Origin of the sequence: Microbispora sp. NBC_01389, assembly GCF_045040095.1 — a bacterium.
Classification (GTDB): Bacteria; Actinomycetota; Actinomycetes; order Streptosporangiales; family Streptosporangiaceae; genus Microbispora.
The window spans coordinates 1,672,203-1,729,873 of the sequence record NZ_CP109552.1 but is presented as its reverse complement, the minus strand read 5'-3'; the positions used below and the strand labels follow the sequence as shown (position 1 = coordinate 1,729,873).

Here is a 57,671-nt window from a genome sequence, read left to right as displayed (position 1 = left end):
GGGGCACTGCTGTCGGGTGGTGAGCGCCAGCGTGTCTCGATCGCGCGAGCGCTGCTGAAGGATGCGCCCATCGTGCTGCTGGACGAGGTGACCTCCGCGCTGGACCCGGTGAACGAGGCGGCGGTCCACGAAGGAATCGAGCGCCTGATGGCGGGCCGGACGGTGGTGATGGTGGCGCATCGGATGCGGACCGTCCGACGCGCCGATCGCATCGTCTTTCTGGACGATGGCCGGATCGTGGAGGAAGGCAGCCATGACGAGCTGCTGCGCCGCAGTGGCCGCTACGCCGATTTCTGGAAGACGTCCCTGACACCGGCAGCGCGTGAATGAGTCGCACAGGGGACGGCCCTGCCGCCGACAAAGGGGGCGAACGGGGTAGAAGCGGAGGACCTCCTGGATGAACATCTCAGCGAAGGACCCCTCACCTCCGCTGTCGCGCAGGGGGGCGCGGTCGTTGGCGCTGTCGATCTTCGCTCTTCATCGACCTCAAGGGGAGGGCGAGAAGGTCCACGCCCTTCGGTGGCTCCGTGAGTTCGCCGACCTTCGCCCAACCCCACCGCCGGTACAGCTCGCGCGCCGGTGCTTGGTTCGACGCAGCGAGCACGGCGAACGACTCGGTGCGGTCGGCCAGCAACAGGTCCAGCAACTCGCGCCCGTGCCCGCGGCCCCGCAGTTCCGGCACGACCGCGAGCTCGTAGACGTAGAACAGCGGCCATCGCAGCCCCTGCGGCGCGGGTGCAGCGGCCCGCGGGTGCCACCGTCCCTCCTCCAGGCGCACCCCGTAGGCGAAGCCGGTGAGCACACCGTCGTCGAGCACGGTGGTCACGGAGAAGCCGGGCAGTGCCGCGTGTCCGGCCAGCCGTTCGGCGAACTCGTCCGCGACCGCGGCGCCCTCACAGTACGGCGGCTCTCGATAGACCCGGTAGTAGACGTCGCGGAACTCCCCGGGGTGGCAAATCCCGGCCGTGCGATCAACCACCGGGCGCGTCCGGTCGGCCTTCGGGCACCATGGTCATTGACGCCGCCCCCAGAGCATCACGACGGCCAGCAGTCCCGGCAGGCAGGGAAGCATCTGGAGCCATCCGATCGCGGGCGCGAGCCCGACGTCGCCGGAGGTGTCTGTCACGGTCAGCCCGGCGAGCGCGATGCAGAGTGCGACCGCGAAGACGCCGGTCGCCACCCAACGCGTGGACCTCTTGCCGGCCTTCGCTGCCCACAGCGTCCCGAGCCATCCGATGAGGCCCATCCCTCCCACTATCGACAAGATGGCCAGGTAGGCGGTGACGGCGGTATCGATTTCGCCGACGCTGTAGGAGGGATAGCCCGCCTGGACATGGTCGGCCAGGGTATGGTCGACGAACGGGTAGGCAGCGGCGATGACGGTCAGGACAAGCCCGATCCACATCGCCGCAAAGAGCCCCCGACGTCGCCTGGTTGAACGTGCTGCGGTCATTTCCACTGCCATCTCGATTCTCCTGTCTTGAGATATTGAAAGCGGCTCTCTCCAGCGCGCTCACGTGGCGAGGGGACGCAGGGGTCCCATTCAGCCCCGCGGGATCCAGTGGGGTCTTCACGACATATTCGCCGGGCCGGGTCATGCGATCCCACCCATGTTGTACGGCGTAAAACTATGCGACTCATGCTAGTTTTACCCCGTACAACACGTCAAATGAGATGAGATGGCCACCATGACCGCCAGCCGAGGCCGCGGGCAGCACGCCGGCCTCAACAGCCGGGCCATCCTTCAAGCTGCCATTCGCCTCGCGGACCGAGAGGGGCTCGCCGCACTGTCCATGCGCAGGCTCGGTACGGAGCTCGGAGTCAAGGCGATGGCCCTGTACCACCATTTCCCCAACAAGGACGCCCTGCTCGACGGAATGGTCGAAGAACTCGCCACCGCGGCACCGGTGAGCTTCGGCGGCGCCGACTGGCGAGACGGACTGCGCGGCTACGCCCGAGTGCAGCTGGACACCCTTGCCGCCCACCCGAACCTGGTCCCGCTCGTCCTATCCCGGCCGGCGACCACAGCGGGGAACCACCGCATGATGGAGACACTCCTCCAATCGCTGTGCGCGGCCGGTTTCCAGCCGCGGCGAGCCCTCGACATGGTGTACGCCCTCAACGGGCTGATCCTCGTGCAAGCCGCGCTCGGCGCCGGCGTCGGCGACGCGCCCCAGCCACATGGCGAACTCGGCCAGACCAGCCGCCTGGCCGGCCTGCCCGCTGAGAGCTACCCGCTCCTCGCCGAAGCCGCCCGCGCTAGCGCGGACCGAGGCCCCACCGCTCGCTTCGAGTTCGCCCTGAAGGCGCTGCTTGCCGGCTTCGCCGACTCGCGTGGTGACTTTTGACCGTGCCGGTACGTGGGTTCTTCCTCCGGCGAGGGTTTCGTCCGGGACGGCTGTCCGGAATCTCCTGCGGCTACACCGGCCACCAGGTGTGGAAGGAGCAGCGCAAGGACGAAGTTCTGCCAGCTGGACCATCCCAAGATCGATCTGCGCGAACGGCTGGCGAAATGTGACTGAAAGCTCAACCAGTATCGCTCCGCGCTCGACGCGGGAGGTGACCCGATCGAGATCTCCTCCTGGATCAACGAGACCAGGAGCGAGCGCGCCCGCCTGGAGGGGGAGCTGAAGGCGGTCCCGGCCACGCAGCGCATCACCATCACCGAAATTAGGTCGATGATCGAGGAAGCCGGGGATCTGGTGCGGTTCATCGGGGAGGCTGACCCGGATGACAAGGCCAAGCTCTACAGTCAGCTAGGCCTGAAACTCACGTACTACCCGGAAAAGCAGTATGTGGAGGCCCGGATCGCTCCGGAACCCCCACATGTGCGTTCGGTGTGTGTCCGAGGAAGGACACCCTCGATACGTACATGCCCTTCGCGGCGTCCACCACTCTCGTTCTCCCTGGTCGGGAGGGCTGAGCGGTGGGGGAGCCGAGTACTTACGCTGATCGCCGCAACCAGCGTACGACGATCGCGGGTGACGCGGTACTGGTGCTGATCGCGGCCGTGGTGTCGTTCCGTCACATGCACGAACTCTGCCTGCGCCATGGTGAGGACCACTTGGCGCCGGTGCTCATCCCGCTCGCCGTCGACGGCCTGATCGTCGTCGCTTCGATGTCGATCCTGTTGGCCAACCGGTACGGCCCCCGCGATGGTCTCCTGGCCTGGAGCCCGCTCGTGGTCGGCGGCTATGAACTCCTGATGTCCCGGATCCGGCGAGTCTCAGCTCAGCGGCGCCCTGCACCAAGGGCGAGAACTGGCAGGACGTGTCCTACTCGATCTGCGAAAAACGCAAGGGCGGCGGTCACACGTGCGTGACCTACCTCAGCTCGCAGGACGTGTCAAAACTCGGCAAGAGCAGTGACTTGCCTATGGTGATCGCGAATGGCGAGCTCGGGATGTGCGCGGCCGTTCTGAGCATGTCCAATCCGGCGATCGCCGCGGGCTGTGGTGCGGTGGGATCGGTCGTCGGCATTATCAACGGCATCGTCCAGAATATCCAGCAGGACAAGATCAACGCTGCGCAAAGCGGAAGCGCGGCACACGGCGAGGGGGATGGCGTTGCAGTGATTACCCGGACCACTACCTGCCGCGTCACAATGAACGGCAACGCGCTCTGCACTCCGCTCGTCGAGACCGTCTACCAAACGCAATACGCGCCGTTGTGATCCGGATGGAATGGAAGCCGAGATGAATGACCTGGCCGGAGCCCGCGATGCCGATGCACGCGGTGGTCCCCGTTGGAGAACGTGCGCGTTAGTGCTTGCCGTGTTCCTGGCCGTCTCCTGGGGCGTCGCTGGGTTCGTGTGGAAGCGTGAGCACGACAGGGCGTCGGCTCAGGAGCGGATCGCAGTGGCTCATGGGCTTGCGCTCCACGCGGCGGAGTTGCGCGACGCCCTCCCCGGCACGGCCTTCGACCTCGGCCTGGCCGCGGTCGAGATCCACTCCGACGAGCAGACCCGGGCGGGGTTGATCGACACGATGGTCTGGCAGCGCGGCGCTGAGCTCACCTCCGAGGCCTCCGGCGAGGTGGCGCTGAGCGACGACGGGCGGATCGCCCTGACCTATGACTACGACGAGGTGAGCGTCTGGGGCCTCACGAACTGGCTCGATTCCAAGACCGACAGAAGGCTCGATCGGGTCACCGTGTTGAAGGACCGCAGGGAGGACGGGGTCGTGACGGCGCTGAGCGGCGACGGGCGGACCGCGCTGACCGGCGGCGACGTCGGCGACACGATCGTGTGGGATCTCACCGATCCGGCCAAGCCGGTCCGGGCGGCCGCACTGGCGGGCGGGAAGAACGCCGAGGACGACGACAGCGTGCGGGCGCTGGCGTTGTCGCGCGACGGCCGCACGGCCGTGATCGCCGACCTCGGCGGCGACCTGACCGTGTGGGATCTGACCGACCGGTCTCGTCCGGCGCGCCTGTCGGTGACGAGAGCGCGCGCCTCCTCCATCGTCGACGACCTCAGGCTCAGCGCGGACGGCGGAATCGCCGTCATCTCGTACCGCGATGGAGCGGTGACGTTCTGGGACCTTTCCGATCCCACGCGTCCGGTCGACGCGGCCGACCTGGCCCTGCCTGGGAAGCATGAGGCGGCGACGGCGATGAGCGCGGACGGGCGCGTCATTCTCGTCGAGAACGCGGGTGGGGTCGAGGTCTGGAACCTCGATGACAAGTCGCGTCCGGTTCGCACGGCCGCGTTCGATGTGCCCCTCACCGACATACGCGACATGGCCTTGAGCTCCGATGGGAAGAGCGCTCTGCTCGCGGGATCGAGCGATTCGGAGATCCTCTTGGACCTTTCCGACCCGTCCAGGCCGGTCCGGCTGGCCGCATTGAAGGGATACACGCGGGAGATCGACTCCGTGGCTCTCGGCGCCGATGGCGGCGTCGCCCTGGTGGCCGGCAGCGGGGTCTCCCTGTGGGATCTCAGGGACCTCGCCGAGGCCTTCGCGGACCCGAAGCAGGCTGCTTGCTACTTCAACCCCGGCACGAAGATCAGCAAGGCGGACTGGGTCCGCTACACCGGCGGCGCGGACTGGTCGGACTACAAACGAGAGGACAACCCTGACGCCATTGCCGTCTGCCGCATCAGGCAGGACTCCATGTAATGCCCCGCGCGTAGGAACGCCTTCACCCCGGCACCTGCGCGCCAGGTACGGTGCGGCGGCTGTTCGGCTGGTAGGCCCCTGTCCCGGCCGCTCTACGTCGAAGAGCCCGTCACCGGCGGCCTGGCCACGGTCTCCGACCCCCGCGCGACGTTTACCTGCGAGAGGGCGCCATCCTCCGGCGCGTCGACCGCTGGCTGTGCGAGGCGTTCGCAAGAGCGAGGCCTACCAGCGCCTCGGCCTGTGGCTGACCTACCACCCCGGCAAAGCAAAAGTGAGGGCCGAGGTGAATCTCAGCCCTCACATAGTGAAAAGGTTCGTGTCCGAGGGGGGAGACGAACCAATTACACATCCCTTCGCCCTCACCACCCGCTTCCTGCTGGGCCAGAGGTGAGCGGTTGTGGAAACCGATCTGTCCCTGGCTGTGCGCCGCATCCGGCGTACAACGATCGCAGGTGTCGCACTACTGGCGCTGATCGCGGCGGTCGTGTCGTTCAGGCACATGCACGAACTCTGCCTGCGGCACGCTGAGGACCACCTGGCGGCGGTGCTCATTCCACTCGCTGTCGACGGCCTGATCGTCGTCGCCTCGATGTCCATCCTCCTGGCCACCCGGTACGGCTCCCGCGGGGGTGTTCTGGCGTGGACCCTGCTCGTGGTCGGCATCCTGGCCAGCCTCGGTGCGAACGTCGCCATCGCCGAGCCCAGCCTGATCGGCCGCGTCATCGCCGCCTGGCCATCACTGGCCCTGATCGGCAGCTACGAACTCCTGATGTCCCAGATCCGCCGCTATACAGGAGAACAGGCCAAGGCTCAAGACCTGCCTGCTTCATGCTCCGAACCTGCTGCTAGGGCGGACGCCGACCCTGTCGAGCGCCAGGGTGATCAGGGGGAGGGCGCCGAGCTGACCCTTGACCGCAGTGAGAACGGCCGGACGCTGCAGCGAGAGGCCTGGCGGTGGGCACAGCAGAACCGTCAGGAGGACGGAGACCTGCCCAGCGGCGTCGCCATCGCCCGGGCCTTCGCTCGCAGCCCTCGATGGGGCCGCCTGGTCAAGAATGCCGGTCTCGCAGGCGAATTCACTTGGGCCCAGCGGTGTGCTCCGGCTGAGGGCAGGAGCATCCAATGGGCAGACGATCACGGTCTCGTGTAGTTCTCGGCGGGCGTAGGTGGGATCCGCTCTGCGGGCGCGGGGCCGACCGGATGCGAACCGCCGCCCTCACTGCAGTCAACCAAAGGGACCCCACGAAAGCCGGTGAACATCATGTCCGCAGTCGGTAGGGCTACGTGGGTGGGTCGGTGCTCGTCGTCTTCTCACCGCTCTCAATACACCCGCTGACGTACCGCGCGAACTGTCGCTTCATCGTGGACAACACGTGATCGGGGTCGGCAGCCCAGATGTCGGCGTTGAAGATCTCGACTTCGATGTCACCGCGGTAGCCCGCGGCCTCGACGCCGGCGGTGAGTGAGTGGAAGTCGATCACACCGTCGCCCATCATGCCGCGACCGAGCAGCGTGTCGGCGGGGAGCGGCACGAGAAAGTCGCTCACCTGGTAGCTCGCGATCCGGTCACCGGCCCGCCCGATCTGCGTCAGCACCTCGGGATCCCACCAGAGGTGGAAGGTGTCGACCACCACGCCCACTTGCGCGGTCGGGTACGGCTCGGCCAGGTCGAGCGCCTGGCCGAGGGTGGACAGCACCGCGCGGTCAGCGCAGTACATGGGGTGCAGCGGCTCGAGCGCGAGCCGTACGCCGCGCTCGGCGGCGTACGGGACCAGGGCGGTGAGTGCGTCGGCCACGCGAGCCCGGGCGTCGGCGAGATCCCGGCTGAAGCCGGGCCCGCGCGCGCCGCCGGGTGCCATTTCGGGCAGGCCGCCCACCACGAGCACCAGGCAGGCGGCGCCGAGGGCGGCGGCCTCGTCGATCGCCGCGCGGTTGTCGTCGAGACCGCGGTCGGGGCCGGTCAGGAAGCCCCCCCGGCACAACGAGGAGACGCGCAGCCCCGCGTCTGTGACCAGCTTCGCGGTCTCCGCCAGGCCGTGCTCGGCCACGGCTTCCCGCCACAACCCGATGGCGGGAATCTCATGACGTACGCAGCCGTCGACGGCTTCGCGCACCGACCAGCGCCGGGTCGTCCATTGGTTGAGCGAGAGCCGCTCGATCACCGTCATTGCGTCACTCCGGCGGTGTTGAGCAGATGGCGCATGCGTGCGGCAGCCAGGTCGGGGTCGGGCAGGAGCCCGGCCTGGTCGGCGAGGCGGAACACCTCGGCCAGGTGGAGGATCGAACGGGCGCTGTGCGCCCCGTTCACCATCACGAACGCGTCCTGGTGCCCTGCCAGCCAGGCCAGCAGGACGATACCGGTCTTGTAGTGGTAGGTCGGGCTTTCGAAGATCTTCCGGGCGAGTGGCACGGTCGGGGCGAGAACGGTCTCGAACAGCGCGCTGTCTCCGGTGTCGAGCGCCTGCAGGGCGGCCGCCGCGGCGGGCGCGATCGGGTCGAAGATCCCTAAGAGTGCGTGGCTGCCGCCCGCGATCAGTCCCGGGTAGTTGAAGTCGTCGCCGGTGTAGAGCCGTACCCCGGCCGGGAGCCGTTCGCGCAGGCGCACCTCGTGTTCGGCGTCGAGCAGTGACACCTTCACCCCGTCCACGCGGGCGGCATGGTCGTGGACGAGTGCGAGGAACGCCTCCGTGGCGGCCGGAAGATCGCGCGACCCCCAGTATCCGGCCAGCGCGGGGTCGAACATCTCGCCCAGCCAGTGCAGGATCACTGGCCGGTCGGCCTGGCCGAGCAGCCTGCCGTAGATCTTGTGGTAGTCCTCGGGGCCGCGGGCGAGGCGGGCGAGTTGCCTGCTGGCCATGACGATGACCCGGGCACCCGCGTCCTGGACCGTCTCGATCTGCTCCAGGTAGCCGGCCACAACCTCCTCCAGAGTGGCCGCTTGGGGCAGGTGGTCGGTGCCGGCGCCGCAGCCCAGCAGGTCGGCCGGGTCACCGAAACCCCGGGCCTCTGCGGCGCTGCGCCGGATCAGTTCGGTTGTGGCCGTCCAATCCAGGCCCATGTTGCGCTGGGCGGTGTCCATCGCGTCGGCCACCCGCAGCCCGTACGACCACAGGTGACGGCGGAAGCCCAAGGTCGCGTCCCAGTCGAGGGCGGCAGGGGAGCCGGGGGCGTTGTCGGCGAGCGGGTCGGCCACCACGTGCGCGGCGGCGTACACGACTCGGCTGGTGGGCGGTGACGGCGGCGGGGCCCAGGCGACCGGCTCACGCATCCGGTAGGTCTCCAGCCGGCGATCCGGTCCGGGCAGCGTGACGGCGTTCATGTCCCCGCTCCAGGCACCTCGACGCGAACGCCCTCCGCCGAGGAGCGCAGGCCCAACTCCGCGAGCTGCACCCCCCGGGCGCCGGAGGCGAGGTCGTACGGGAACGGCGCGTCCTCCACGACATGGCGCACGAACATCTCCCACTGCGTCTTGAAACCGTTGCCGAACTCCGCGTTGTCCGGCACCTCCTGCCATTGCTCCCGGAACGGCTCGGTCACCGGCAGGTCGGGGTTCCACACCGGCATCGGGGTGGCCGACCGGTGCTGTACGCGGCACCGGCGCAGCCCGGCCACGGCGCTGCCGTGGGTGCCGTCCACCTGGAACTCGACCAGCTCGTCGCGGTTCACCCGCACCGCCCAGGAGGAGTTGATCTGAGCGACCACCCCGCCGGCCAGCTCGAAGATCGCATAGGCGGCGTCATCGGCGGTCACCTTGTAGGGCCGGCCGTGCTCGTCCACCCGCTCCTCGACGTGCGTCACCGCCCGTGCGGTCACCGCCTCGATACGGCTGAACAGGTTCTCCAGCACATACGCCCAATGAGGGAACATGTCCAGCACGATGCCGCCGCCGTCCTCGGCCCGGTAGTTCCAGGAGGGCCGCTGGGCCGGCTGCCAGTCGCCCTCGAACACCCAGTATCCGAACTCGCCCCGCACCGACAGGATCCGGCCGAAGAAGCCCCCGTCGATCAGCCGCCGCAACTTCAACAGCCCCGGCAGGAACAGCTTGTCGGCGACCACGCCGTTCTTCACGCCCGCCTCGCCCGCCGCCCGCGCCAGGGCGACCGCGTCGCCGAGGGTCTCCGCGGTGGGCTTCTCCGTGTAGACGTGCTTGCCCGCCTCGATCGCCCGCCGCACGGATGCCACCCTGGCGTTCGTGGTCTGCGCGTCGAAGTACACCGCGTTGCGGTCGTCGGCGAGTGCCGCGCCCAGGTCGATCGTCCAGTCAGGGAGGCCATGCCGGGCCGCGATGGCCTCCAGTTTGGCCGCGCTACGCCCCACGAGCACCGGCCGAAGCGCCACCCGTCGCCCGTCCGACAGCTCGACCCCGCCCTGCTCGTTGATCGCAAGGACGGACCTGACCAGATGCTGGCGGTAGCCCATCCGTCCGGTCACCCCGTTCATGACAACGCCAAGGGTCTCCATCCGTCCTCCTCCACCTACGGAATCCGAATTGGAAAAGGCTTTCCGCTTCTACGGAAAGCGCTTTCCATTACTTTGGACCGTACGGCGAGGGCCGCGGAGACGTCAACCGGAGTTCGCCGTTCGGAACACGACCGTAGGCAGGCGAAGATGAGGACCATGGGTGCGAAGCGCGGCGCGGTGACACTGGAGGATGTGGCCAGGCGGGCCGGGGTGTCGCTCGCCACGGCGTCGCGGGCCATCAACGGCAGCACTCGGAAGGTCCGTCCGGAGATCCGTGAGCGTGTGGAGCAGGCGGCGCGGGACCTTGACTACGCGGCCAACGCGCAGGCCCAGGCAGTGGCCCGCGGACGCACCGACGTGGTCGGGCTCGTCGTGCAGGACATCGAGGACCCCTACTTCTCCTCGATAGCCGCCGGCGCGATGCGAGTGGCCGAGGCCAACGGCCTGATGGTCTGCATCGCCGGCTCGGGGCGACGGCCGGACAAGGAGATCGAGTATGTCGCCGCGCTGCGGCGCATGCGGGCGGCCGCGATCGTCATCGCCGGGTCGCGTACGAACGACCGCGACGCGCTCGCCCGGCTCGGCGCCGAAGTCGACGCCTTCGAACGTTCGGGCGGCAGGACCGTTCTGATCGGTCAGCGGCGCCTCCCCGTCGACACGCTGGTCGTCGCCAACCGCGCCGGCGCGCGTGACCTCGCGATCCGCCTCGCCGGCCTCGGCTACCGCTCGTTCGGTGTGCTCGCCGGCCCCCGCGGCCTGCTCACCGCGGTGGACCGGCTCGCCGGCTTCGCGGAGGGCCTGAGGAAGGCGAGGGTCCCCCTGTCGCGTGATGCCGTGGTGCACGGGGAGTTCACCAGGGACGGCGGGCACGCGGCCATGCTCGAACTGCTCACACGAGGGCGCGACGTGGAGTGCGTGTTCGCGGTCAACGACGTGATGGCGGTGGGCGCCATCGCCGCCCTGCGGCCACTCGGGCTTGAGCGGACCGTGGCCGTCGCGGGATTCGACGACATCACCACGCTGCGGGACGTCATCCCGGCGCTGACAACTGTGCGCCTTCCCCTTGTCGAGATCGGTGAGAGGGCGCTGGAGATGGTTCTGCGGGAGCCTTCCGGCCGCCCGCGGTACCAGCGCATCGCGGGCGAGGTGGTCCTGCGGGAGAGCACACCGGGTGTCCGGCCCGCTCATCCGGCCCCTGTGGGGGCCGCGGAACCGCTCCCCACGGGACAGACCTCGTCCAAGTAGCGGCGCAGGGTGGCCGCCTCGCCGGTCAGCATGCCCGGGTCGTCGCCGGGGACGAACTCGAGGGAAGCGTCGATCCTCCTGCCGGTCGACGCCAGCACGCCCATGACCGCCCGCCACAGAGCCGCGCGGTGGTCGAGCGGGAGGCGATCCTCGGAGGTGGGCCACCAGCTGAAGACGTGCACCGCGTCCACGTGGTCCAGCACGGCCCGCAGTCCCGCCAGCGCCTCGTCGTCGGGCATGCCGTTCGGCGGCTGCCAGTAGGTCCGCAACCCGGGAACCTCCACCAGCATCGACAGCGCGGATTCGATCTCGTCGGTGAGCGTGCCGGCGTGGAACTCGGTGGCGACCACGATGTCTCCCGCGCTGTCCACGCACCGCTTCAGGCGGTCGAGCGTTCTGCGGCGATCCGCCGGGCCGGCGGACGCGGAGGCCAGGTCTCCCGCCCAGACCCGGACGCGGGGTGTGCCCAGCGCGCGGGCGGCGGCAAGCACCTGCCGCCACAGGCGCTCGGCCTCCTCCGGATCGGCGGGAACGCCGGCCCGGTAGTACGAGCCCAGGGCCGAAACCGACAGGCCCGCCGCTCTCGTCGCCTCGCCCAGGCGGCCGACACCTGCCTCGTCGCCCAGCCGCACATGGGCGTCCTGACCCCATTCGATGTGCTCCAGCCCGGCCTGCCGGGCAAGTGCGATGATCCGCTCGGGGGGAAGCGGCCGATAGGTGACGCTGCACATCCCCGCCGTCAAAAGCCGTGGCGGCGTTTTCGTCGTGTCCAACCAGATCCCCTGACGGGTGCGTTCGGAGGTGCGGTGTGAGAAGGATCGAGGGCTCCGCCCGGGAGGATCGGGGCGATGACAAACCGCATGGTGGCCCAGGCGACGTACAGAAGAGGAGAGCACACGAGGAAAAGGCCTGCCATCGGCTTCAGCAGGACGACGGCCACGGCCAGGCCAAGCACGGCGATGCTGAGAGCGGACAGATACCAGCGCCGCACCACGAGGTAGAGGCAGGGCAGCACGAGAGGGCGCAGCCGGGCCGTCCCCGGCTCTTCGGCCAGCAGCACCACCAGCGTGAAAACCACCGTCATCACCAGTGCCGACATCGTGACGAAGAACGGGACCAGCGCCGGTCCCCACGTCGTGGGCGCGACGGCGGCCACGTCGACGATCAGCACGCTCACGGCGGCGGCGCCGCCCGCCCAGACGAGGAGCGCCCGAGGCGCCGCCCGCCGGTACGAACACCAGAATGCGCGCAGCACGTCCGTCGATCCCTCTCCTAGCCCGGCGAAGCATCCGAAGGCACCGGTCAGTGCCGGTCCGCACGGCACCGACAGCACGGCGTAGAAGGGCCACGACGTGAGTGGATTCCGCACGGTCGCGAGCGCGGCGAGGAGCGGCGCGCACGTCACGGCGAGCAGGACGTTGGTCATGAGCCCGACGTAGACGGTGGAGAACAATTTCTCGTAGGTCTCCTGCCGGGCCGGCCTGAGCAGGCGCGGCGCCCGCGCGTGGCCGTGGGCGCTCATCATTTGAGTCCGCTCGTCGCGATGCCGCGGATGAAGTACCGCTGCCCGAACAGGAAGAGGACCAGGATCGGCAGCACCGACAGCACGGCGCCCGTCATGATCATCGCGTACTCGGCGTCGTACTGGCCGACGAACGAGCGCAGGCCCAGCTGGACGGTCCACAGCTCGTTGCTCGTCAGGTAGATGAACGGCCCCATGTAGTCGTTCCACGTGTTCACGAACGTGAGCAGGGCGAGGCTCGCGAGCGCCGGTTTCGACAGCGGCAGCATCAGGCGCCAGTAGATGCCGTACTCGGTCAGGCCGTCGATCCGTGCGGCCTCGCACAGCTCGTCCGGGATCGACATGTAGTACTGCCGCATGAGAAAGACGCCGAACGCGCCGAAGGCCTGCAGCAGGATGATCGACCAGTAGGTGTCCGTCAGTTCCGCGCGCTGCATCATGATGTACTGCGGCACCATGTACGCCTGCCACGGCACCGCGATGGTGGCGATGTAGGCCAGGAACAAAGCGTCCCTGCCAGGAAAGCGCACCTTGGAGAACCCGTAGGCGGCAAAGCTGCCTGTCAGAAGCTGCAGGAGGGTGATGGTGACCGACAGGAAGACCGAGTTGCCCAGGTAGGTCGCCATCGGGATCCGGTCCCAGATCTCGACGAAGTTCGACCAGCGGAACTCCCGCGGGACCCACTCGACGGGAATGGTGAGAACCTCGTTGTTTCGCTTGAGCGAGGACGACACCATCCACGCGAACGGCACCAGCACGAGCAGGGCCACCGCGAGGAGGCACACGTACGCGAGCGCCGTCCGGACCAGACGCGGTCCCCGGGAACGGGGGCGCGCGGATGGGCCGGGTGGCCGGGGCGGGGCGATGGCCGGGGGAGCATCGGGCAGCGCGGTCATGCGGTGCTGCTCCGTTCGTTGAGGCGGAACTGGACAACGGTCACGGTGAGCACGATGACGAAGAGCACCAGGGCGATGGCCGAGGAGTAGCCGAAATGCCCCTCGGTGATCCCCTTCCGGTAGATGAGCTGGGCCAGGACCAGCGTGCTGCGCCCGGGCCCGCCGTCGGTCATGACCACGATGAGGTCGAGCACCTTGAAGCTCTGGATCGTCAGCATGACGACGACGAAGAACGTCGTGGGGCGCAGGCACGGCAGGGTGATTCTCCAGAAGCGCTCCCATGCGTTGGCGCCGTCCACCCGGGCGGCCTCGTAGTACTCCTTGGGGATCGTCTGCAGACCGGCAAGGAAGAGCACCATGTAGTAGCCCATGTCCCGCCACACGCTCGTGACGATCACAGCGGGCATCGCCCAGTCGGTACTGGCCACCCACCGGGGCGGGTCGTCGACGCCGAGCGCGTGGAGGAGCTGGTTGACCGGTCCGGCCGTCGGGTTGAACAACATGTTCCACACGACGGCCACCGCGACCAGAGAGGTGATGTACGGGAAGAACGCCGCGGTGCGGAAGAACTGCACTCCGCGGAGCTTGCGGTCGAGCGCGACCGCCAGGCCGAGCGCCGCCGCCAGGGTGAGCGGGATGTGGCCGACGGCGTAGTAGAGGGTGTTGCGGAGCGCGACGTAGAAGTTCTCGTCACGCAGCAGCCGCCGGAAGTTCTCCAGCCCCACCCACTCGGGCGTGTTGTAGGAGTCCCATTTCAGGAACGCCAGCGCGAACGCCGCGAGCATCGGGATCAGGGTGAACAGCGCGAAGCCGAGGAAGTTCGGGAGGATGAAGCTCCATCCGATGAGGATGCGGTGCCAGGCGGGTCGCCTCCGCGGCGGACTGTTGGGCGCCGATTGGGTTATTGCATGAGCCATAGCCGTCCTTCATGACCTCCAGCTCTTCCACGGAGATGTGGCGGGCTCTCAGTGCCTCCGGAACCCGCCACCGTTCCCTAGTTGAGCACTTCGCTCTTCACGCGGTCACCCATCGAGCGGATGCCCTCGTCGATCGACTTGTCACCGACCATGATGAGCTCGTGTTCCTCGTTGAGGATCGTGTCGACGTCGGAGGTGTGCTCACTGACGGGCATCTCCAGCACGACCTTGTCGGGCTGGAAGGCCTTCTTGGACAACTCGTCGGTGGGCATCCCCGTATTCGAGAAGTACGCCTGGGTGATTTCGGTGGTCTGCAACGCCGGCACCACGCCCACCTTGCTGATCGCCTCGGCGCCGGCCTGGCCCGCCGCGAACTGCACGAACTTCTTGGCCGCGTCCGCGTGCACAGCCCGCTTGTTCACCGCGAAGGCGGTTGGCGAGCCGAACGTCGTTGTGCCGGTGGCACCCGGCCGCTGCGGCATCGGCGCCAGGGCCCAGTCGACGTCCGTGGCGCCCTTCTGCTTCTGCCCAAGGATGCCGGAGATGTACCAGGTGCCCATCGGCAACATCGCCGTGGCGCCGGTCTCGAAGAGCGTGCGGTAGTCAGACTTCTGTGCCTTCGCCGTGCCGAAGTCGAGGGTCGCGCCGTCCTTCTGCAGCCCGAGCGCCATCTCGTACTGGTCCTTGAAGAAGGAGTAGTCACCGCTGAGCTGGTCGCCGCCGGTCTGCGCGGCGGAGATGGCCTGCACCACCGACCGCCAGGTGTGATGGTAGGTGCCGTAGACCTTCTTGCCCCCCTCGTCGTGGGTGAGGCTCCGGGCGAGCTTGGCGTACTCGTCCCAGGTCAGCTGGGGGGGCATCGTGACGCCCGCCTTCTCGAAGTACTTCTTGTTGTAGTACAGCAGCCAGAAATCCTGCCGGAACGGCAGCGCGTAGTACTTGTCCTTCACGTTGAACGCAGGCAGGCCGGCCAGCTTCGAGGTGTCGGTCGACCTGACCACGTCGGTGAGGTCCAGGAGCTGCCCGCGGCTGGAGTAACGCGAGTAGTCCGTGACGTTCTTCATCGTGATGACGTCGGTCTGGTCGCCGCCCGCCAGCATGGTCGTGACCTTGTCGGCGTAATCGTCGGCGAGGATGTCCACCGGTTTGATCTTGACGCCGGGGTTCGCCCGCTGGAAGGCGTCGAACAGCGCCGTGAACTCGGGGGTCTTGGCGAGGTTCCACACGGAGACGGTCAGGGTGACGTTTCCGTCGCTCGTCTTCTCGCCGGAAGCGCCTCCGCACGCGGTCACCGCCAGCGCGAGTACGACCGCGACTCCTGTGTATCCAATGAAGCGGGGTCGCCCTTGAGCCCTTCCCGCTGAGTTTGAAGCGATCATTTATCCGGTTTCCTTCCTGCGCCGGGGTCAGGCACTGACCTTGAATTCGTCTGCGGTCACGATCGCGCGGGGCGGTTGACCGGACAGGTAGCGCTCGAGCTCGCTGAGGGCGCTCTCGCTCATGCGCCGGGTCTCTGATCCGAGGGATCCGGCGATGTGGGGGGTGATCATGACGTTGGGCAGGTCGTACAGAGGTGAGGTTGCCGGGAGCGGCTCCGGGTCGGTCACGTCGAGGATCGCGTCGAGGCGCCCCCGGGCGCACTCGCGCTCCAGAGCCGTGGTGTCCAGGACCGCGCCGCGCGCGGTGTTGATCACGGTGGCCCCGTCCGGCAGCTGAGCCAGCTCGGTAGCCCCGATGAGGTGGTGGGTGGACGGAAGCGCGGGCACGTGGAGCGTGAGCACGTCGGAGCGCGGCAGCAGCTCGGGCAGCCGCACCAGGCGGGCGCCGGCAGCGCTCACCTGCGCCGCGTCCGCGTAGGGATCCGCGACGAGCACGTCGACCTCCAGACTGCGCAGCCGCTCGACCACCCGGCGCCCCACTCGAGAGAAGCCGACGATGCCGATCGTCCGCCCACGGTTGGACAGCTCTCCGCGACGCTCGGCATACGACCAGTCCTGCCGATGTATGCGCGCGTCCTGTGCGAGGAACGGCACCTTCTTGCCGGCGAAAATGATCGCCGCGAGGGTGAACTCGGCGACCGGGATGGCGTTCTCGTCGGCGGCATTGGTGACCAGGATCTCGCGGCGCCAGACCTCGTCGGTGACGAAGCTGCGCACCGTGCCCGCACAGTGGAAGATCGCCCGCAGCCGGGGCGCATCGGACAGCCGCTCGGCCGTCAGCGACGGACAGCCCCACGAGGTCACGAGTACCTCGACCTCACGCAGCCGGCGCCGTACGCGCGTCGTGTCGAGGTCACCGGTCGCCACCGGATCACCGAGCTCGACCAGGGTGCGCAACCGGCGCAGCTGTGGCTCCTGGAACTGCACGGTGAAGTGCGCGGGGTCCATGACCAGCAGGGCCTGCGGCCGTCGTCCGTGTGTCACTCGCGATCCTTCCGGAAAGCGCTTACCGGTAGGCCGATCATGTCCACTCGTTTCAATCACGTCAATACCTTGCAATCATTAGTGATCAGGTTGTCGATCGTTATTGATCGGATGGTGGCTACTTCGTGGCGCAGCGTCTCATCGATCGGCAAGCGTCTTGACCCTGCCAGGCCCGGATGCCACCATCGCGTCGGGCTTGGGTTACGTGGACATCACGCAGTGTGTGGATGGCGTTGCATTCGACAGCCGGGGGAAGGACATGCGGATGTTGCGCGAGCTCGATGACCTGAAGCTCTCCCCCTTCACTGGGTGGACCCGGGCGCACTGGGCGGCACTCGCCGACCGCGTCCTACTGTCGGCCCGCCGATACGCCTCGGCCTCTCACGCCCGGATCAGCTTCCCCGGCGCACCTGGAGGGTACGGACCGGACGTCGACGCGCTGGAGGGCTTCGCCCGCACATTCCTGGCCGCCGGATTCAGGGTGGCCGGAGAAGGCGGGCGCGACCCGCTGAACCTCATGGAGTGGTACGCCGAGGGCCTGGCCGCAGGCACCGACCCCGATTCGCCCGACCGCTGGGTGCGGCTGGACGAACACGACCAGGCCAAGGTCGAGGCCGCGTCGATCGCCCTGGTCCTCCACCTGACGCGACCATGGTTGTGGGACCGCCTGACACCGAGGGTGCAGGAGCGGGTGGTGGAATACCTCGCGCCGGCGATCGGCGCGAGGTATCCGCCGATCAACTGGATCTGGTTCCAGATCGTCGTCGAGCAGTTCCTCGCCGCCGTCGGCGGCCCCTTCGAACGCGGGGACATCGAGGCGGGCCTCGCGCTGACGGACGGCTTCGCGCGGGAGCACGGCTGGTACGCCGACGGCGCGGAGCGCGCCTACGACCACTACGTCGGATGGGCGCTGCACTTCTACCCGCTCATCTGGACCGAGATGGCCGCCGGAGACCCCGAGGCGGACGCGCGACGGCCGGTCTACCTGAACCGGCTCGAGCGCTACCTACAGGACGCCGTCCACCTCGTCGGCGCCGACGGCTCGCCCCTCATTCAGGGCCGCAGCCTCACCTACCGGTTCGCCGCGGCGACCCAGTTCTGGCTGGGAGCGCGCGCGGGCGTCGCAACGCCCGCGCCGGGTGTCCTACGCCGCGCCGCCTCCGGCATCGCCCGGCATTTCGCCGACCACGGGGCCCCCGACGAGGAGGGCCTGCTGACGCTGGGCTGGCACGGGCCGTGGCGGCCGATCGCCCAGTCCTATTCCGGACCCGGGTCACCGTACTGGGCGGCCAAAGGTTTCCTCGGGCTGTCCCTCCCCGCTGATCACCCGGTCTGGACGGCGGTCGAGGAGCCGCTGCCGGTCGAGTCCCACGACTACCACCTCGTCGTCTCCTCGCCCGGATGGCTCGTCAGCGGAACGCGCGCGGACGGCGTCGTACGGGTGACCAACCACGGCACCGACCACTCCCACCCGGGATCCACCCTGACCGACTCCCCGCTGTACGCACGCCTCGGATATTCGACGGCCACCTCGCCCGTACTCGCCGGGGAGCACGCCGGCCATCCGCTGGACCAGTCGGTCGTGATCCTCGCAGGCAGCGGTGAACCCAGCCACCGCACCGGATTCGAGACCCTTGCCATCGATCGCCTGCCCACCGGGACGCTCGTCGGCGCGTCCCAGTGGCAGGCGCACTGGATCGAGCCCGATCGCACAAGCCCCGACCACGGATACGGACGCGCCGGTCGGGTGCGCCTCGGCCCATGGATTCACACGATCTCAGTCGTGCGTGGTCCTTGGGAGATACGCCTGATCCGGGTGTCCGCGACGGGGGACGAGCAGGGCGCGCTCCGCGTCGGCGGATGGCCACTGCCAGGGGCGGGAACGGCCCTGGCGGCAACGGCCACCGTGTCGAATGACACCGCACACTCGCAGATCGTAGGAGGGGAAGGGCTGAACGCGTCCGGCGTGGTATCCGCCGAGGACGCCTCGCCGCTCGCGGCCCGAATACTCATCCCGTGGGGCGCCACGACTGGTCCGGCTCGACCCCACACCTGGTACGACGCGGCGATCTTCCTTGGCGGACGGAAACCGGGGGAGCCGCCGGCCGTGTGCTGGGACAGCTCCGCGGCGGTCGTCACCTGGCCAGATGGCAATGTCGACAGACTGGAAGCCCAACTTACGATGAGGACGAGCGGACGATCAGGCGGGGTTCTATGACGACACGATGCCTGGGACGGTGCGCATCGTCATCCGCCAAGCGCGCCGAGAGGAGCCCGAAAGCCGCATGCCCGACGGCCGCCTTGGGCGGACGGACCGCGGTCAGCGGAGGGTCGCAGAGTTCAGCCACCTCGTCGTCGTACGCGACGACGGCAAGATCCTCCGGTATCCGTATGCCGCGTTCCTGACAGCATTCCACCAGGGAGATGGCCTCCGGGTCGGAATGGACGAGCAGCGCGGTCGTCCTGGAAGCGCTGCACCGGTCGAGCAGGTCGTTCAGCGCATGCGGCCACTCGGGGTCTCTCCGGTCGACCGTGTTGACCTCCACTGCATCTTCCAGCCCGAGGCCAAGCTCCTCGCAGGCCTGTCGCCAACCGCGCCGCACATGCGGACTCGTCGGGCTGTCCATTGTGGTGACCACTCCGATACGCCGGTGCTCCAGCGCGGCCAGGTGCCGTACTGCCATCGCGGCCCCGTATACGTGGTCGCTGACCACGGACTCCATCGCCTCCTGGTAGGGCCCGACGACGGCGGCACGCTCAACGAGGACTACGGGCACCTCAATGGACTGGAGCCAGCGCACCAATGCCTCCCCATCCTCCCCAGTGGTGGTCGGCGCCACCAGGAGGCCGTCCACTCCTACCGAGTCGAGGAGCCAGGAGAGCTGTCGCCGCTCGTCGGCGGCCTGGTAGGTCGCGCCCCGCAGGACGACGCGCGTGCCGGAGGCGGCCGCGGCCTCACGGGCCCCGCGGATGACGTCCGGCCAGTAGTAGTCCAGCGACGGCACCACCATCCCGACCGTGGCCCGGATTCTGGCCTCGCCGACGGCCTCCGGCATTGACTCGGGAGAGGGTGAGACATCAGGTATCTGACTGATCAGTGCGTCAGCTGCCGCGGTTGCGCCTGGAAGGGCAGCCCCGCCGCGGACGCGCCGGATCAGCCCCTGGGACGCAAGGCGGGCGATGTCACGGCGAACGGTGATGGCCGAGACATCGAGCTCCGACGCCAACTCAGTGACCCGCAGGACACCGCGTCTCCGAAGCAGCTCGATCACTTGGGCCCGCCGCTCATCCGGAAGCGGTACGGCCGAGCCGGACACCGTCATTCGCCAACCTCCACCCGCACTTGGACAACTCCCTGTGCCGTCTTCGGCAGGATCAGCGCCAGCCGGGTCAGGCTTCCACCCCACACAGCCGAGAGCATCGGATCGTCGAGCAGTGGGCCAGGCGTGTGGTCCGCCACCTGCTCGCCAGAGCTGTTCGCGGTGCCTACCATCGCCCTCCTTATCGCTTGGAGCCCAGTGTATCGATCGAATGTGATCAAAGATGATGGCCTGGCGACGATCGATGCCTCCTGGACCAGGACGGTGTCGTCGGCGACTAGGAGGTCGTCCAGGACGGCCGGGATGGGATACCGGCCGGCGACACCGGCCTCACGGCGTTTGGCCGCGCTCATCCCTTCCGCCTGGGGTTCGGCGCGCGAACCGTCTGAACACGATTCTTCCGCGCGACGGGGCATCGCGATCAGCGTCCCTCCGGGTGTCCAGCAGGGACGGCCCTCGGCCCGGTAGGCCGCAACGCTCTGCCTGAAAGTTACAGCGGCATTCGTCGCGGACCAGCGGTTCGAGCAAGTCGTCTCCATCGCTCTTGCCGCACGCCCGTCTCCTCCCTAGCGTGAGGCCCCCATGGGGTGATCGGTATTGAACTGTTTGCGCTAACAGTGAGAGGAGGTGGACAGGAGGAAAGTCGGCCCTCTCCGAGGTTCCGGCCGGCCCACCCGCCGTTCATCCATGGCCATGCTCGCCCTCTCCACCCGTTGTTCCCGCCACGTTCCACAGCCGCCGAGTGCGGTGAGGTGGCCGTGACAACGGAACCACCGACAACGGCTGGCGATCGGTGGCCGACAACTAGAACCCGACCGGCAGGCCGGTGCTGGGCGCGCAGGACATGTCGCGGCCCGGACGTAGGCCAGCCACCCATCAGCCGCGTCACCAACCTCTCGGAGCAGTACATCTAGTGATGGGACAATTCATGGCACTGATCATGGCGTCCGATGGTTATCCATCAAGACCATCGCGGAGCTTCCGGTCGTTTCGCCGGTTGCTGATCGCCCTTGTGGTGACCGCGCTCACCGCGGTGGCAGCCCTCGTCTCCGCGCCGTCGGCCAATGCCGCCACCAGCCAGTTCCGAGGCATGAACTGGGCCGTGCTGGGTGACAACTTCAGCACCGGCACGCTCGTCGTGCAGGGCCTGAGCCAGTCCGACAGCAACGCGACAGTACGGGCCAAGGCCAACGCCCTCTACGACCACATGGCCTCCACCATGGGGGTCAACACCGTCCGGTTGCCCATCAACACGCACACCGTGGCCAACACGACCTGGTGGAACTCCTACCGCGGCGCCATCGACGCCGCCACCGAGCGTGGATTCAAGGTCATCCTGGCCTACTGGGAGGACGGCGCCGCCTCCGGCGGCAGGATCACGAACCTCACCGCATGGAACGCCATGTGGTCCAGCGTGATCAACACGTACGGCTCGAACGGCAACGTCTACTTCGAGCCGATGAACGAACCGCACGGCTACTCATCGGCGGACTGGCGCAACGTCGCGGCGAACTGGCTCAGCTCCCACCCCTCGGCGGCGCCCGGCCGGGTGCTCATCGGCGGCACCGGCTTCAGCCAGGACCTGCGCGACATCTGCAACGACAGCCGCTTCAACTCGACGCTGCTGTCCTTCCACTACTACGCCTTCTTCTACAGCGCGATGACCTACGACGCCTTCCGAAGCCACATCCAGACGCTTCTGGGCAACTGCGCCTCCCGCGCGGTCGCGACCGAGTTCGGCGCGCCGATGTCCACCGGCCTCAACTACGGCGACGCGAACAGCACCGACAACTTCGTGCGCTACATCCGCGCCATGGCCCAGGTCATGCGTGACAACCAGATGGGCGGCACCTACTGGCCCGCCCTCGGCGGCAAGCCGGGCAACATCGGCTACGACTGGTACTCGATGTACGCCCTCGGCGGCAGCGGCACCAATCTCACCTTGACCATCCGCAACCAATCCGGCGCCGACCGGATCCGGTACGCCTGGGGCGACACCATCGGCGACTCCACCCCTTCGCCTTCGTCTTCGCCGCAGCCGGAAACGTTCTACCGGATCGACGCGCGCCACAGCGGCAAGGCCATGGACGTCCAACAGGCGAGCACCAGCAACAGCGCGCGCATCGACCAGTACACCTACGGCGGCAACGCGTGGCAGCAGTGGCGCTTCCAGGACGCCGGCAGCGGCTACTGGCGCATCATCAGCCGCCACAGCGGAAAGTGTCTTGATGTGGTGGGCGCTTCAACCGCCGACGGCGCCGAGCTCGTCCAGTACACCTGTGGCACCGGCACCAACCAGCAGTTCCAGATGGTCGCCAACGGTGGCTACTTCCAGCTCCGGGCACGCCACAGCGGCAAATGCGTGGACGTACCGTCCGCATCCACCGCGGACGGCGTGATCATCAAGCAGTACGCGTGCAACGGCGGCACCAACCAGCAGTGGTCGCGCACGGCCGTCTGACGGTCGTCCCGACGTAACCGCTCCGCGGTACATCCCTCCCCGGTGCCGATCCCGCGCTGTGCGGTCGGTGCCGGGGATCCGGATTGCGGCGTCGCGCGGTCGGCCCGAGGCGAGGTGCCGGTGTTGCCACCGGTCCGCCTCCCCGGGCCGCCGCCCCGAACCTGACGTGCGATTGTCACCACCGCGCGGCGGAAGCCAGCCCAGGAGATCGGGGCTGCAGGCGGGCCGAAAGGCAACTGGAACAACGGCAGGCCGCACTACCGGTGCAAGTCCCCGACCGAATACGCGGTGGCCGACAAGATCGACCCCCGCGGCGGCCTCCTGGCCTGGAGCCTCCTCGTGGTCGGCAGCCTCGCCAGCCTCGGCGCGAACATCGCCGTCGCCGAACCCAGCCTGATCGGCCGCATCATCGCCGCGTGGCCGTCGCCGGCCTTGATCGGCAGCTACGAACTCCTGATGTCCCAGATCCGCCGCTGCGCGGGAGGACGAGCAGAGCCTGAAGATCTCTTGGCTCTCCACCCTGACGATAGGCGAGCGCGTAACCGGCAAGATCCTCCCGCTGCTCGTGCCCGGTCAGCAGGGCCTGGACGACCAGAGTCCGAACGCACACCTCCATGCGGAGGACGCTGCGTTCAGCCTCTTCAAGCCGTAGGCGAGCGTCGTCCAGCGGGCCAGGAAGCAACTCATCTGTGTAGGTGTCAGTGGCAAGCGCCGGCGTGTGCGAGCTGTTGTATGCCTTCCGGGCCTGCCGCGCTCGTTCGGCGAGCGCCGCATAGAAGTCGTCCGGGCTGCCGTCCTCGCGACGTCCGGCTGCCACCAGCCAGGGGCAGCGGTTGTCCGGCCAAACCGCTCCCCGCCAACGCTGGATCTTGACCTTGAACAGGACGTTGTCGTCCACCGAGACAATGCGCTCCCGGGCGGTGTCCCCGGCGAATTGAGCAGACGCCTTGTGGATTAGTGGATGGTCGATCTCGTCCAGAGCTACGCGAGCAGGGGGTAGCTTGGCGATGCCGAGGTCTTCACGCAGGCAGCGGATGGTCGGACGGGTAGGGTTCACCCTTCCTCCACGCCGCCGAGCTCCTCGATCTGCTCCTTGGTCAGTCCGGAGACCAGTGCCACCCGGGCGGCGTGCGTCCCGTCCAGTTGGGCCATCGCCTCCTGCATGGCCGCATGCAGCTCGGCCTGACGGACCTTGAGGTACACCCGTACGGCCTGTGCCACGAACTCCTTCTTCGTCACGTGAAGAAAGTGAGCCCCGTGCGAGATCAAGCGATCGGTTTCGGAGTCAACCTTCAGCGGTGCCACATTCGAGCCACCCACGACAAACCTCCAGTACCCAAAGGTACCCGCTGCTCTGGCCGGGCGAAAGCCGTACGCTCGGACTCGCGAGAGGTGGTGGGCGATGCGCTACCGCAGAGCGGTGGAGAGGCTGCGGATCCTCGCCGAGGCCTGTGAGCGGACCAAGCGGATGCCGCTGGAGGAGCCGTTCCTGCGCGAGGCGTAAGTGTTCGGTGATGTGGTCGCCGGTGACGATCCGCTCAAGAGGGTGGAGGTCGCCTTCGTGCTGAACCTCCCGCCGGAGGAGGTACCTATCAGGCGGACGTCCCCGCGCTGGTGACGGTTGTCGGAGGCGAAAGGATCACCATCAGGACGTGACAGGCGGCTCCCCGGCGACTCGAACCCCCATGGAGGACTATGCAGTGCACCCGTAGCTGAACCGGTCGATAAATGCGAAACGCCCGGACAATCCTGCCCGAGCGTCGGCTCAATCCTGCATATTCATACGACCCTATGAATGATCTTGGTGTCCGAGGGGGGACACACGCGATACGTACATGCCCTTCGCGGCGTCCACCACTCTCGTTCTCCCTGGCCGGGAGGGCTGAGCGGTGGGAGAGCCGAGCACTCAAGCTGTTCGCCGCATCCAACGTACGACGATCGCTGGTGTCGCGCTACTGGCGCTGATCGCGGCCGTCGTGTCGTTCAGGCACATGCACGAGCTCTGCCTGCGCCATGGTGAGGACCGCTTGGCGGCGGTGCTCATCCCCCTCGCCGTCGACGGCCTGATCGTCGTCGCTTCGATGTCGATCCTGCTGGCCAACCGGTACGGTTCCCGCGGCGGCCTCCTGGCCTGGAGCCTGCTCGTGGTCGGCAGCCTGGCCAGCCTCGGTGCGAACGTCGCCGTCGCCGAGCCCAGCCTGATCGGGCGCATCATCGCAGCCTGGCCATCCCTGGCTCTGATTGGCAGCTACGAACTCCTGACGTCCCAGATCCGCTGCTTCGCAGGAGAACAGGCCAAGGCTCAAGACCTGCCTGCTCTATGCTCCGAACCTGTTGCTGTGGCGGAGCCTGACCCTGGCGATCGCCGAGATCATCAGAAGAAAGACGCCGAGCTATTCCCTGACAGCAGTGAGAACGGCCGGACGCTGCAGCGAGAGGCCTGGCGGTGGGCACAGCAGAACCGTCAGGAGGACGGAGACCTGCCCAGCGGCGTCGCCATCGCCCGGGCCTTCGCCCGCAGCCCTCGATGGGGCCGTCTGGTCAAGAACGCCGGTCTCGCGGGCGAATTCACTTGAGCCCAGCGGTGTGCTCCAGCTGAGGGCAGGAGCATCCAATAGAGCCGCCGAGGTCTGACGGGGACAACTCGCCGCGGGGCGTCATATCTCTGGACCGATCTCGACCACAGAGATCCCCTCACCCTCGCCTCTGAACGGGCGCTCTTCCAGTTCGGCGGCGTCCGAGAAGGCGGGCAAGCCTAAGCGGGTTCCTGACCTCAGCGATCCCAGTACCGGTCGGGGTCCAGTTGGGCGGGGACGAAAAAATAGCCACCGCCTGTCGTGAGTGTGTACCGGCCCAGAGCCTCGCCCGCCAAGCGTCGCTGGACGGCTTCGAACCCACGTGTCAGGTCGGCCTGGTAGCAGACGAACAACAATCCCTCGTCCAGGTTGCCGAAAGCATCTCTGCCCCGACTGTAGGAGAAACTGCGGCGAAACAGGCGAGGCGGTTCGATTTCCGGCAGACGGGGATTCGCCCGGCGAACGTGGGAGTCCAGTGGAGTGGTTGATCCATCGGCGTCTCCGAACGGTGTGTTGGCGAACGGGGCAGTTCCGTCCAGGCGCGTTCCGTCACGCCGCCTCCCAATGATCTTTTCCTGCACGTTCACGGGGTCGGCGTCCCATAGGGCCTGGGCTAGCCGGATGAGACGGACCACCTGGTAGGTGCCGGCGCGTGCCCAGACCGGCTCTCGTGCCGTGTCGGGGACCTCGATCATTTCTCGCAACGCCCGCTGGCTGCCTTCACGCTCTGGATTACCGTAACCTTCTGTGAACCCGAAGAGATTGCGGGTGAGCGCGCGGCCGTTCTCCTCTCTGTTGTCCATTCTGAAGCCGTGCACCGACCAGCGGGCTCGGTGGTGGGGGGTCTGGCTTAGCAGGTCATGAGTTGCGCTCTGTGCCTCTTCCGTCGCCGCAGCGCAAATTTGAATCAGTACATCTCCGTGTGTGAAATCCGGATGGAGTAGGTCCCCCGGGAATGACGGCATCTGTCTCAACTGCCGGGGGCGTTGAAAAGGTACTCCCTTATCAAACAGCGATGCCCCGAATCCGATGGTGATCTCGACAGAGGCGGGCAACATCAGCATCGAAGTCCTGAGTCTGCGGAAGAACGGCGTGGCCGAACCGATGTCGATGTCGATGGCGGTGAAAATCGCGTACCTAGGTGGCGGTGACATGAGCAGGATCGGCTGAGGAGCCCTCGGGCTGTATCCACCGCTGCTGCTCGGGAGTAGAGCGCTGCCCACCACCGTCCCCGCCGTTGTCAGCGCCTTCCTCCGAGACAGCGGCCCATTGAGAATTTCGGGCATCGGTGAAGGGTAATTCCGACGACCCCTATCCCGCCATGCATGCAAATCGCCTGATGGGTCACTCATTAACGTGATTTCTTGCTCATGGGCCCCTTGAAAGGATGGGTTTCCTATTCGGCTCTTGCTAGGGGTTGCGCCTTGTGTCACGATCCTCCTGTCGACAGTGATCTTCAAGCGAGTTGCACAACGTGTCAAGAGGTGCGGGACGGCCGGCCCTCGAAGATTCTGCGGACGGACGGGGCATGCGCACAAGGGGACGTTTCACGGTCGTTGCCGCTCTACTCTGCCTGAGCATGGCGTTGCCCTCGATTCCGAGCCGCTCGGCCTCAGAATCTGATTCAGCGCGATATCCGGCTCGTGTCGATTCCGGAAACGCCACCGTCCCGAAATCTCCCACCGCTGGACCACATCCCGTGGAAGTGGGCATCGCAGGAGTCGCAGATGCCGTCAGCCCAGAACCTGGTCCGGCCACTTACGCCTACGACGCCGCCGGACGCCTGGTCGGGGTAAGCCAGCCCTCGGGGGACACGGCCCGCTACCGTTACGACCCCACCGGCAACCTGCTCGGCGTGGACCGCTTTCCGTCCAGCGACCTGTCGGTGCTGAGTGTGGTTCCCACCTCCGGGCGTCCGGGGGCGACTGTGACCGTCAGCGGCACCGGCTTCTCCGCCACCGCGTCGGCGAACCAAGTGACCTTTAACGGCACGGCGGCGACGGTCACCGAGGCGACCCCCACTTCGCTCGAAGTGAAGGTGCCGGCCGCGGTGACGGCGGGCCCGGTGCGCGTGCAGGTGGGTGGCACCACGGTCACCGGGGAGATGTTCACCGTCGCCGCTGCGCCACCGGCCGTCACCGGAGTTTCGCCTACGTCCGGGCCGCCCTCCACGACCGTGACGCTGACTGGCTCGGGCTTCGATCCGGTGCTCGCTAACAACGTGGTGGACGTCAACGGCACGCTGGCCGAGGTGACGGCGGTCACCGCCACCAGCCTGCAGTTCGTGGTCCCCCTCGGGGCGACTACGGGCGACATCCTCGTCACCACCCCCGCAGGCGGCACGCAAGCACCCGGTCAGTTCTCCGTGCCCTACCCGGGCGTTGACACCGCCCTTATTGAGAGCGTCACCCCCATGGTGGTCGGCGGCGCGGCGCAGGCCGTCAGCGTCGGCACCGCGGGCAAGGCCGCACTGGTAGTGTTCCGCGCCCCCGACGACGGCCAGGTCGGCATCGGGCTGACGGCCTCGACCTTCAGCGGCTCGATCGATGCCCAGGTGGTTGGTCCCAAGGGCAAGGCGGTCGCCGAGCTGTCTGGCATTCCGGCCCGCGATTTGGAGCTGACCCGTCTGGAGGCCGGTGCCACCTACCAATTGCTGCTCGACCCCAACGTCTCGACGGACACTGGCCAGGTACTGGTAACCCTGAGCGCTCCGGTCGGCGGGCAGCTCATTGTGAACGGCACGGCGTCGGTCGCCGCAATGTCCAGGCCTGGCCAGGACGGACTCTTCACCTTCACGGGCCATGAGGGTGATGATCTCAGCCTGGGCTTCACCGCCAATACGCTGACCAGCTACGCCTTAGTCGACGTTCTCGCCCCCGACCTGTCGATTCTGGTCGACAACCTGCACCTCAACAACAACGGGACAACCGACATCGACCTTCCGGTGCTCGACGAGTCCGGCACCTACGTGGTCCGCATCGATCCCAATCAGGCGGCGACCGGCGACATCACCCTCACACTGTCGGCCGCGCAGACCGCTGTCCTGACCTCCTTGGGTGCCGCGACCCAGATCTCCATCACCCGCCCCGGCCAGGACGTGGTCGTCACCTTCAATGGGGTCGAGGGCGAGATGGCCAACATCGGCCTCACCTCCAACAGCCTCAATCAGGACACCAAGTTCACCGTCAAGGACCCTTCCGGGAACGTCCTGGTCGACTGGACCTTCCTGAAAATCTACTCCGCCTCCGACATCGATCTCACGCGGCTGCCCGCCACCGGCACCTACACCATGCGGCTCGACCCCGCGTCAGCCGGCACGGGCGGGGTGCGGCTGACGTTGTCGCCTCCCGCCACCGCCGGGCCGCTCACGGCGAACGGCACCGCGCTGACTGCATCGATCACCCGCCCCGGCCAAGACGCCGTCTTCACCTTCACCGGCACGGCCGGTACGAAGGTCAACCTCGGGCTGAGCACCACACTGACCAAGAACGCCTACATCTATGTCAGCAAACCGGATGGTTCGCTCCTGGTGGACGGGCGGCTCCTGGTGGCATACACCAAGGGCAACGTCGACCTGGCGCTACCCGCCGACGGCACCTACCGGCTCCGGCTCGACATCGTCGACGCCGGGACTGGCAACATCACCGCGACGCTGTCCACCCCCCTGGCCGTCGGCGAGGTTACCCCCACGGGAGCCGCGAAGACGGTGACAATCAGCCGTCTCGGCCAGAACGCCGTCCTGACCTTCACCGGGACGGCCGGGCAGGCGGTGAACTTCGGGTTTACCTCCAACACGTTCACCGACCAGATCTATCTCGACTTCGTCGCACCCGACGGGACGGTCGTGGTCGACAACCGGAGTGTCGCCGCGTACGCCAAGAGTGACCTGGACCTGCTGTCGCTCCCGGCGTCCGGTACCTACCAGCTCGTCATCGACCCCGCGTACGGGGTGACCGGAAGCATCACCGTGACCGGCTCCCTGTCGGTCCTGCCCGGCGAGCTCGCCGTGAACGGCGCGGGGCTTCCGGCCACGCTCGCCCGGGCCGGGCAGGACGCCGTCTACACCTTCACCGGCACCAGCGGGCAGCTTCTCCGGCTGAACGTGTCCGGCGTGGCGTCGTTCGGCGGAAGCAACGTGTTCGTCACAGTCATCAAACCCGACGGCACCGAACTGAACGGGTATGCCACGCTCAGCGCCGACGGGGTGGTCACCGTGCCGGCCCTGCCCGTCTCCGGGTTCTACAAGGTCGTGGTCGACATCGGCAACGCGGCCACCGGGACGGTCACCCTCGCGCTCGCCACCAGGACAGCCGCAGCGCGGGCTGCACGCGCCGCACCGGCTTCCGCATCCTCGCAGGCTCCCACACCTACGCTCGCTCCCACGCCGGCGGCGTCCCACTCGGCGCTCACGCCTCCGCACGCCCAGGCGATGGCGGGTGAGGCGATGGGCAAGGGCCCGTCATGGCAACCGGATGGCGCCAACCTGAGTGGTTTCGACTGGAATATCCGGCGTGGCCCCGCGCAGCAGGCGCAGACGCTGACCGCCGCGTCGGGCCAGACCGCGCTGTCCGGTCAGGTCCGTACCGTCGACGGCCGGGCGCTGCCCCACGTCGCCGTACGGCTCGGCGAGGCGCGCGGGGAAACCGACGCCCAGGGCAGGTTCCTGCTCACCGGCGCACCTGCGGGCACCGAAACGCTGGTCGTCGACGGCGGGTCGGCGGGCCGCAAGGGCGTCAGATACGGCCACTATGAGATCAAGGTAGAGGTAGCCGCCGGCAGGACCACCGCGTTGCCGTACACGATCTGGATGCAGCAGCTCGACACAAAGCACATGCTGCGCTTCCCCTCACCGACGACCGCGGAGACCGTGCTGCGGACCCCCAAGATCCCAGGACTGGAGGTGCGCATCCCCGCCGGCTCCGTCATCCGCGACGGCGACGGCAACGTCGTCACCGAGCTGGGGATCACACCGATCCCGATCGACCGTCCGCCATTTCCACTGCCCGAACGCGGCATCGTCCCGGTCTACTTCACCGTGCAGCCCGGCGGAACGTACATCTTCCCCGACGGGGCGCAGATCATCTATCCGAACTACACCAAGCTCCCGGCCGGTACCCGCGTGGACTTCTGGAACTACGACCCTGAGCGGCGCGGCTGGTACGTCTACGGCAAGGGCCGGGTGAGCGCCGACGCCCGCCAGGTCGTTCCAGACCCCGGCACCAAGGTGTGGGCGTTCCACGGCGCCATGTTCAACACCACCTTCATCCCGCCCTGGCTGAAGAAATGGGTGAAAGACTTCACCGACTGGCTGTCGGGCGATCCGGTGGAACTGTCGTCGGGCCTGATGTCCGACACCCGCACCGACCTCGCCGTCGATGATGTGATGCCGATCGACGTCACCCGCGTCATGTGGCAGGGCGACGTCGAGTCACGTGAGTTCGGGGCCGGGATCACCTCCCGCTACGGCATGATCCTCCACTCGGAGCACCAGTACACCGAGGTGGACCTGTACATCCCCGGCGGCGGCAAGGTCCACTATGTGCGGACCTCGCCCGGCGTCAGCTTCACGGACGCGGTGTTCGAGGCGCGTGGCACCACCGGGGAGTTCCAAGGCTCGAAGGTGTGGTTCAAGGGGAACGGCAGCTGGGTCGGCGACTGGCGCCTGACCCTCCGCGACGGCACCGAGTATGTCTTCCCGCAGTACTCACGGCTCAGCGCGATCCGCGACCGGTACGGCAACGAGATCCGGCTCACCCGGGCCGCCAACCCGACCGAGGACCTGACCCAGATCACCTCCCCCAGCGGTAAATGGATCAAGCTGAGCTACGACGCCCAGCATCGCGCCATCCAGGCCCGCGACAACATCGGCCGTACGGTCGCGTACACCTATAACGCCGCCGGGCGCCTGGAAACCGTGACCGACCCCGCGGGCAAGGTAACCCGCTACACCTACGACTCCGCCGGACGCCTCGCCACGGCCAAGGACGGCCGCGGAATCACCTATCTGACCAACGAGTACGACACGGCGGGGCGCGTCCGGCGGCAGACGCTCACCGACGGGCAGGTGTACGACTTCGTCTACACCACCGACGCGAACGGCCAGATCACCGAGACACGCGTCACCGAACCCGGCGGCAGGGTGCGGCGCCTCACCTTTGCGAACGGTCTGGTAAGCACCGACACCACCGCGTACGGCACGCCGCTGGCACGTACCGTCACCTACGAACGCGGCACCGACCAGCAGGTGGACGCCATAGTCGACCCCTTCGGGCGGCGCAAAACCTACCACTACGACATGAAGGGGAACGTCACCTACACCACGCTGCTGGCAGGCACCGCGAACGCCACCGATTCGGCCAAGGTCACCTATGCGGGACCGTACGGTCAGCCGACCAAGATCGTTGACAGGCTGGGCAAGACGACGAAGTTCGGCTACGACCAGAACGGCAACCTAGCCTCGGTCACCGACCCGATGGGCCGCTCCGCGACCTACGTGCACAACCGCGCGGGACAGCTGACCTCGGTTACCGATCTCACCGGGCAGACCACGACGTTCGCCTATCGTCACGGCCAACTGGTCGGCGCCACCGACTCGGCGGGCGCCACCACGACCTTCTTCGGAGACGCCGCGGGGCGCCGGATCGGGGTCACCGCTCCCAACGGTACGACCTCGCGTGTGTTCTACGACTCCCGCAATCAGGTCACCCAGACCATCGACCCGCTCAGCCACACGCTGACGTTCGGCTACGACGACACCGGCAACCTGCGTACGCTCACCGATGCCCGCGGGCACAGCATTACCTGGAACTACGACGACTCCGACCGGATTATCGGGTTCACCGACCCGCTGGGCCGTTCCTCCTCCACCGCCTACGACGCCGCGGGACGCCCCGCCACCACCGTGAGCCGCAAAGGCACAGTCACTCAGATCGACTACGACACGCTGAACCGGCCCACCCGCGTCTCCTACGGCGTCAGCGGCACCACCGCGGAGTCGCGCTCCACGCTCTCCTACGACGCCTTCGACCGGTTGCAACAGGTAACTGACACCGCGACGGCCGCCCCGGCCACCTTCGGCTACGACGACCTCGACCACACGACCCAGGTGACCACGGCGAACGGCGCGATCGGTTACACCTACGACGTCGCGCACCGGCTTGCCTCCATGACCGCCGCCGGTCAAACTCCGGTCACCTATACCTACGACGACGCCGGTGACGTCACCCGCGTCGCCCAGGGCGCTCAGCAGACCGACGTCCACCGCGACGGCTCCGGACGCGTCGACCGTCTCGACCTGCCCGGCTCCTGGAGCCAGAACTACACCTACGACACACGCAACCGGGTCACGGCCGTGACCTACAAACACGGCACCACCGTCAAAGGCGTGCTGAACCAGAAGTACGGCCCCACAGGCGACCTGACCGAGGCCACCGGCGACTTCGCCCGGATCGCCCTGCCCCAAGCCGTTACCGGCCTGACCTACGACGACGCCAACCGCCTGACCGGCCGAGGCGGCCAGACCCTCACCTACGACAACGACGGCAACCTAACCAATGACGGCACCACCACCTACAACTGGAACGCCCGCGGCGAGCTCACCGGCCTGAACCGCACCGGCCTGAGCGCTACCTTCGGCTACGACCCCCTCGGGGACCGGGACCGCCGCACCGTCGCAGGCAACAGCCGCACCTACCTGAACGGCCAGGGCAACCCCGTAACCGAGACCGACGGCACCGGCCCCAGCACGACCCTGCTCTCCGGCGGCACCGACCGCTGGCTCGCGCGTACCTCGCCCGCCGGCACCCGGGCGTACCTGACCGATCCACTCGGTTCTGTCCTAGCGCTGGGCGACGCATCCGGCCAGATCACCGCGTCCTACGCCTACGACCCGTACGGCAACGCCACCGTCAGCGGCGACCCGGAAGGCAATGCCCTGACCTACACCGGCCGGGAGAACGACGGCACCGGCCTGATGTACTACCGGGCCCGTTACTACAGCCCCACGCTGCAGCGTTTCATCAGCGAGGACCCTATCGGGGTCGCCGGCGGCACCAACCTGTACGCCTACGCCGCGAACTCCCCGACGAACTACACCGACCCCTCCGGCAACAACCCCCTGGTCGTCGGCTGCCTGGTCGGAGGCCTTACCGACGGCGCAATCGACTACCTCAGCCAGCGCCTGTCAGGCCGCAAGGTCGACTGGGGGCTGAGCGGCGTAGGCGGGGCGGCCCTGAGCGGCTGCCTGCTGAACGGCCTGTTCGGCGCGTTCGCCAAGCTGCCCAAGTTCGGGCGGTGCCTGCTCAACAGCTTCACCGCCGACACCCTAGTGGTGATGGCCGACGGCAGCCGTAAGCCGATCTCCGCCGTACGCGTCGGAGACAAGGTGCTGGCCGCCGACCCGGAGATCGGCAAGACCCGTCCCGAAGAGGTCACCGGCCTCATCATCGGGGAAGGCGACAAACAGCTCACCCACATAACCGTCGACACGGACGGCCCAGGCGGAACCGCGACTGGGACGGTCACCGCGACGGGCGGGCATCCCTTCTGGGAACCGATCCTCGGAAAGTGGCTTGCCGCCGACCGGCTGAAGCCGGGCATGTGGCTGCGCACCGGCGCGGGCACCCATGTCCAGGTCACCGCGGTCGCAAGGGAGACCACTCACACACGCGTTTACAACCTGACCGTCGCCCATCTGCACACCTACTATGTGCTGGCGGGCGCTACCCCCGTCCTCGTCCACAACAGTGGCTGTGCGCCGGATGGGCTGGCACGTGTCCACCTGCACCCGCCGGCAGCGCCAGGTGAGGCGGGGCACGCTTCCATCGAAGTGATCCAATTCGGGGGAGATTCGATGCACACGCATCAATTGGGGACCATTGGAACGAAGGCATTCTCCCGAACCTGGACTGGGGGGCCCGGAGTCGACGGGATCATCGAGATCCCACTGCCCAGGGCGGGTGGTGCCCTTGCTGCGCAGGAGGTATACCAGGCGCGAGGAGTGCTTGGGCTATATGATCTGGAGCGTAAGAGTTGCCTGACTTACTGTGGCGACATTCTTCGAGCTGGCGGGGTTGAAGGAGTTCCTAAAACTACCAGCGGCATTCTGTCCTGGCTCTTCAATACTAATTTTTGAAGGGGGTGATGGAAGTCAACAACTTTCCTGAATGGATGCAGGAGTTTCGTGATCCCCCGCCAAGCTGGACGCCGCCGGAAGAGCTGACGGTGCCCACGCCGGTGCCGTCGCTTAACCTTGCACTATCGATTCTGGCGAGCTCGGTCATCGGGAATGATCTCGTCGAACTTGTCGGTTCGTGGATCTCTGCGATGGCCAGACTGAACATGTGGTACAAGGATCCCGGGCGGCGCCCACTCCGCAAGGGTGAGCTTCCACAAATTCTCGTGTTGTCAGGCAACGTGGCCGGCGAGATCTACGGTTTTTGGCAGGCGTACCTGCGTGCCCTTGAGGACCCATCTTCGGAATACGGTGATCGTGAGTACCAGGCCTTGCTTGACGCGGTTCGTGATGGGACGCAGGCCATCCACGCTGCAATGGCATAAGTACGGGTCAGTCGCGCCGATCATTAGGGCTGAAGCGTTCTCAGGTTGCGAGACCGAGTAGCTGAAGGCCGTCCGCGGGGTCGCTGCGGTAGTGGTCGGTGGCCGCGGCGATGTTGGTCCAGCCGATCAGTCGGGCCAGGGCCGATGGCCAGGTTGCGGAAGCTCGCCATGATGCGGGTGCGGCACTGGTCCTCGTCTTGCAGGCGTCTCGCGGTAGATGACGTCGCGGATGTGGTGCAGGGCTTCGATGCTCCAGGGGCCGCGGATCAGTCCGGCGAGGACAGTCGAGCGAAGTGGGAAATTTGGGAGGTTATGTTCTGTCACTGGCCAGACGGTAACAAGATGGTTGCCCCTTGCCCGTAATTCCTGCTTATTCAGCATTCGATCTTTCGCTGTAGAAACCTGAAGCCGAAGAGAATTTTCTGGCTTGACGGAGTTGTGGGCGATGGTTCCCACGATGATGCCCCCATTGCCGGCGGCGGCAGGGCCAGGCCACGAGAACACACTCGCGGCGTGGGCGGCGCGGTCGGCACTCCGCCGGACGAGCGTACCGGTCAGGGGCGGGTTGCGGTTTGTGTTCTACGGGCGGGTGTCGACGGAGGATCATCAAGATCCGGTGACGTCGCAGGCGCGGCAGCGGGCTCAGGCCGGAGCGTTAGTGACGGGGTTCGGACGGATCGTGGGCGAGTACTTCGGTGTCGGGCAGAGCCGGGTGCTGCCGTGGGTGCGCCGTCCGGAGGCGGCGGCGCTGTTGGTGGCGATGGCCGATCCGGACCGCGGGTTCGATGCGATCGTGGTGGGGGAGTACGAGCGGGCGTTTTACGGCAGCCAGTTCGCGTTGATGGCGCCGCTGTTCGAGCACTACGGGGTGCAATTTTGGCTGCCGGAGGTGGGTGGCCGGGTCGACTTCAGCGCCGAGGGGCACGAGCAGATGATGATCGGGCTGGGGATCCAGTCCAAGCGGGAGATCACCCGGACCCGGATCCGGGTGCTGACATCGATGGCCGCCCAGGCCCGGGAGCAGGGCCGGTACCTTGGTGGCCGTCCGCCGTACGGGTACCGACTGGTGGACGCGGGCCCGCATCCGAACCGGGCGCATGCGGCGTGGGGGCGGCGGACGTTGCGGCTGGAGCCGGACCCCGGCACCGCACCCATCGTGCGGTGGATGTTCGCACAGAGGTTGGCCGGGCACAGTCTGGCCCGGATCGCCCGGGCGCTCAACGACATGCAGGTGCCGTGCCCCTCGGCGGCCGACCCGGTGCGTAATGCGCACCGGTCGGGCGCGGGGTGGGCGGTGACCACGGTGGGTCCCATCGTGGGCAATCCCCGGTACACCGGGCGGCAGGTGTGGAACAGGCAGCCCACCGAGCACGAGTTGATCGATCCGGGCAACACCGGGCTGGGTCATCGCCAGGTGCAGCGATGGGGCCTGCCCGACGGATGGGTCATCTCGACCAAGCCCGCGCATCCGGCGCTTGTCAGCGAGGAGGACTTCATCGCGGTCCAGGGCATGCGCGCCGCCCGGGTCACCGCCCACCCGGACCGCCGCTACCTACTGGCAGCGCTGCTCGGCTGTGGGGTCTGCGGGCGGCGGCTGGAATCATGCTGGGCCAACGGCCGGGAGGCTTACCGCTGTCGGCACGGCCACACCACCGCTACCGGCCCCGCCCCCGCCCGGGCCAGAAACCTGTACGTCCGCCAGGACCGGATCCTGCCGCACCTGCAGGCCCTGTACCTGCTGTTGTCCGGACCCGATCCCGTCGACTGGTCGGCCGTGCCGCCGGCGGATATGGAGGTCATTGAGCATTTGCGAAACCGCAAGATTACCCTGATCTACGATCCGGTGTCTCGCACGCTTCGCACCGCCACGCCCAGGAAGGTGAGCGTCATCCTCGACCGCGCCCACTGGCCCGGGCGATCACGAGCCATCCGCGAGATCCCCGACGTCTGGAAAGGAGGCACACTCAGACCACCAGAACGCCCGCATCGGCCAAGGGCCGATGCCTGGGTGGCCTCTCGCCATGTCCGGATATGCCCGGCTGTATACAAGTTACGTGTCCGAGGGGGACACGCTCGATACGTACATGCCCTTCGCGGCGTCCACCACTCTCGTTCTCCCTGGTCGGGAGGGCTGAGCGGTGGAGGAGCCGAGCACTCACGCTGTTCGCCGCATCCAACGTACGACGATCGGTGGTGTCGCGCTACTGGCGCTGATCGCGGCGGTCGTGTCGTTCAGGCACATGCACGAACTCTGCCTGCGTCACGGTGAGGACCTCCTGGCGGCGGTGCTCATCCCGCTCGCCGTCGACGGCCTGATCGGCGTCGCCTCGATGTCCATCCTGCTGGCCAACCGGTACGGCTCCCGTGGCGGCCTACTAGCCTGGGGCCTCCTCGTGGGCGGCAGCCTCGCCAGCCTCGGCGCGAACGTCGCCGTAGCCGAGCCCAGCCTGATCGGGCGCATCATCGCCGCTTGGCCTTCACTGGCCTTGATCGGCAGCTATGAACTCCTGATGTCCCAGATCCGCCGCTGCGCGGGAGAACAGCCAGAAGCTGAGGATCTTCCTGCTCTCGATGCTGATCCTGTCACCGCTGTGGACGCTGACCTCGAAGAGCAGCAAGACGATGGGGAGAAAGACGCCGATCTCTCCGCTGAGCAAGATGGGAACGCCCGGACGCTGCAGCGAGAGGCCTGGCGATGGGCGCAGCAGATCCGTGCGGAAGACGGAGATCTGCCCACAGGCGTCGCCATCGCCCGGGCCTTCGCCCGCAGCCCCCGCTGGGGCCGCCTGGTCAAGAAGGCCGGGCTGGCCGGCGAACTCGGCTAACGCTGGGTTGATAATTCGGTGCTTCGACCGCCCGGGTCGGCGATCGCCGATGCGCCTGGGCGGCTGGCTGCTGAGGCAGCTCCGATTCCGACGGCCCCGGCTCAGGATCGGGCCGGATCCTCAGCGTGTCGCCGAAGCCGTCGGTGACCATGACGGGCAGGGGTCCAATGACCGGCACCGGTGCGTCGGCAACCTGCCAGGCCTCGTGCAGGCGATTGGGGTCGATATCAGCGACGAGGACAGTGCCCGACGGGCCATGCCCGATTGGCAGACCGGCCAGTAGCGTGCCCACGAACAATCGGATCGCTTCATAAGATTCCGTCCATGTCACGAGTGCGCCCGGCCCGGCAGTTCGCATCACAGCCCGACGTGCCGGTCCTACGGAGTCTCGGACCCACGTACGAAAAGAACCTGCACGGGCGGCACGCAGCGGTCCTCCTCAAGGTTCTCACCGACAGGTCCGCGAACGCCGCGACGAACATCGCGCTCGCGGGGCACTACGGCAGCGGAAAGAGCAGCGTCATCCGCGGCGTCCAGGCGGGTCTGGAGAAGCGGAAGATCGGCTGGGTCAATCTGTCGCTGTCGAGCCTGGGCATCGACGACATGAAGCGGGCGCGCATCCAGGATGACGGGACGCTCGCGCCACTGACAAACCTCATTCAAAAGGAGATCGTCAAGCAGCTGCTCTACCGGAAGGCCCCTGCGGACATGCCGGGGTCGAGGTACTTCCGTATCGACTCGTTCAGACCCTGGCCGGCTGCGATCTGGGGCGCAGTGGTCGCGGTGGGGTTCTTCGTGATCGCGGTCCTGCTGGGGCTGGTGAATCGCGTGGAGAAGATGGGGCCCCAGGCCGTGGTCGCCAGTCATGACTGGGTGCCGTGGGTCATCGTCGTTGGGCTCGGCGTGTTCCTGGGCGTGATCTGGTTCCTGGGTTTGCGTGCCCTGCAGAGCCGGGTGCGGGTGGAGAGCGTCTCCGCGGGCGGAGCGGCCGTCAAGCTGAGCGCGAAGGAGAACTCGTATTTTGATGAGTACCTCGACGAGATCGTCTACTTCTTCCAGAAGACGAAGACCCAGGTCGCGATCTTTGAGGACCTGGACCGGTTCAGGGACCCTCACATCTTCGAGACGCTACGCGAACTGAACACCGTCTTAAACAACTCCGAGCAGATCAAGTCACGGCCGGTTCGGTTCGTGTATGCGGTCCGCGACAGTATCTTCGAGCAACTCACAGTCGATGCCGCCCCGGACGGTGATGCGGATGCCGATGCGGCAGCGCTTCGTGCGTCCGCTCTGGAGTCCGCCCCGTCGGCGAACAGGACAAAGTTCTTCGACCTGGTTGTCCCGATGGTTCCGTTCATCACGCACCGGTCGGCGCGGGATCTGTTGGTGGCGGAGTTCGCCGAGTCGGATGAGCGGCCTTCGACTGCGCTGGTGAATCTGGTTGGCGGGCGTCTGACCGACATGCGCCTGATCCGCAACATCCGGAATGAGTTCGAGATCTACCGTGCCTCGGTCCTGGGAGAGAGGGGCCTCAAGGGCCTCACCGCGGACCGACTGTTCGCGATGATGGTTTACAAGAACCTGCATCTGGAGGACTTCGAGGCCATCCGGCTGGGCACGAGCAAGATCGACGAGGCCCACCGGGCTTTCCGCGACATGGTCACGTATCAGACGGGCCACCAGGCAGCGGTCAGCAAGGAGGCACTAGACCGGATCGCGTCGAACGCCCTGTGGGACGAGCACGCGAAGGCCGCCGGCGAACGGCTCCAGAAGGTGCTGCCGATTGTGCACCGGGCCTCGCAGGGTGGTGCCGAGCCGGTCCTTCGGTACCAGTCGGAGAGCTACGCGCTCGCGACTCTTACATCCGGCGACTTTTGGAGGTCGCTGCACGAGACCCGCAAAGAGGTGCGCCTTATCCAACCTGGATACGGTGGCGTCATCGTCCTGTCGTTCGATGACGTAATCGCGCTGGTCGGGGATGGAGCCGCTGCGCTGAATGATGCCGTCGAAGCCGATGTCGCACGTCTCCAGCGCGCCTCCCGGGCCGCGCGGGAGACCAAGGACTTCGTTGCGAAAGCCACGATGGCGCAGCTCATGGCCAGGACGGACCTGGTCATGCCCACCGACGGCGGCGTGGAGCGCAACCTGGATGCCATCGTTGCCGATCTCGTGTCGCCCGTGGCCCACGACCTCCTTGCCAAGGGCTACATCGACGAAAACTTCACCCTGTACTGCTCGGATTACCACGGCATCGCTATCAGCGTCAGCGCGATGAACTTCATCCTCCATTGCGTCCAGGCCGACCGCGCAGACCACCGCTTCCGGTTCGACGAGGCTGCCTCCATCGACGCGGTCGAGAACGAAATGGGCGCTCGCTTCCTCGACGGCGAGAGCGTCTTCAACCTTGAGGTCTTCGACCACTACCTGCCCACGCGCCCCGAGCGGCTTGATAAGGCTCTCGACAAGCTCGTCATGCGCGCCGGGACCGACTCCTCTTTCATCGATACGTACCTCATGGACGGTGAGTCCAGGGCACTCTTCGTAAGCCGACTGGCTCCTCGTTGGAAGGGCGTGTTCGTCCATCTGGTCGAGAAAGCCCCGTTCGACCTCCTGGCGGCCGTCACGCTCGTTGATGCCGCTGTCCGAAGCGCTGATCGAGACGTCGACTACGACTCCTCGGACCGGGTGGCAGAGTTCCTCTCGGAGCATTACGACCAGATGCAGGCATTTGTCGGCACCGTGGAGACATCAAAGGCGGCTGACCTGGCGGTCCTGGTTCGTCGTCTCGGCACCCAGGTCAGTGACCTCGCGGTGCTTGGGGACGCACAGCGCAAGGCGGTGGTCACGGCTAGCCTGTACCCGGTCACGAGGGCGAACCTGTCCGCGGCACTCGGTGAAGGCACCCCGCTGGCCCTCGACGTGGTGAAGGCGACCAACGCGACCGTCTACGAGCACATCCTCAACAACCTGGACAGCTACCTGCATGCCCGCCAGGAGGGCGAAGTGACCGTCGGTGCCTCGGAGGAGTTCGTCGCGGTGCTGAATGACGTCGCCGGTGCTGCCGAATCGGCGGTGCTGCCGGTTGCGAAGGGCGCGTCGCGGACGTGCGAGGTAGCCGATCTGGATGAACTCGACGAAACGGCATGGACCGCAGTGGTGTCGGCGAGCCGGTTCGCGCCGACCGCCTGGAACGTGAGCCAGTTCGTAGCAAAGTTCGGCGTCCGCGAGGAACTGGTGAAGAATCTGAACAGCCTCGACCTCACCGAGGTCGAGAAGGTGAAGGAGGAGTCCAGGTACGACCTCGGGTATGCGCTGGCACATGCCGAGAGCCTGGACCCGGCAGCGAGGATCCATTTGGTGAAGCAGCTCCAGCTCTCCGGCGGATTGGATCCCGAACGCCTGACCGGCGCCGGGCTCAAGCTGCTCCCGGCGCTGCTGGCCGCCGAACTGGTGCCCGATGCCGCCGAGACATATGCGCGTTTGGGCGGTAGTCCGTTCGCGGTCCGCGAGGAGTACTTCGCGGCGTCCAAAGGTCTGGCGTCCTACGTGTGTGAACTACCGCTATCGAGCGACGACCTGCCCAAGCTCATGCGGAGTCGGCGTGTGGCACCGGCCGTCAAGCGGGCAATCGCCGATGACGCGGAGTACGTACACGGCCGGTTGTCCCGGCAGGGTGCCATCGCGATCTGCGAGTGGGCGGCCAAGGGCAACACGGTCTCGGTGGATCTGCTGGTCAAGCTCAGCGAAGCCGGAGCGCCCGCCGAGCACATCCTGAGTCTGCTGGAACCCCACCTCACTGACATCGAGCTACCGGTGTTGGACCAGATTCTTTTGGCGCTCGGCGATGAGTACGAACCGCTCACCAGGGTCGGCGGCCACCGTCCGAAGCTGAAGGAACGGGACGGGACCGAAGAGCTGCTCAATGAACTAAAGCGCCGCGGCCGGGTCAGCTCGTTCGGCCCAGCGATGCTCAATGGCATCCGGGTCAACATGCGTCGTTGACACCCCGCCAATGGCTCGCAACGCGCTCACGCAGAGTGATCATTAGAAACCATCGGTCATGCAGGATGAACTATCCACAGTCGCGCTACCGATCCGGATCAACGTCCCCGACGGGTGCACCTGATCGATCTGCAAGTCGGTCAGGTGGGGGAAGAGAACCGTGAGAAGCTCCGAGATCGTCACCGATCGTGATCAGCAAATCACCGCAGTCGAGCGTTGGAAGATCACAGAATTAGTGCCAGAGCCCGTTTTCGCGTGTCGTCGACAGGAGCATCCCCGCGGGCGCGGGGGCCGATGCCGAGGGTCGGCACGAGGCCGTCCCTATGCAGGGAGCATCCCCGCGGGCGCGGGACCGACGACAACGTCAACGATGTGATTGTCCCAGGCGCGGGAGCATCCCCGCGCGGGGATGCTCCGCACTGCGGCCACGAGTGGGAGACCCGGGCCGCGTCGCCCCCGCGCCCGCGGGGATGCTCCTACCAGCACTGCGTACCCGAGCCCTGGGAGGAGGTCGCCCCCGCCCCCGCGGGGATGGTCCTGCACTGTCTGCCTGCACCCGGGGTGCGGAAAGGTCGCCCCCGTGCCCGCGGGGATGGTCCTCAAGGTCGGCCGGGAAACCGGCCGCTGGCCCCGTCGCCCCCGCGCCTGCGGGGATGGTCCAAGGGTCCGCGGGTCGATCCCCGCCGCGCGCCCGTCGCCCCCGCGCCCGCGGGGATGCTCCTGCGCGATCGCCATGCGGGTCGGTGGCCGCTGCGTCGCCTGACCTTCAAGCTTGCGGAGCGGCCCAGTAGTTCTTGAGCATTTCACCTGGCCAGTTGGGCTGGTGTACTTCGCCGCGGGGGCCCATCTCCTTGAAGTACGGCGCGAGGTCGTAGATGGGGCTGCCGTCGATGGCGTCCAGGTCGGTCACATGGAGGTCCAGGCCGTCGACCTTTAACAGCCTGGGGAAGGACTGGGCGAGCTGGTTCGGGCGACGGTGGTTGCGGTGGACGAAGGTGCCGGTGGCTGGCCACTTGGGGTTGTTGCGGGGACTGCGGGCATGCAGAGCGACATCGTCGGGGGATGCCTTGTGGAAGTGCCAGACGACCAGCAGGTGGGAGAACTCCTCAAGGCCCTGGACGACCTCGGGAGGGAACTCGGGGTTCAGGCGGATGATCGCCGGGGCGCTCCAGTGGTCGTCGGTGGGATCGACGCGTCCACCGACCACGACGCCGATGGGGTGGATCGTCAGAGATTGAGCCATAGGTGTCCTCATCCCCTCGTCATGACGTGATCAATGTACGCGGGCCAGATAGGCGGCCGCCCGGGCGTCGAGCTGAGTGACCGCCGGGATCCTTCGGCGCCGGTAGGGCGAGAGCCGGGTACGCATATCGAGGACGGCCTGCCGGGCCCGTCCGGAGGAGATGCCCTCCTCCAGCACGTCCAGGGCAGTGCTCCAGCTGGCGCACGCCTCTTCCAGGCCGCCGCTCGCGATCTGCGTGGATCCCTGGTATCCGAGCGTCACCACATGCGTACGCCGGAAGGCATCTCCCCGGGTCCGTACGCTCCGCCTGAACTGGCGGATGGCGCCCTGATGGTCGCCGCAGTCCCGCAACGTGCACGCGGTCTCGTGGGCCAGCGAGGCTTCGCCGAAGAAAAATGTGCGCTGTGGCTCCTCGATGCCCTCGCCGGCCGATGAGAGATCGTCTTCGGCTGTGAGCAGGGCCTTGGCCGCGGCCTGCTTGTCACCGTTGGCTGCCAGGGCACGGGCGTGGACGACGCCGAGCAGTGCCCGCTCGCGGGGAGTTGCCGAGGCGTAGCGCTGGCCCTGCATGGAGGCGGTGGCCAGTTCAAGGCCTTGGGCGAAGAAGCCGAGGTCGATGGCCTGGTGCGCCATGGCGCGCAGGATGTGACCGGTCAGCGGTGGGTTCCCGGCACGCGCGGCCAGTTTTACGGCGAGGACGAAGTACCGCTGGGCCAGGGCGTGCTCGCCGTTGTCGAACCCCATCCACCCTGACAGGTACGCCAGCTCCGCGGCGGCGGAGAACATGTCACGCCGGACCTGCTCGCTTGGAAACGTCCCCTGGAGGAAGGCGGCGACGTCCGACTGCAGGTATCGCGCCAGCGCCTTCCTGCCGTGGCCCCCGCCGCGCCGCTGGTCGATGCGGGAGAAGGCGGCGGTGAGCTCCTGGACGGCTGCAACGTCACCGCGGCCGACGCGTTGAGAGTCGGCCGGCGCTGGCGGTTGTCTGGCCATGGTCTCCCACCAGCCCTGGTCGGGGAGGGTGAGGGCGGCCACTGAGTACACCGCGCCACTCAGCAGGCTTCTGCGATCCGCGTCCACGTCCGTTCTCCCCAGATCGGTCAGCGTGGTTGTTGGGTCTGTGTGCCAATCCAGCGCCTCCTGTTCCGGGGCGTGGGGAACTGTGAACCCGAGCTCCTCTGGCGTGATGATGCGCTTCAGGCGACGGGACAGCGCCTGCGACAAGATTACGGGTGCCGCGCCGGACGGTTTCGCCCCAGCCACCCACATGCTGACATGAGAACGGCCGATATGTGCGTATTCGAGCAGGTTGTTCTCCTGGGCGATGCGGCTGAACGCGCTCGCCGCCTGCGCCCGCGACCAGCCGGCCTCCTGCAGGAGCGCGGCGAGCCGTTCATTTCGTTCGCGTGCCATGATGCGCCTCCGCGTGCCAAATGGCCACTTTGACCAATTCGGCCGACCCCCAACTGCGACAGGGGAGGCCAGCATTGTGCGGATCACCGTAGTCGCCAGCTTCAACCCTCTCGCGGAAAATCGCCAGCAGCTATTTCCTATCCGGCCGTCGGAGCGTAGCCGCTGACGATCTTTGATCACTTTGACCACACCGCGGACCTCGACCCCCTGCTCTGCCGGCCTTCGTTGCGGTTCTCTGGAGGGGCTACCGACGAGACCGTTGCGAGGAGGGAGCTGGGCCACGCCGGGATCCATCAAGGCGCGTATTCGTTCACGCCGCCGGACATAACCGGCACACCGGACGAAATTGACTAACAAATCAGCCAATCAAGCAAGAATCACCAGATAAAAGGCAGGGGGCGCCGTATGGCCGAGAAGGTTGACATGTCGGAAGAGGCCGATCGGGCGGTAAAGATCCGCAACGCTTTAACGGACAAGCTTCGCACCGACGGCATGATCACCTCTGAGGTCGTGGAACGAGCCTTCCGTACGGTGCCACGGCACGAGTTCGCACCCCCGGGCACACCGTTGGAGGTCGCCTACAACGCCGACGACTCGGTGGCGACCAAGACCGACGAACACGGTGTGATCATCTCCTCGGTCAGCGCGCCGTTCATCCAGGCCCGGATGATCGAGCAGGCGCGACTCGGCCCCGGCATGAGCGTGCTGGAAATCGGGTCCGGCGGCTATAACGCCGCGCTGTTGGCCGAGGTCGTTGGACCGGCCGGCCGCGTGATCAGCATGGACATCGACCCGGAGGTGACAGAGCGCGCCCGCGCTCTGCTGGAGGCGGCGGGGTACGGCAACGCGGTCACGGTCGTGTTGGGCGACGCCGAGCACGGAGTGCCCGAGGCCGCTCCGTTCGACGCGATCATCGTGACAGTCGGCGCGTGGGACATCCCACTGGCCTGGCTGGAACAGCTGGCCAGCGACGGGACCCTCGTCGTGCCGCTGCGTATGAACGGCATCACCCGCTCGATCGCCTTCCGCCGCGAGGCGGACCACCTGGTGAGCACCTCGGCCGAGGTGTGTGGGTTCGTCGCGATGCAGGGCCAAGGCGAGCACGCCGAGCGGGTCTTCCTGCTCCCTGACGCCCACGGCCGCGCCGTCAAGCTGCGGTTCGACGACGGGGCACCGGAGAATCCGAGCCTGCTGGACGGGGTGCTGGCGACCGAGCGGACCGAGGCATGGTCCGGCGTCACGGTCAGGCACGGGGTGTCGTTCACCGACCTGCACCTGTGGCTCGCCGGCTTCCTCCCGGGCTTCTGCAAGCTCGCCGTGGACGAGGGCACCGACCTGGCCAACGAGCGCGGCACATGGTTCCCCTTCGGGGTCGTGCGCGGTGACTCCTTCGCCTACCTCGCGGTGCGCCGGGCCTTGGAGGGCGCGGGCGTGGAGTTCGGGGCCCGTGCCTACGGAGCACACGGTGCGGAAGCCGCGACCGCCCTGGTCGAGCAGACCCAGGCATGGGATCGCCGCGCCCGCGGTGGCCCGGCCCCAACGTTCGCCTTCTGGCCGACCGGCAGCGACCGCACCCGCCTTTCCCCAGGCGCGGCGGTCTTCCCCAAGACCCACGGCCTGGTCACGATCTCCTGGCCCGCGACGGGCTAAGCCCACGCGGCCCGCCGGGCCAGGTGCACCACACCCAACCCATCCACTGTGAGGAGAGTGATCCGATGGCTCCATCGCTGACCCTCGACGCCCCTGAAGCCCTGAGCACGGCGGACGTCACCGACGAGGAGTTCGAACTGGACATGCGCGTGGTGGAGGCCACCACCCCGCTCGTGATCATGATGTGCGACACCAGCGACGGCTGCGGCAACAGCTGCAGCACCAGCGCGTGCTCCACCAGCTCCAACGACCCGGCCTGAACCAGTCCAGCCCTGTGTCGTCGGCGTCCATGCCCGCCCTGGACGCCGACGACACATTTCTCACCCCCGAGGAGGGGGATCACGTGAGCATTCCCCCGCGATACCGGCACCACGGCCTGGTGATGATTCGCGCGACGACCGACCCAGGTGACCTGGACGTACCGGCGCACCTGGACGCATCCGACCCGGCCGCGACCGAACAGGAAGGCAAGGACTGGCTGGAGAAGGTGTGGTCCCGCGACGACGTACGTGAGGCGCTACGCCTGGCCAACCCCGTCCTCGCCGCGCGCATCGAATACCTCCTCGGCCGGGACGCCGGCCTGGCCGCCACAGGGCAGCTGCGCCGCGCGATCGTGTCTATTGCCTCCTACCTGCTGCGCTGGCAGCGGCGCGCCACCCCGTTCGGGCTGTTCGCCGGGGTGACCACGGCCAGCCTCGGGCCCGCCGTGGCAAAGATCGGTACCGGGCATCGCGCGCTGGTACGCGCGGACGCCGAATGGCTCACCATGCTGATCGACCGGCTCGAACGGCATCCGGAGCTGCGCTCCCAGCTGACCGTGGTGGCCGACAACACCGGGATCGTGCGCGACGGGCGGTTCATCGTGGCCGCCCGGGCGGCACTGGGCGCTCGGACTCCAGGCCCGCTGCGGGAGATATCCGTACGGCACAGCCAGCCGGTGCGGTTCGCGCTGGCCGAGGCTGCCTCGCCGATCCGGTTCGGGGCGCTGGCCGCCCAGCTGAGAGCCCGCTTCCCGGCAGCCGCGCCCGAGACGATATACGCGCTGCTGAACAGTCTGGTCGATCAGGGCATCCTGATCACCGGTCTGCGTCCGCCGATGACAGCCGTCGACGGGTTAGCCCATCTGATCGGCGCACTCCACGCGGTGGACGGATACCAGCTTCCCGAGATCGCGGCGCTGCTGCGCAACCTTGAGGAGATCCACGAGCACCTCGCCCGCCACAACAGCGAGACCGACCCGCGGCGGGCTGCGGGGATCCGCGCCTCGATGGCCGCACAGATGACCGCGCTCGCGTCAGGGACCGGGCCTGTGCTGGCCGCCGACGTACGGCTTGACGGCCAGATCACCGTTCCCGAGCCTGTACTCGAGGAGGCCGCGCTCGCCGCCAGCCTGCTGCTGCGCCTGACCACGCGACCTTTCGGTTCCGCGGCCTGGATGGACTATCACCAGCGGTTCCGCGCTCGGTATGGTCCCGGCGCCCTGGTCCCGGTGCGGGAACTGGTCGCCGACTCCGGGCTCGGATACCCCGGCGGCTACCTCGGCGCGCCGCGCGCCCGGCCCGCCTGGCGGACGCTGACCCAGCGCGATGCCGCCCTGCTGGCGCTCATCCAGCAGGCCGTCCTGGACCAAGCCGAGGAGATCGAGCTGACCGATGCCGACATCCAGGCGCTGACCGTGGGCGAGCACGCCGACATCGTGCCGCCGCAGCGCGTCGAGCTCGGCGTCACGCTGCACGCCGGCTCAACCGAGGCGATCGACCGCGGCGAGTTCGAGTTGCGGGTCACCGCCACGCCCCGTTCGCACACCAGCATGGCCGGACGCTTCGCGTACCTGCTCGGCGACACCGACCGCGCACGGCTCACCGCGACCTTCACCACTGCCGACCAGCACGGCGACGACGAAGCAGGCCAGCACTCGGTGGCGGTGCAGCTGTCGTTTCCGCCTCGCCGCCCGCACAACGAGAACGTGGTACGCGTCCCGCGACTCACCCCCGACGTTCTGTCCCTGTCGGAACATCCTGACGCCAGTGCGATCAGTATCGATGACCTGGCCGTCACCGCCGACGCCGAGCAGATGTACCTGGTTCAGCGCTCCACCGGCCGGCGAGTGGTTCCTCGGATACCGCACGCGCTGGACACCTCCATCCAGAGCCCGCCACTGGCACGGTTCCTCGCCGAGGTCGCCGACGCGCGCAGCGCGGTATTCGGACCCTTTGATTTCGGAGCCGCCCGCACCCTGCCCTACACGCCGCGCGTCCGCTACCGCCGCTCGGTGCTGGCTCCTGCTCGTTGGATCCTCACCCTGGACGACCTGCCGAGCACCGCGGGAGGCGATGAATCGAATGCGGCGCTTGGGTCCTGGCGGCAACGGTGGCGGGTACCGGTGCGGGTCGTCCTCTGCGAGGGGGAGCTGCGCCTGCCGCTCGACCTGGACCAGCGACTGGACCGCACCCTGTTGCGGATGCGGCTGGAGCGATCCGGACGGATCGAACTGCATGAGGACAGCGCGCCGGAGGACCAGGGATGGATCGGCCGACCGGCTGAGCTGCTGATCCCGATGACCGCGATCACCCCGCCGCCGCGCCGGCTCCCGGTGACCGCGCAGCCGGGTGCCGTCCTCCGGCCGGGCGGCTCGGCCATGATGCACGCGCAGCTGATCGGCAACCCCGCGCGGTTCGACGAGATCCTGATCAGGCACCTGCCCGCCTTCGTCGACGGCCTCGCCGACATGGTCGAGCGCTGGTGGGTCCGACGGCATCGCGATCTGATCCGGCTCGACGCCGATCAGCATCTCGCCGTGTTCGTGCGCCTCGCCGCCGTCGAACTGTACGGGCCCGTCGCGGAACGCCTCGCGGCCTTCGCCGGCGGTCTCCACGACCGTGGTCTGCCCGCGCAGCTCACGCTGGCCTCCTACCCTGAGCATCCCGCCCGGTACGGCGAAGGCCCCGCGCTGACGGCCGCCGAGCAGATGTTCGCCGCCGACACCAAGGCGGCCATCGCGCAGCTCACGATGGCCGCGGCCACCGGGCTCCCTGCCCAAGCTCTGGCCGCGGCGTCGATGACGCGACTGGCCGCATCGTTCGTCCCCGACCCGGAGTCCGGATGCCGGGCGCTGATCCGATGCGTGGCACAGGAAACCGGGGCACTGGATCGGACGCTCCGCGACCACGCACTGCACCTGGCCGACCCTGCCGGTGACTTCCACGCTCTGCGCGCCCTGCCGGGCGGCGAGGTGGTGGCCGCCGCATGGCGAGCCCGGGATACCGCCCTGGCGGCCTACCATCGAGCCCTCGCCGGGCAGCGCGATCCCGTCACGGTGCTTCCCGCTCTACTGCACGAGCACCATGTACGGGCCCTCGGAGTCGACCCTGCCTTCGAGAAGACGACCGGCCGCCTCGCCCGCGCGGCGGCGCTACGCCGCCTGGCCACGGCAGGTGCCCTGTGAGCACCGGTACGGTGACGCTCACCGTTGAGGAAGCCACCCGCCAGTCCCTGGCCACCGGCACGGCAGGGACCGCGCTCCTTCACATCGAGAAAGCCCTGTCCGGCTCGGCGGACTGGGGGATCGCACATGCCCACATCCGGCAGGCGGTGGCCGGGCCGATCGACGCCGGCGCTCACGCCGGGTTGTACTACGGGGCACCGGCCATCGGTTTCTTGCTGCACGCCGCCGAATTCGGCGGTAGCTCGCGCTACCGCTCGGCCGCCACGGCCTTGGACGCATCCGTGCTACGGCTGACCCGCCGGCGTCTGGCCCTGGCGGCGGCCCGGATGGAGCACAGTGAGACCGCCACGTTCGGCGAGTACGACCTGTTCTACGGGCTGACCGGCATCGGTGCGCTGCTGCTGCGTCGCATTCCCGGCAGCGACGCACTCGCCGACATCCTGCGCTACCTGATCCGCCTGACGCGGCCGCGCCGTGACGACGGGATCGAGTTGCCGGGGTGGTGGGTGGCGCACGACCCGGATCCGATCCTTCCGACACCCGGCGGGCACGCCAACTTCGGGATCGCGCACGGCGCGGCGGGACTGCTCGCGCTGCTGGCACTGGCCGCCTCACATGGCTGCCTGATCGACGGTCAGCGTGAGGCGATCGAGGACCTGTGCGCCTGGTTCGACCGATGGCGGCAGGACTCACCGGAAGGGCCTTGGTGGCCGCAGTGGATCAGCCGCGAGGAACTGCGAACCGGCCGCCTGGCCTGCGACGATCCGGCCCGGCCCTCCTGGTGCTACGGCGCGGCCGGGATCACCCGCGCCCTGCAGCTCGCGGGAATCGCCACCGGAGATTCCCGACGGCGCACGGCCGCAGAGGACGCCTTGGCCGCGTGCCTGACCGACCGGCAGCTCGACCGGATCACCGAGGCGGGACTGTGCCACGGAATGGCCGGGGTGTATCAGACCGCCTACCGCGCCGCCCTCGACGCACACAACCCCGCAATCGCACAGCGGCTCCCCGCGGTGGCCGACGCGCTGAACCGGCACGCCGCCGCCTGGATCGGCAAGACAGACGAGAGCGGACTGCTGACCGGAGGCACCGGGGTGAGCCTGGCACTGGAGACCATGCGGCGATCCACGCCACCACGCTCGGGATGGGACGCATGCCTACTGATCACCTGACCTCCACCTGCGGCCCAGCGTCGCCGCACCAGGTCGCCTCCGCCGTGCTTGCCGTGCTCACCGGAGTCGACCTTGAGACCACCGCTGCCGACACCGGCATCGAGCTCGCAGACCTTCACGACGCCCTGCAGGCGTATCAAGCCGCCGGGCTCGCAGCGCTGGAACAGCACGCGGAAAAGCAGTGGTATCAGGTGCGCGTCCAGTTCCCCGACTGGAACACCGCAGAGGTGGTCGCCGCCACCTGGCTCGGCCCCCGCCTGGACCAGCTCGAAGCCAACGGAGCAGCGACCGGCTGGTGGTTCCTGCGCAAGCACCCATGCTGGCGGCTGCGTCTACGCACAGCAGACACCGCAACGGTGGACCAGATACTCGACGAGCTGACCGCGGCCAGGGTGCTCTCCCGATGGTGGCCGTCCGTACACGAGCCGGAGACCACCGCCTTCGGTGGAAGCACCGGGATGCACGCCGTTCACGAGCTGTTCTGCGCCGACAGCCGCGGCGTCCTCGATTACGCGCGTCACGACGCCCCGGGCCTCGGCCGCCGCGAGCTGTCCCTACTGCTGATCAACGCTCTCCTGCGCGCGGCGGGGCTGGACGGATTCGAACGCGGCGACGTCTTCGACCGGGTCGCCCACCTGCGCCCCGCGCCGCCCGACACCGATGCCGAGCGCATCGACGCACTGGCAGGGAATGCGCGCACCCTGCTGGCCGTACCCGCCCAGCCGGGCAGCCCGCTGTTCGCACCCGACGGACCCGCCTCGTTCGCCGCACCCTGGCTGGCGGCATTCACGGCGGCCGGCCGCCGACTCGGCGAGGCGGCGGCACAGGGCAGGCTCGACCGTGGGCTGCGCGCCATCCTCACCCATGTCCTGATCTTCCACTGGAACCGGTTAGGCCTGTCGGCCACCACCCAGGCGATCCTCGCCCGTGCGGCAAGCACAGCCCTCCTGCCTCGGAGCTGACCATGGACACCACGACGCTGACACCCGCCGTGCGCCGCTTCCCGCTCCTCGGCCGCCCCCGGCCCGCCTGCCCGGCCCTTCCTGAACGGGTCACAGAAATAGCCGAGATCGCTCGCACCGCCGAGCGCCAGGGCCCCGACGGCATAGCCGAGGCCACGCACGCTCTGAGCAAGGCCGCGCTGCTGGCCAGCGACTGCGGAATGGCCGATCACGCTCGCGACCTGTGCTGGCAGCACATCGACGTCTACCGCACGGCCGGAGCACCTCTCACCGTGCTCCAGGCCAGGTACATGCTCGAACCCGTCATCAACCTCGCCCGGCTCCAGATCCGCGCCGACGCCGGACAGCAGGCCCTACGGTCGCTTGAGGCCTTACACCAGGCCGTCACCGCAGGGGCCGATCTATCCGTCGACGGCCGTACGCTGCCGCTGGCCAACCTCGTCGGCACCCGGAGGGAGCACCACAAACTCCGCGAGTGGGTCTGGCTGCAATATCTCGCGGACGGGATCCGCGCACTGACGCTCGCCGGACGCTGGGACGACGCGGTCGCCCACGCCACGGCCCACAAGGGAATCGGCCTGCATCTCATGGAGGGGCGACAGGTCCTGATCATCGCCCACCGCTTGCGTGGCGAACTGCCGGCGGCCCGCGGGGTCCTGGACGCCAGCACGCTGACCCAACCGTGGGAGCACCTGGTCGCCGCCTGTCTGAGCGTGATGTGCGCGGACCCGGACAGCAGATCAGCGGGCCAGGGCATCAGGGCGATGATCGACGGCTTCGCCAGGCATACACCGATGCCGGGCTACGCGGTCTTCCGGGCCCGGCTCGGGCTGGCCGTGGCCACCCTCGCCAGCGTCATCGATCCGAACGCGGCTGACCACGTCCTCGCCCAAGTCGCCACAGAAGCCATCGAGGCAAGCGACGGATACGCCGCACGCGACGTACTTTGCTATCACGGCACCCAGACAGGTCTGACGGACAAGCACCGCGAGGCACTGTCTGTGGTGGTGGCTCGTGCCGGTCTGGGATCGGGGACCTTGCCGGGACCCCTGCTCGGTTCACTCGAGAACTCAGTTCAGATAGCAGTGGAAGCTCTGGCCGTCTCGATGCTGCGGTCGATCACGGAGTGACCAGCACTGGCCGGTCCACAAGTTCCTGGTTGAGCCGTCGCCGACGTGCTGGGCGTAGTCATTGAAGACCTCGGCGCATTCGGTGAACATGCGGGGGCTGGACAGTGCGTGTTCCAGGCCGAGTTCCCATTGGAGTGCGCTGATTGCGGGACGACAGCCGGTCTTGCGGAGTGCCAGTACGAGCCGACGACGCGTCGTCAGCGGCCCGGCCCAGGCGGTTGCATGGGGTACGTCCTGGGCCGGGCCGGATGCTCGACGGTGCGGGAGTTGGGGGCTGCCCCTGTGGGCGAGGGGCACTCGACCACGCCGCCGAGGGCTATGAGGTGGCGATCCGGCCCGTCGGTGCTCGGCTGGGTATCGACGCGATGTCGACGTTCACGCCGGTGAACTCCCAGCCAGTGCTGGTCAGCTCCTGCACGCGCAGGTCACACCACTGCGTCGGGAGGTCGTCCATGAAGGCGGCTTCGTCATAGAGTACGTGGTCGCCCTGTGTCCATCGTTCGCGTGCGCCGGTATCGGCGATGCTCAGCCGGTATTCCTGCGGCTGGCCATCGGCCCCCACCCGTCGGAACCTCAGGGTCGTGGTGGCACCCGCCCGAGGTGGCCAGATGCCCTTGAGGCACAGCACAAGCCATAGCAGCGACACGGTCACCCGATCCGTACCGCGGGAAGGCCGACGTGCCCACGGAGTTCCCGGTAGCGTTGGGCGATCTTGGCGGCCGCCTGTGCGGTCTCGTGCAGGAGCAAGGCGGCCGTCTTCGGCTCGGCGTCCGTGCCGAGCTCTCCAGTGCTCCAGGAGATCTTCCCCGCACGGAACCAGACGGACACGTCGCCGAGGTGGAGCAGCGCGACCCCTCGGTACGTGCGGATCTGCCCACCACGGATGTTGTGCGTGGCCGCGAGGTGGGCGTCCACCTGCCGAGCGGCGGACTCTTCACGACTCGGTGGTCTCGAGGCGGTCAGGTATGTCATGTGGTTCTCCTGGACGGGGGTGGGATGTTGACATAGACGATCTCCGGATGCGCGTGTCAGCCGGGGGCAGGCTCTGCTCCCGTCAGGTCGGGGGTGCGGATGGCGACGGGCCGGGGGAGCCTGCCGCGAGGACAGCAGGAGCGGCGCCTCGCCGTTCTCGTCCAGTAGCGAGCTGCTGTGCATGCTGTCCATGACCGATAGCCAACCGCTCGGGAACGGCGTCCGGGAGCGCTCAACGGCTCTGCATCTGTGCAAACCACTGTGCATTCCGATTTGCTCGTCACCGTGCCCTTACTGCAGGGATGGAGCCCCAACTACGCTGCGGCGTATGGGCCGTCAGTCCAACGCTCGGACTCGCCAACGTCATCGAGCAGGCCGGTGTCGCTCACCTCGACTTGGCCGGCCGCCTCAGTCGAGGGGTGCGGTGAATCGATGGCCGGCGCGTGAAGGCCGAGCGAAGGAAAGCACTTGATGCGTCAGCCCCTGGTGTTCGCTGATATCGCTCTCGAGGCTGCACGTGAGGCTGCGCGGTGGGCTGGCGTTGGCGATCAGGATCCGGAAATTGTGCGTATCGGGGATCGCGCCGTGTTGCGGCTGGCCGAGGGGCGCATCATCGCCCGCGTTGCCAGGAGCATTGATCGGCTGGATTCGTCTCGCCGTGAGGTTGAGGTCGCTCGGTGGCTGACGGCTGAAGGGCTCACGGTTACTCGGCCCTTGGAGGGCGAGCAACCGTGCATCGCAGCCGGAATGGTGGTGTCTCTGTGGCACGCGGTGGAGGGCGACTGGACTGTCCCTGCTGACCTCGCCGTGGTGTTGCGACGCCTACACGCCCTCCGGCCTCTACCCGAGCTCACGTTGCCCGAGCTGGAGCCGTTCGAGCGACTGGGTGAGCAAATAGAGTCCGCACCTGCGCTGACGGCAGCTGATCGCCTGACGTTGCGGACGCTGATGCGTACTCTGCGCGAGGAGCTTGCCGATGTGACGTACGAGCTGTCGCGAGCGGTGATCCACGGTGACGCCAACATCGGCAACGTGCTTAAGACATCCTCCGGTGAGGTGGTGCTGTTCGACCTGGAAGGGCTGTGCTGGGGGCCACCCGAGTGGGATCTGGCGATCACGGCGGTCTACCGGGATCTGGGGTGGCACACCGACGCCGAGTACGAGCGGTTCTGCGAGGTGTACGGATTCGACGTGACGCGACTGCCTCGCTACCAGGTGCTACGCGCGGTCCGAGAACTGCGCATGACCTGCTGGCTGGCACAGAAGGCCGGCGACAGCGAGGAGACCGCCGCTGAGGTGCGCCGCAGGATCGCCGACCTGAGGGAGCCGGACAGGCAGCGCCACTGGCACCCTCACTGACTTGGACGGAGCCGACGTCCTTGCAGCACGGGCCGGGCCTGTTCAGTGAAGTCGATGACCGATGGATGGTCGCTGTGCGAACTCATGCGGCTGTGCAGGTCACGAAGGTACGTAGTACAGCGGATCGACGCCGTTTCTTGGATCCGGGGCAGGACCCGTACGGCGATGTTGCATGCCTGCTCCACATCACCCTGATCGACGAGGCTGGTGGCGAGCACGATCCGCGAGAAGATCCGGCTGCGTGCGTAGCCTCCTGCGGCCGGACTGGCCTCGGCAACTGACAAGCAGTGGGTGGCCTGGCGGTATGACTCCCTGGCGTCACCCAGGTCCCGGAAGCAGTGTGCGTGCTCGTCCGCCAGCTCGGACTCGTCGAAGTACGCGATCCACTCTGGCTCCTCGCCGGGTCTGTGCTCGTTGAACGCGCGCGCGGCGGTATCGAGAGCCTTGAGGCACTCTGCGGCTCCGTCGGGGAGGTTGGCGGCGGCGCGGGCTTCCATCGCGGCGAACTGCGCTCTGAGCAGTGCGGGAGCTCGGCCTTTCAGATCTTGCTGCGCAGCGCGAGCGAGATGGAGGGCCTCGCGGTATTCCCCGAGGTAAGTGGCCTGATGGGACATCGCCGACAGCACACTGGCGCCGAGCATCCTGTCGTCCGCGTGATGGGCCAGAGAAAGCGCCTGCAGGAAGTAGCGGCGGGCGAGACCGTGCCAGCCGCTGTCGTAGGCCATCCAGGCCACAGACAGGCAGAACTCGGCAACCGCGCTGAACAGCGACCGCCCGACGGCCGAGGAGTACGTGCCGTTCAGCAGCGGGACGATCTGGTCCAGCAGGTATTGAAGGGCGGCCGAGCGAGCGTGTGCGCCACCGAAACGGTTGTCCAGATCGGCGAACATGGCCGTGGTGGAGCGGATCGCTTCGACGTCGCTCATCCCCACCCTGCGACCCGCTGAGCCATCCGGAGGCTGGGCCGGACTGGACAGCAGCCATCCGAAGGCCGCCTGGGTGAGGGCCCCTACATCCACCGTGCTTCGCAGGAATTCTCGTCGCTGTGCGTCAGCGGTGACCAACTGAGCCAACGTGTCGACGAGATCGGCGGGGACATCAGAGAAGTTGAGCCCGATCTCGGGTGAGACAGTGGTGCCCTCCAGCCCGATGTCCGCCAGGGTGACCCGGCGACCGAGCTTGCGGCTGAGCGCTTCAGCGATCAGAGCAGCGGTGACGCCTCGCGGCTTCTGGCCTTCGATCCACCGTGCGATCTGCGTATGCGAAGGCCGTACGGGCACGCGCCATTCCTTGGCGACCTGGCCGATACGGCTGGCCAGGCCGAGGTGGGAGACACCGGCCTGGTCGACGACGTCGGCGAGCCGGGCGTTGGGCTGACGCTCCATATGACGCAGGGTAGCCGTGCGGTGTCTTCCGGATAAGACCATGACGGGGAGCAGAGCGTAATGCACAGCGATTCACACAAGGGCACATTCACTGAGCGTCCCCGGATGCCGTCCCCACGCGATCGACGTACCGGCCCCAGAAACGACTTGTGGAGGCTCAGGTTGTCCCTGGCCCCCACATGTGCAGAAGGTTTGTGTCCGAGGGGGGACTTGAACCCCCATGCCCATCACTGGGCACTAGCACCTCAAGCTAGCGCGTCTGCCTATTCCGCCACCCGGACGTGGTGCCTCCCGCGGGATCGTCATCCCGCGTCGGCTGACTCAGGTTAGCACTCTCTCCGCCCTGCTTCATACCGGGAATCGGCCCCCTGCGTACGGCCTGCGGCGGCCCGGGGGTGAAGGAGACACCCGTACGGCGGCAGGATGGAGGCGCGAGCCGTACGACGCGACAGACGGGCGGGTCCGGCCCCTGGGGCTCCCGTCCGGTAGGAGGAGGCGCAATGACCCCACGCAACGGGGAGGACGAGGTCGTCGAGCTGTGCCGCGACCTGATCCGGATCGACTCGGTGAACGCGGGGGACAACGCGGGCCCCGGGGAACGCGAGGCCGCGGAGTACGTGGCCGGAAAGCTGGCGGAGGTCGGCCTGGAACCGCGGATCCTGGAGTCCGACAAGGGCCGGGCGAACGTGGTCGCCCGGGTGGAGGGCGCCGACCCGGGCCGGGACGCCCTCCTCCTGCACGGTCATCTGGACGTCGTGCCGTTCGACGCCGCCGACTGGACGCACCACCCGCTCAGCGGCGAGGTCGCCGACGGCTGCGTCTGGGGCCGCGGGGCCGTGGACATGAAGGACATGGACGCGATGATCCTCGCCGTCGTACGGCGGCGGCTGAGGGAGGGGCGCAGGCCGCCGAGGGACGTCGTCCTCGTCTTCACCGCGGACGAGGAGGCCGGCGGCCACTACGGCGCCCAGTGGCTGGCCGACAGGCGCCCGGAGCTGTTCGAGGGCTGCACCGAGGCCGTCGGCGAGGTCGGCGGCTTCAGCGTGACCACGGCCAAGGGGCGGCTGTACCTGATCGAGGCGGCGGAGAAGGGCATCGCCTGGATGCGCCTGACCGCCAAGGGAAGGGCCGGGCACGGCTCGATGCTCAACGGCGACAACGCCGTGACCGAGCTCGCCGAGGCGGTCGGCCGGATCGGCCGCCACAAGTGGCCGGTGCGGCTCACGCCGACCGTGCAGGCGTTCTTCGAGGAGGTCTTCGGCACGGAGGTCAGGGCCGAGGACGCGGAGGCGGCGGTGGCCACGCTCGGCCCGCTCGCCCGCATGATCGGCGCGACGCTCCAGAACACGGCCAACCCGACCATGCTCCAGGCCGGCTACAAGGCGAACGTCATCCCCCAGGCCGCGACCGCGCACGTGGACGGCAGGTTCCTGCCCGGCTACGAGGACGAGTTCTTCCAGACCGTCGACGAGCTGCTCGGGCCCAACGTGACGCGGGAGTTCGTCTACCACGACGTCGCGGTCGAGACACCCTTCAAGGGCCCGCTCGTCAAGGCGATGGCCGACGCGCTGCACGAGGAGGACCCCGGTTCGCGGGTCGTGCCGTACACGCTGAG

The 57,671-nt window shown here is 67.7% G+C and carries 45 protein-coding genes and 1 tRNA gene (3 of these 46 running past the window's edge); 24 read left to right on the top strand and 22 right to left on the bottom strand.

Annotation, left to right across the window (positions count from 1 at the left end; translation table 11 throughout):
• On the top strand, positions 1 to 23 hold the 3' portion of the coding sequence (locus OG344_RS07665) for an ABC transporter ATP-binding protein (RefSeq protein ID WP_405087604.1). Its footprint begins 1,387 nt before the window's first position; 23 of the gene's 1,410 nt are visible here — the last part of the coding sequence; its start codon lies beyond the left edge, outside the window; its stop codon occupies positions 21 to 23.
• Positions 1 to 330, top strand: the 3' portion of a protein-coding gene (locus OG344_RS07660) for an ATP-binding cassette domain-containing protein (protein ID WP_405087602.1). Its footprint begins 3 nt before the window's first position; 330 of the gene's 333 nt are visible here — the last part of the coding sequence; its start codon lies off the left edge, out of view; its stop codon occupies positions 328 to 330. The genes OG344_RS07665 and OG344_RS07660 overlap by 26 nt, the downstream gene beginning before the upstream one ends.
• 91 nt (positions 331 to 421) lie before the next feature.
• Here the strand turns inward: OG344_RS07660 and OG344_RS07655 are convergent, their stop codons facing one another.
• On the bottom strand, positions 422 to 979 hold the full coding sequence (locus OG344_RS07655) for a GNAT family N-acetyltransferase (RefSeq protein ID WP_405087600.1): 558 nt from the start codon (positions 977 to 979) through the stop codon (positions 422 to 424).
• Between the two features lie 33 nt (positions 980 to 1,012).
• A complete protein-coding gene (locus OG344_RS07650) occupies positions 1,013 to 1,465 on the bottom strand; it encodes a hypothetical protein (RefSeq protein WP_405087598.1) in 453 nt (150 codons plus the stop codon).
• Positions 1,466 to 1,679: 214 nt separating this feature from the next.
• Between OG344_RS07650 and OG344_RS07645 the strand changes: the two genes are divergently transcribed.
• The 5 genes from OG344_RS07645 (at position 1,680) to OG344_RS07625 (ending at position 6,269) form a co-directional block, all read left to right on the top strand.
• Complete coding sequence (locus OG344_RS07645; RefSeq protein WP_405087597.1) at positions 1,680 to 2,348, top strand: TetR/AcrR family transcriptional regulator; 669 nt, start codon at positions 1,680 to 1,682, stop codon at positions 2,346 to 2,348.
• A 578-nt stretch (positions 2,349 to 2,926) separates the two neighbouring features.
• Complete coding sequence (locus OG344_RS07640) at positions 2,927 to 3,322, top strand: DUF2637 domain-containing protein (RefSeq protein ID WP_405087596.1); 396 nt, start codon at positions 2,927 to 2,929, stop codon at positions 3,320 to 3,322.
• Positions 3,271 to 3,672: a hypothetical protein gene (locus OG344_RS07635; RefSeq protein ID WP_405089231.1), complete on the top strand. Its 402-nt coding sequence runs from the start codon at positions 3,271 to 3,273 to the stop codon at positions 3,670 to 3,672. Before OG344_RS07640 ends, OG344_RS07635 begins: the two co-directional genes overlap by 52 nt.
• A gap of 184 nt (positions 3,673 to 3,856) precedes the next feature.
• Positions 3,857 to 5,119, top strand: a complete 1,263-nt coding sequence (locus tag OG344_RS07630; RefSeq protein WP_405087595.1) for a WD40 repeat domain-containing protein — start codon at positions 3,857 to 3,859, stop codon at positions 5,117 to 5,119.
• 397 nt (positions 5,120 to 5,516) lie between these two features.
• On the top strand, positions 5,517 to 6,269 hold the full coding sequence (locus tag OG344_RS07625; RefSeq protein ID WP_405087594.1) for a DUF2637 domain-containing protein: 753 nt from the start codon (positions 5,517 to 5,519) through the stop codon (positions 6,267 to 6,269).
• 130 nt (positions 6,270 to 6,399) lie between these two features.
• Here OG344_RS07625 and OG344_RS07620 read toward each other — a convergent pair whose 3' ends face one another.
• From OG344_RS07620 to OG344_RS07610, 3 genes are read right to left on the bottom strand one after another with little or no spacing between them, the layout of a single operon-like run.
• Positions 6,400 to 7,287: a sugar phosphate isomerase/epimerase family protein gene (locus OG344_RS07620; protein ID WP_405087593.1), complete on the bottom strand. Its 888-nt coding sequence runs from the start codon at positions 7,285 to 7,287 to the stop codon at positions 6,400 to 6,402.
• The gene (locus OG344_RS07615) at positions 7,284 to 8,438 is read right to left on the bottom strand and encodes a dihydrodipicolinate synthase family protein (RefSeq protein WP_405087592.1); all 1,155 of its coding nucleotides are present in this window, start codon (positions 8,436 to 8,438) and stop codon (positions 7,284 to 7,286) included. The genes OG344_RS07620 and OG344_RS07615 overlap by 4 nt, the downstream gene beginning before the upstream one ends.
• Positions 8,435 to 9,580, bottom strand: coding sequence for a Gfo/Idh/MocA family protein (locus OG344_RS07610; RefSeq protein ID WP_405087591.1), 1,146 nt, complete (start codon positions 9,578 to 9,580; stop codon positions 8,435 to 8,437). Before OG344_RS07610 ends, OG344_RS07615 begins: the two co-directional genes overlap by 4 nt.
• Before the next feature lie 156 nt (positions 9,581 to 9,736).
• Between OG344_RS07610 and OG344_RS07605 the strand changes: the two genes are divergently transcribed.
• A complete protein-coding gene (locus OG344_RS07605; protein WP_405087590.1) occupies positions 9,737 to 10,825 on the top strand; it encodes a LacI family DNA-binding transcriptional regulator in 1,089 nt (362 codons plus the stop codon).
• On the opposite strand, the gene OG344_RS07600 is transcribed toward OG344_RS07605, so the two are convergent.
• From OG344_RS07600 to OG344_RS07575, 6 genes are all read right to left on the bottom strand, one after another.
• Complete coding sequence (locus OG344_RS07600; RefSeq protein ID WP_405087589.1) at positions 10,765 to 11,598, bottom strand: sugar phosphate isomerase/epimerase family protein; 834 nt, start codon at positions 11,596 to 11,598, stop codon at positions 10,765 to 10,767. The genes OG344_RS07605 and OG344_RS07600 overlap by 61 nt on opposite strands.
• Positions 11,565 to 12,350 (bottom strand): hypothetical protein, encoded by a 786-nt coding sequence (locus tag OG344_RS07595; protein ID WP_405087588.1) that lies wholly within the window; start codon positions 12,348 to 12,350, stop codon positions 11,565 to 11,567. The genes OG344_RS07600 and OG344_RS07595 overlap by 34 nt, the downstream gene beginning before the upstream one ends.
• The gene (locus OG344_RS07590; protein ID WP_405087587.1) at positions 12,347 to 13,243 is read right to left on the bottom strand and encodes a carbohydrate ABC transporter permease; all 897 of its coding nucleotides are present in this window, start codon (positions 13,241 to 13,243) and stop codon (positions 12,347 to 12,349) included. Before OG344_RS07590 ends, OG344_RS07595 begins: the two co-directional genes overlap by 4 nt.
• Positions 13,240 to 14,160, bottom strand: a complete 921-nt coding sequence (locus OG344_RS07585) for a carbohydrate ABC transporter permease (protein ID WP_405087586.1) — start codon at positions 14,158 to 14,160, stop codon at positions 13,240 to 13,242. Before OG344_RS07585 ends, OG344_RS07590 begins: the two co-directional genes overlap by 4 nt.
• A 77-nt stretch (positions 14,161 to 14,237) precedes the next feature.
• Positions 14,238 to 15,452, bottom strand: a complete 1,215-nt coding sequence (locus OG344_RS07580) for an ABC transporter substrate-binding protein (RefSeq protein WP_405087585.1) — start codon at positions 15,450 to 15,452, stop codon at positions 14,238 to 14,240.
• Positions 15,453 to 15,566: 114 nt separating this feature from the next.
• Complete coding sequence (locus tag OG344_RS07575; RefSeq protein ID WP_405087584.1) at positions 15,567 to 16,583, bottom strand: hydroxyacid dehydrogenase; 1,017 nt, start codon at positions 16,581 to 16,583, stop codon at positions 15,567 to 15,569.
• Positions 16,584 to 16,842: 259 nt separating this feature from the next.
• Here OG344_RS07575 and OG344_RS07570 point away from each other — a divergent pair, with 259 nt between their 5' ends.
• Positions 16,843 to 18,801: a DUF2264 domain-containing protein gene (locus OG344_RS07570; protein WP_405087583.1), complete on the top strand. Its 1,959-nt coding sequence runs from the start codon at positions 16,843 to 16,845 to the stop codon at positions 18,799 to 18,801.
• On the opposite strand, the gene OG344_RS07565 is transcribed toward OG344_RS07570, so the two are convergent.
• Together OG344_RS07565 and OG344_RS07560 are read right to left on the bottom strand one after the other, a co-directional pair.
• Positions 18,761 to 19,855, bottom strand: coding sequence for a substrate-binding domain-containing protein (locus OG344_RS07565; protein ID WP_405087582.1), 1,095 nt, complete (start codon positions 19,853 to 19,855; stop codon positions 18,761 to 18,763). The two genes, OG344_RS07570 and OG344_RS07565, sit on opposite strands and share 41 nt — an antisense overlap.
• 47 nt (positions 19,856 to 19,902) lie before the next feature.
• Positions 19,903 to 20,256, bottom strand: a complete 354-nt coding sequence (locus OG344_RS07560) for a hypothetical protein (RefSeq protein WP_405087581.1) — start codon at positions 20,254 to 20,256, stop codon at positions 19,903 to 19,905.
• A 644-nt stretch (positions 20,257 to 20,900) separates the two neighbouring features.
• Between OG344_RS07560 and OG344_RS07555 the strand changes: the two genes are divergently transcribed.
• On the top strand, positions 20,901 to 22,364 hold the full coding sequence (locus tag OG344_RS07555; RefSeq protein WP_405087580.1) for an RICIN domain-containing protein: 1,464 nt from the start codon (positions 20,901 to 20,903) through the stop codon (positions 22,362 to 22,364).
• 406 nt (positions 22,365 to 22,770) lie between these two features.
• Here OG344_RS07555 and OG344_RS07550 read toward each other — a convergent pair whose 3' ends face one another.
• Both OG344_RS07550 and OG344_RS07545 read right to left on the bottom strand, forming a co-directional pair.
• Positions 22,771 to 23,421, bottom strand: coding sequence for a hypothetical protein (locus tag OG344_RS07550; protein WP_405087579.1), 651 nt, complete (start codon positions 23,419 to 23,421; stop codon positions 22,771 to 22,773).
• Positions 23,418 to 23,603: a hypothetical protein gene (locus tag OG344_RS07545; protein WP_405087578.1), complete on the bottom strand. Its 186-nt coding sequence runs from the start codon at positions 23,601 to 23,603 to the stop codon at positions 23,418 to 23,420. Before OG344_RS07545 ends, OG344_RS07550 begins: the two co-directional genes overlap by 4 nt.
• Before the next feature lie 650 nt (positions 23,604 to 24,253).
• Between OG344_RS07545 and OG344_RS07540 the strand changes: the two genes are divergently transcribed.
• Positions 24,254 to 24,940 carry a DUF2637 domain-containing protein gene (locus OG344_RS07540; protein WP_405087577.1) on the top strand — a complete coding sequence of 229 codons (687 nt, stop codon included), beginning with the start codon at positions 24,254 to 24,256 and terminating at the stop codon, positions 24,938 to 24,940.
• Between the two features lie 197 nt (positions 24,941 to 25,137).
• On the opposite strand, the gene OG344_RS07535 is transcribed toward OG344_RS07540, so the two are convergent.
• On the bottom strand, positions 25,138 to 26,226 hold the full coding sequence (locus OG344_RS07535) for a Dyp-type peroxidase (RefSeq protein ID WP_405087576.1): 1,089 nt from the start codon (positions 26,224 to 26,226) through the stop codon (positions 25,138 to 25,140).
• A 419-nt stretch (positions 26,227 to 26,645) separates the two neighbouring features.
• On the opposite strand from OG344_RS07535, the gene OG344_RS07530 reads away from it, so the two are divergent.
• The 5 genes from OG344_RS07530 (at position 26,646) to OG344_RS07510 (ending at position 41,325) form a co-directional block, all read left to right on the top strand.
• Positions 26,646 to 34,073, top strand: coding sequence for an RHS repeat-associated core domain-containing protein (locus tag OG344_RS07530; protein WP_405087575.1), 7,428 nt, complete (start codon positions 26,646 to 26,648; stop codon positions 34,071 to 34,073).
• Positions 34,074 to 34,081: 8 nt separating this feature from the next.
• Positions 34,082 to 34,498, top strand: a complete 417-nt coding sequence (locus tag OG344_RS07525) for a hypothetical protein (RefSeq protein WP_405087574.1) — start codon at positions 34,082 to 34,084, stop codon at positions 34,496 to 34,498.
• Positions 34,499 to 35,072: 574 nt separating this feature from the next.
• Positions 35,073 to 36,767, top strand: coding sequence for a recombinase family protein (locus tag OG344_RS07520; protein ID WP_405087573.1), 1,695 nt, complete (start codon positions 35,073 to 35,075; stop codon positions 36,765 to 36,767).
• On the top strand, positions 36,739 to 37,323 hold the full coding sequence (locus OG344_RS07515) for a DUF2637 domain-containing protein (RefSeq protein ID WP_405087572.1): 585 nt from the start codon (positions 36,739 to 36,741) through the stop codon (positions 37,321 to 37,323). Before OG344_RS07520 ends, OG344_RS07515 begins: the two co-directional genes overlap by 29 nt.
• A gap of 324 nt (positions 37,324 to 37,647) precedes the next feature.
• Positions 37,648 to 41,325, top strand: a complete 3,678-nt coding sequence (locus OG344_RS07510) for a hypothetical protein (RefSeq protein ID WP_405087571.1) — start codon at positions 37,648 to 37,650, stop codon at positions 41,323 to 41,325.
• Positions 41,326 to 42,091: 766 nt separating this feature from the next.
• On the opposite strand, the gene OG344_RS07505 is transcribed toward OG344_RS07510, so the two are convergent.
• Both OG344_RS07505 and OG344_RS07500 read right to left on the bottom strand, forming a co-directional pair.
• Complete coding sequence (locus OG344_RS07505; protein ID WP_405087570.1) at positions 42,092 to 42,568, bottom strand: SAM-dependent methyltransferase; 477 nt, start codon at positions 42,566 to 42,568, stop codon at positions 42,092 to 42,094.
• Positions 42,569 to 42,598: 30 nt separating this feature from the next.
• Positions 42,599 to 43,981: a hypothetical protein gene (locus OG344_RS07500; RefSeq protein WP_405087569.1), complete on the bottom strand. Its 1,383-nt coding sequence runs from the start codon at positions 43,979 to 43,981 to the stop codon at positions 42,599 to 42,601.
• Between the two features lie 405 nt (positions 43,982 to 44,386).
• Between OG344_RS07500 and fxlM the strand changes: the two genes are divergently transcribed.
• From fxlM to OG344_RS07470, 6 genes are all read left to right on the top strand, one after another.
• Positions 44,387 to 45,631, top strand: a complete 1,245-nt coding sequence (gene fxlM, locus OG344_RS07495; protein WP_405087568.1) for a methyltransferase, FxLD system — start codon at positions 44,387 to 44,389, stop codon at positions 45,629 to 45,631.
• A 65-nt stretch (positions 45,632 to 45,696) separates the two neighbouring features.
• Positions 45,697 to 45,891: an FxLD family lanthipeptide gene (locus OG344_RS07490; protein ID WP_405087567.1), complete on the top strand. Its 195-nt coding sequence runs from the start codon at positions 45,697 to 45,699 to the stop codon at positions 45,889 to 45,891.
• Between the two features lie 83 nt (positions 45,892 to 45,974).
• Complete coding sequence (locus tag OG344_RS07485; RefSeq protein ID WP_405087566.1) at positions 45,975 to 49,076, top strand: lantibiotic dehydratase; 3,102 nt, start codon at positions 45,975 to 45,977, stop codon at positions 49,074 to 49,076.
• On the top strand, positions 49,073 to 50,248 hold the full coding sequence (locus tag OG344_RS07480; protein ID WP_405087565.1) for a lanthionine synthetase C family protein: 1,176 nt from the start codon (positions 49,073 to 49,075) through the stop codon (positions 50,246 to 50,248). The genes OG344_RS07485 and OG344_RS07480 overlap by 4 nt, the downstream gene beginning before the upstream one ends.
• A complete protein-coding gene (locus tag OG344_RS07475) occupies positions 50,230 to 51,210 on the top strand; it encodes a thiopeptide-type bacteriocin biosynthesis protein (RefSeq protein WP_405087564.1) in 981 nt (326 codons plus the stop codon). The genes OG344_RS07480 and OG344_RS07475 overlap by 19 nt, the downstream gene beginning before the upstream one ends.
• Positions 51,211 to 51,212: 2 nt before the next feature.
• Positions 51,213 to 52,340, top strand: coding sequence for a hypothetical protein (locus OG344_RS07470; RefSeq protein WP_405087563.1), 1,128 nt, complete (start codon positions 51,213 to 51,215; stop codon positions 52,338 to 52,340).
• A gap of 316 nt (positions 52,341 to 52,656) precedes the next feature.
• Here the strand turns inward: OG344_RS07470 and OG344_RS07465 are convergent, their stop codons facing one another.
• Both OG344_RS07465 and OG344_RS07460 read right to left on the bottom strand, forming a co-directional pair.
• Entirely contained in the window at positions 52,657 to 52,992 is a 336-nt protein-coding gene (locus OG344_RS07465) for a hypothetical protein (RefSeq protein ID WP_405087562.1), read from the bottom strand.
• Complete coding sequence (locus OG344_RS07460) at positions 52,989 to 53,312, bottom strand: hypothetical protein (RefSeq protein WP_405087561.1); 324 nt, start codon at positions 53,310 to 53,312, stop codon at positions 52,989 to 52,991. Before OG344_RS07460 ends, OG344_RS07465 begins: the two co-directional genes overlap by 4 nt.
• 471 nt (positions 53,313 to 53,783) lie before the next feature.
• On the opposite strand from OG344_RS07460, the gene OG344_RS07455 reads away from it, so the two are divergent.
• Entirely contained in the window at positions 53,784 to 54,671 is an 888-nt protein-coding gene (locus OG344_RS07455; protein ID WP_405087560.1) for a phosphotransferase family protein, read from the top strand.
• On the opposite strand, the gene OG344_RS07450 is transcribed toward OG344_RS07455, so the two are convergent.
• Entirely contained in the window at positions 54,665 to 56,056 is a 1,392-nt protein-coding gene (locus tag OG344_RS07450) for a hypothetical protein (protein ID WP_405087559.1), read from the bottom strand. The two genes, OG344_RS07455 and OG344_RS07450, sit on opposite strands and share 7 nt — an antisense overlap.
• A gap of 195 nt (positions 56,057 to 56,251) precedes the next feature.
• Positions 56,252 to 56,337, bottom strand: a tRNA-Leu gene (locus OG344_RS07445).
• A 219-nt stretch (positions 56,338 to 56,556) separates the two neighbouring features.
• Here OG344_RS07445 and OG344_RS07440 point away from each other — a divergent pair.
• On the top strand, positions 56,557 to 57,671 hold the 5' portion of the coding sequence (locus tag OG344_RS07440; protein ID WP_405087558.1) for a M20/M25/M40 family metallo-hydrolase. Its footprint extends 181 nt past the window's final position; only the first 1,115 of its 1,296 coding nucleotides appear in the window; its start codon is at positions 56,557 to 56,559; the stop codon falls past the right edge of the window.

Bases quoted from the DNA above. Each gene is read 5' to 3' on its own strand.
- OG344_RS07500 (WP_405087569.1), bottom strand. From the start codon at position 43,981: ATGGCACGCGAACGAAATGAACGGCTCGCCGCGCTCCTGCAGGAGGCC.
- OG344_RS07605 (WP_405087590.1), top strand. From the start codon at position 9,737: ATGGGTGCGAAGCGCGGCGCGGTGACACTGGAGGATGTGGCCAGGCGG.
- OG344_RS07470 (WP_405087563.1), top strand. From the start codon at position 51,213: ATGGACACCACGACGCTGACACCCGCCGTGCGCCGCTTCCCGCTCCTC.
- OG344_RS07505 (WP_405087570.1), bottom strand. From the start codon at position 42,568: ATGGCTCAATCTCTGACGATCCACCCCATCGGCGTCGTGGTCGGTGGA.
- OG344_RS07515 (WP_405087572.1), top strand. From the start codon at position 36,739: ATGCACGAACTCTGCCTGCGTCACGGTGAGGACCTCCTGGCGGCGGTG.
- OG344_RS07610 (WP_405087591.1), bottom strand. From the start codon at position 9,580: ATGGAGACCCTTGGCGTTGTCATGAACGGGGTGACCGGACGGATGGGC.
- OG344_RS07585 (WP_405087586.1), bottom strand. From the start codon at position 14,160: ATGGCTCATGCAATAACCCAATCGGCGCCCAACAGTCCGCCGCGGAGG.
- OG344_RS07645 (WP_405087597.1), top strand. From the start codon at position 1,680: ATGGCCACCATGACCGCCAGCCGAGGCCGCGGGCAGCACGCCGGCCTC.
- OG344_RS07560 (WP_405087581.1), bottom strand. From the start codon at position 20,256: ATGAGCGCGGCCAAACGCCGTGAGGCCGGTGTCGCCGGCCGGTATCCC.
- OG344_RS07595 (WP_405087588.1), bottom strand. From the start codon at position 12,350: ATGATGAGCGCCCACGGCCACGCGCGGGCGCCGCGCCTGCTCAGGCCG.
- OG344_RS07570 (WP_405087583.1), top strand. From the start codon at position 16,843: ATGCGGATGTTGCGCGAGCTCGATGACCTGAAGCTCTCCCCCTTCACT.
- OG344_RS07450 (WP_405087559.1), bottom strand. From the start codon at position 56,056: ATGGAGCGTCAGCCCAACGCCCGGCTCGCCGACGTCGTCGACCAGGCC.
- fxlM (WP_405087568.1), top strand. From the start codon at position 44,387: ATGGCCGAGAAGGTTGACATGTCGGAAGAGGCCGATCGGGCGGTAAAG.
- OG344_RS07460 (WP_405087561.1), bottom strand. From the start codon at position 53,312: ATGACATACCTGACCGCCTCGAGACCACCGAGTCGTGAAGAGTCCGCC.
- OG344_RS07650 (WP_405087598.1), bottom strand. From the start codon at position 1,465: ATGGCAGTGGAAATGACCGCAGCACGTTCAACCAGGCGACGTCGGGGG.
- OG344_RS07590 (WP_405087587.1), bottom strand. From the start codon at position 13,243: ATGACCGCGCTGCCCGATGCTCCCCCGGCCATCGCCCCGCCCCGGCCA.
- OG344_RS07490 (WP_405087567.1), top strand. From the start codon at position 45,697: ATGGCTCCATCGCTGACCCTCGACGCCCCTGAAGCCCTGAGCACGGCG.
- OG344_RS07455 (WP_405087560.1), top strand. From the start codon at position 53,784: ATGCGTCAGCCCCTGGTGTTCGCTGATATCGCTCTCGAGGCTGCACGT.
- OG344_RS07525 (WP_405087574.1), top strand. From the start codon at position 34,082: ATGGAAGTCAACAACTTTCCTGAATGGATGCAGGAGTTTCGTGATCCC.
- OG344_RS07535 (WP_405087576.1), bottom strand. From the start codon at position 26,226: ATGCCCGAAATTCTCAATGGGCCGCTGTCTCGGAGGAAGGCGCTGACA.
- OG344_RS07620 (WP_405087593.1), bottom strand. From the start codon at position 7,287: ATGACGGTGATCGAGCGGCTCTCGCTCAACCAATGGACGACCCGGCGC.
- OG344_RS07475 (WP_405087564.1), top strand. From the start codon at position 50,230: ATGCCTACTGATCACCTGACCTCCACCTGCGGCCCAGCGTCGCCGCAC.
- OG344_RS07615 (WP_405087592.1), bottom strand. From the start codon at position 8,438: ATGAACGCCGTCACGCTGCCCGGACCGGATCGCCGGCTGGAGACCTAC.
- OG344_RS07510 (WP_405087571.1), top strand. From the start codon at position 37,648: ATGTCACGAGTGCGCCCGGCCCGGCAGTTCGCATCACAGCCCGACGTG.